The following is a 56010-nucleotide window of genomic DNA, read 5'->3' as shown; positions in this document are numbered from 1 at the left end:
AAGACCAGTTCCCCGATCGCCGCCTATCGATGGCAGCACACCGACACGGCTCTGCGGGAACAGCTCGCCCTCGAGGATGAGGGCTATCCGGCCACCACCGAACCCGGTCACGCGGCGGTCCGCTACACCAACCCGACCACCGGCGGTGACGTCATGCCCACCATCCGCGCCGAATTCCACCGGCTGCGCGCGGGCGCGCACACCCGGCCGCGCCGCGACGTCGGCTCCACCGTGTACCAGGTATTCGACGGCTCCGGCCGTTTCCGGTTGGGCGACAAGACGTTCGAAGTCAGCACGGGTGATCTGATCGTCGTCCCGTCCTGGACCCAGTGGTCGATCGAGGCCGACACCGAGTTCGATTTGTTCGCATTCTCCGACGCCCCGATCGTCGAACGCCTGCACTTGCACCGCACCCACATCATCGAAGGAGCCTGAGCACCGATGAAACTCGCCACCCTGCGCCTGGATGGCGCCACCGCGGCCGTCCGTGTAGAGGACACCACCGCCACCATCATCGACGGATTCGCCGACAGCGGCTTCGGACCCTACCTTGTCACCGACTACGCTCTCGGCACCCGTATCCAGACCCGTCTCGAAGGTGAAGTCATGCAGTCCGCCACCACCGACGACCTGGTCTTCACCCCCGCCCAGCTGGTCGACTACATTTCCCACATCGTCACCCTGCAACCCAGCGACGTGATCATCACGGGCACCACGGGCGGCGTCGGCCACGCCCGCACCCCGGCGCGCTACATCCGGAACGGCGAAACGGTCGAGGTCAGCATCGAGGGAATCGGCAGCGTCCGCAACAAGACCATCGTCAAATAGGACCCACGACAGTGGAATTCCACGATCTGTCCCTCGATGAGCGACTGCTCCTCGCCCGCCGCGGTACCGCGTACTTCGCCCAGCGCCTGGTCGAACTCACCGACATCGAACTCGACGGCGACACCCTACTGCCGGGATGGACGCGGCGGCACCTGCTCGCCCATGTCGGCTATAACGCCGCGGCCCTGTGCCGCCTGCTCGACTGGGCCGCCACCGGCGTCGAAACGCCCATGTACGCCTCCGCGGAACAACGCAATCGCGAAATCGACGAAGGCGCCACCCTCAACCCCGCGGCCCTGCGAAACCTGTTCACCCACACCGCGGCCCGCCTCGACGAGAAATGGCGCAACCTCCCGCCATCAGCTTGGGCAGCCGAAGTCCGCACTGCCCAAGGTCGGCTGGTACCGGCCGCCGAAACCGCCTGGATGCGCGCCCGCGAGGTATGGATACACGCCGTCGACCTCGCGAGCGGCGGCCGCTTCGGCGACTTTCCTGCCATCGTCCTCGACTCCCTGCTCACCGACATCGTCGGCACGTGGCGTAAGAACAAGCTGGGCGCCGGACTCGTCCTCGCCGTCGAGGACCGCTCCTCGATCGCGGTCCATCGGGATTCACCACCGACGGCCACCGTCGCCGGACCACTCGCCGCCGTCGTGCGCTGGGCGGCTGGCCGCGGCTCGACCGGAGTGACCATCGACACCGACCTGGACGGCCCGCCGCGCTGGCTGTGAACCTGAGCGATGCGCATTCGGCGAAACACCTCGCTGCACCATAAGGTTCCGACGTGAGCACCGACAGTTCGGCTAGACATCGTCGGGCAACAGGCCGGAACGCGGCATGACCAGTGAGTGGGTGACTGCCCGGAAATCACGTCGGTGGAGCGGCAACGCCTGCGCCGTTTCGTATCGTTCGGATCGAAAGCCGCTCCCGCCGCTCACATTCGATGACCTTCCGCCGTTTCGCTCATGGCCGCACCGGCGTCAGACCGAGTATGCGTCCGAGCCACTCGTCCGCGCGGGCGTTGTACTGCCGGGCGATATCGGTGCCTGCGGCCCAGTGGTCGAACCCGTGCGGCGCGCCGGACACCACATCCACGGTGACCTCGACGCCGACGGCCTGCAGCCGTTGCGCGTACGCCAGGTTCTCGTCGTGGAACAGGTCGAGGTCCCCGACACCGATCCAGGTGGGCGGCGAGCCGGTCAGGTCGTCGTGGCGCGCTGCCACGGAGTAGGCCGGGGCAGTGGCCGCGCCCGGCTCGGCGCCGCCACGTCTTCGGGCTTGCCTGCGGTCCCGGGGCGTGCGCTCCGAAGCTTGCGCGCACACCTTCCGCACGCTCGAACCGCGCAAGTCCAGTGGCGGTGCTCACCGAGTTCCGTCGTATCAGAACGCTGCTTCGTCGAGTTCCATGATGCTGTCATCGATATCGGAGATCATCGACCATTCGGCGCTCAGGTGCGGCAGTACCGTCTTGGCGAAGAACGAGGCCACGGCGATCTTGCCGTCGTAGAAGGCACGGTCCCGCTCATCGAGATCGGAATCCAAAGCGGTGACAGCGATTTCGGCCGCCGCGATGAGGCGCCAACCGATGAGGAGATCGCCGACGGCGAGCAGCAGCGGTACTGCGACCAAGCCGATCTTGTACAGCTGCGTGGGCTGCTCGCGGGCGGCTAGCAGGTGCTGGGTCAGTTTGCCCACCATGTCCTGCACGTCTTCGAGAGCGGTGGCGAGCAGGATCTTCTCGGCTTTGAGCCGGCCGCCGTCGCTGGTGGATTGGGTGGTCTCGAGCACCTTGCCAGCCAGGTGCGCGAGTGCGACGCCATGGTCGCGGGCGATCTTACGGAAGAAGAAGTCTTGTGCCTGGATGGCGGTGGTGCCCTCGTAGAGCGAGTCGATCTTCGAGTCGCGGATGTACTGCTCGATCGGATAGTCCTGCAGGAAACCCGAGCCTCCGAAGCACTGCAGGGATTCGGTGAGGTACTGGTAGGCACGTTCGGATCCAACGCCCTTGACGATCGGCAGCAGCAGATCGTTGACACGCGCGGCCAACTCGGCGTCGGCGCCGGAAACATGCTGGGCGGCAACGGTGTCCTGGTGGGCGGCGGTGTAGAGGTAGACCGCACGCAGGCCCTCGGCGTAGGCCTTCTGCATCATGAGTGAGCGCCGCACGTCGGGGTGGTGGGTGATGGTCACCTTCGGCGCGTTCTTGTCGGCGGTCTGGCTGAGATCGCTGCCCTGCACACGGGTCCTGGCGTAGTCGAGGGCGTTGAGGTAGCCACTGGAAAGGGTGGCGATCGCCTTGGTGCCCACCATCATCCGAGCCTCTTCGATGACCTTGAACATCTGCGCGATCCCGTCGTGCACCTCGCCGACGAGGTAGCCGACGGCGGGTATTCCATGCCCGCCGAAGGTCAACTCGCAGGTGGCCGACGCCTTCAATCCCATCTTGTGCTCGAGGTTGGTCACGAAAACTCCGTTGCGGTCACCGATCTCGCCGGTGTGCGGATCGAACCGATACTTCGGCACCAGGAACAGGCTCAGCCCCTTGGTGCCGGGACCGGCGCCCTCGGGGCGAGCCAGGACCTGGTGGACGATGTTCTCGAACAGGTCGCCGGAGTCGGCTGAGGTGATGAACCGCTTGACGCCCTCGATCTGCCAGGTGCCGTCGGGCTGCTGGATCGCCTTGGTGCGCCCGGCGCCGACATCGGAGCCGGCGTCGGGTTCGGTGAGGACCATGGTGGCTCCCCAATTACGTTGCACCGCAAGCTTTGCCCAGTGGCGCTGTTCCTCGGTGCCAATGCTGTGCACGATATCGGCCATGACGGGGCCGCTGAGATACATATACGCCGCAGGCTGAGCGCCGAGCAGGAACTCATTGAGCGCCCACACCAGCATTCGTGGGGCGGGTACCCCACCGATCGCCTCGGTCTTGCCGACCCGCCACCATTCACCGTCGTGCCAGGCGTGCACGGATCGCCGCAGTGGTTCGGGCAGTTGCACCGAATGGGCGGCGGGATCGAACACCGGTGGGTTGCGATCGGCGTCGGCATAGGACTCCGCCACCGGCCCCTCGGCCAGGCGCGCAGCCTCGACCAGCATCGACCGCGCGGTCTCACCATCGAGGTCACCGAACTGTCCGGACTGCAGGACCGTCTCGAGGCCGAGCACCTCGAACAGGTTGAACTCGAGATCACGCACGTTGCTCTTGTAATGCCCCACCGGCACTCGCCTTCCCACGGGCCCGACCGCAGCCGAGCGAGATGATGCCGCGCGCCCACCGACCCGCTCGCACAACTCGAGCAGCTCGGGAACAGCGGCATAAGTTACTCGGCGCTAAGCTACAGTCTGTGCACACAACCGAGCAACATCGGAATCGGTGGCAGCAAGTTAATGGTCAATAAATTTGTCGCGAACAGCGTGAGCTTGATCAGGAGCGAGTGTGGTCGGAGAACGCGATCGCGGCGCCCACCGCTTCCAACGCCTCGACGATGTCGCCTCGGCGGCTCAGTCGCGGGTTGCGGGCCGCGTCGATGACCACGGTGGTAACCGCCTGGATGCACACACGCGCGATCGGCAACGACAGCTCGGGGCGCACAGTCTGCAGCATGCGAGCCCAACGGATGATGCCGTCACGGTGTGCTTGCCGGTAGCGTGCGGCCAGGTCTTGCGGCAGATGCGCGACCTCGCTGAGCGTCGTCCCCATCAGATCGGGCTGCTCGACAGCGAAGCGCGCGAAGTAGGACAGCAACAGCAACAGCGACTGGTGTGGATCGTTGCCCTCGGTCGCCGCTCGCGACGTGTAGAGGCGAATCCATTGATCGTTGCGATCGATGATCTGGTTGAGTAGTTCCGACTTGCCGGCGAAATGGTGGTAAAGCGCAGGTCCGCTCACCCCCACAGCCGCGCCGATGTCCTCGATGCTCACTGCGGCGTACCCGCGTGTGTTGAACAACCGCGCGGCCGCGACGATCAACCGCTCCGGTCGCACGCCGCGATCGAATTCGACGTCACCGCTCACCCACGCTGCCCGCGCCGCCCGCCGCTGCGAGGCCACCCCGGTCGGTAGCCGAACGTCGATCGTTGCGGCCACAGCCTTGTCGAGCACCTCGGCGAACAGCGATTCCGGCAGCTCGACCCGGTGATAGGAAGGACTGACCGCGACCGACAGAACACACCAGCTCAGCAATTCCACATCGACCGCGGCGAGGTCGGGTCGGCGCGCGCGGATCGCGATGCGCAAGTAGCGAGTCAGACGCACCGCACGCGCGAGCACCCCCATGCGATCCGTCGGCCGCAAATTGCGGAACTCGAGCTGCCACAATCGCGGCAGGCCGCGCAATTCGAGCGCCACCCGCACCAGCTCGGTCAGCACCGATTCCCCCGAGGGGTCGCCGCGGTGGGCACTGTCGAGCCGTGCCACGGTGACATCCAGACCATTGAGCAAACAGTGTCCGAGCAGTTGTTGCTTACTGCGGAAGTGCCGATACAGCGCGGTGGAAGTGATTCCGACCGCCGCGGCGATGTCGGACATCGAGGTGCCGTGATAGCCGTGCCGCGCGAAGGCCTCGCTGGCGGCGCGCACGATCGTTGCGCGACGATCGCGCGGTCGGCGGCGGACAGCGGATCGCACGGGCTGGCTGGTGTCCATCATCGACCAGTCTCCCAGGCAGCTCCGGATCCGCGACGGCCAGCAGGCCGGGCAGAGCGCTACAGCGCTCGCCAGGGCTACAAGGCATCATGACCGACCTCAATCATCCGCGCGCCCCGCAGCTGGGCACGCTCAGCAACCGGTGCTCAATACTCGATAGGAGGCAGAAGTGTGCACTTGCGGCCCGCGCAGTTGGTCCGCCGGAAAATGGTTGGTCGGGAAGATGTTCGGACTGATAGCCTCGGCGAGACCGTGACATCACGCGAGGAGGTGAGACCCATGCAGGCTGTATCGATGTGGGAGCTCCCTCTCGTCATCACGGTTGGGCGAACGATGTAGGCGTCGCCGGGAGCGCCTGGGAGACAAGGCAATCCCGAAAGGCGACAACCAATGAATTCTAAGCATTTCCCTTCGGGTGGGGGCGAACCCACCGTAGTAATCACACAAGTCACGCAGGCTCAGTGGCATGCGACGAAAGACGACCGAGTCGTCGGCCGTGGCGACGCGTCGTCGCGCCCCGACGGGCGGATCTTCCTCAGCATCGACTCCTGGCACGACGCGGTCTTCGACCAACTCGCCCACGCGATGCTGACCGACCTTGCGACCCCGCTGTACACGGTCGTCGATGAGACCGACGTGGACCTGATATCGAGCTGGGAGCGAGTCGGTTTCACGCCCCGGCGCCGCGAGTGGGAATACCTCGTGCGCACCGACCCCCGGATCACCGGACTCGACGCGACGCCCCCGCCACCGGGTACCACGATCGTGGCCGGCGGTAACGCTGAGCAGGGGCCGCTGCGCGCACTGGACCAGGCGATACGCCTCGAGGTCGAGGCAACCGTCGGATGGCAGCAGATGCCGGCGGAGGTCTTGCCCTGCCCGAGCGGGAACACCCCGCTGGATCTGTCGAAGTATGTGGTAGCAGCACAGCCCGATCGATACGTGGGACTGGTCCGGGTGATGGTGCGCCGTCACTGGGCAAGGATCGGGCTGATCGCGGTCCGGGCCGATCAGCATCGCCGCGGTATCGCGCGGGCGCTGCTTGCCCACACGCTCGGCGCATTGCACCACCGCGGAATCGACACGGCATCAACCGAAGTCAACGAATCCAACACAGCGGCCACGGCACTGTTCGAGGGCATCGGAGCGCGACGCGCAAGCAGCAACCTCGAGTTGGTGCTGCGATGACAGATGCGACGAAGAACAGACAGGGCATCGAAATAGAGGGCACCGTCATCGAATGCCTTCGCAACGCCACCTTCACGGTCGAGCTTGCGAACGGGCACAAGGTGCTCGCCCACATCAGCGGGAAGATACGGAAGAACTACATCAAGATCATGCTGCATGATCGGGTACTGGTGGAGCTGAGCCCCTACGACCTCACCCGCGGCCGGATCCTGTTCCGGTACCGGACGTAGCCAACCCGGGACACCGCCGAGTCGGCCGAGTTCCGACGGAGACGGTATCGGCGGCCCGATTGCATCCGGCCTCCGATACCGCGTCGGCCGCCGACACGGACCGGCACACCTCATCAGATCAAGTTGCGATCCCTCGACGAGGCCATGGGGACCCGACTATTGGCAGTTCTATGAATCGGACGTCTTCATCTTGTCCAAGATTCTGGGTTGCCATTGGTAAAACCAACTAAATTTGTAGGACTCTCCATCGGGCGATGAGGTGGCGGCATAGGTGAATCGACGGTCGGTCCTGAACGGAACTTTGTCGACGAGTTGCTCGAAGGCCGGGTCGATCCGGGCCGGGAGCGTGGTCGGGTCCGGTGTTATCACGGGAAAACAGAGGCGCTCGATCCGAGGAGATTCCCAGCTGAAGGTGGCGTATATATCGAAAGCTTTCTCGGTGATCGACAGGAATTGATCGCTCGGGTCCGGAAATCCGGCTTCCCGGTGCAGCGACACGATGGCCCGGGGTTCGAAGCAGTCGGCCGGCAGTCCGGGGAAGTACACGTTCATCGTCTTGTCGTAGTAGTCGATGCCGAGCAAGCCGACTTTGTCCTCCAAACCGTGACGTGCGAACATGCGGACGTGGTCGCCGAGACCGGGTGGCATGGACGAGAGTGCGGCAAGCTCCGAAACCTTTTGCACGCCACCGGCAGGAAAGAACGGCCAGATCTTTTTGAAGCCGCCCACCACACCGATGTCGATCCCGTAGCTGTCGATGGGGCACTGTTTCCGGACCTCGTCCAGCAGAGCGCCAACCGGATGATCGGTTTCGGGAATCAGTTTGTTGGAAAGGGCGATGTTGTAAGGGTCGATTTCTCTCGGCAGCGTCAGAAAACGGTAGTCGAGGTCGCCCGAGCGGCGGGCATCGGTAACCACCCTGAAAGAGATCACGGACTGCGTGAGCATCGTGCCGTATGCGGTGAGGGTGGGCCAGACGGTGTCTCGCGCGCAGGGAACGTTCACTAGCCGCGCGGATTTCTCAATGGCCGCATACAGATCGTCCAGGTCGGATTCGGTGGTGGTGAACATGCGTCCTTCCAGAGATGAATGCTACGAACAACATCGCGGTCTTGCCGATCCCAGTCGGCCAGACCGCAAGTCATGGCAGACAAGTCGAATGCGGCACGCAGACAGCACTTTACGCTGTGACGCCGCCGTTGGCTTCAGTCGACCGACTTCAGCTATTCGCGCGAGCGCACCGATGTCCGGTCCTGCTCCGATGGGTCCCGGCTGCCCGTTCAGATCTCCGGTGATCATTTTGTGATGCCGATAGTGTGCGAATTCGTATGTAGCGCAGTATCGTCGGGCGCGGTGCGTAGTAGTGGCCGCTCGATTGCTGTCTATTCATCAGAGCAGCAAGAGGCAGTCTCCCCCCTGATGAAGTATCGAACTCGGTTGTTCCGAGGTCCGAAGGTTAGGAAAACAATGTTCCGTTATGCCCTGATCAAGACGACCCGCGTCCTTGCGGTGAGTGCCCTGCCGTTAGCTGCGGCCGTCGTATTCGCGGGCGCGTCTTCCGCCTCCGCGGATCAGACTGCTACTGCGACGGCTCCGGTTGTCGCCCAGCCGATCGCGGGCCTCCCGCTCGAGGATGTCACCACCAATCCCGAAGCGCAGTACCCCGATCCAGTGCTGAACGGTGCGGCCGCGGGCGCTGCGATCGGCTCCGCCACCGGTTCCTTCATCAATCCCGTGCCCACCCTTATCGGCGCCCTGATCGGCGGGATCGTCGGCTCGATCAACCCGGGCGTCGTCCCCCAGGTGCTGCCCTGACCCCCTAGGACACAATGCTTTTCGTCGCGCCCGAGCAGCCCGAACTGCTCGGGCTCGACTCGTTCACCGGCCCTGCACGCACCTTGTGGATAGACAACCCACAACAACCACGGTTCTGCGCTCACCTCGTGCAGGGCAGCCGCCAACGCGGGTCGACAATCTCCCTCCTCGAGCTCGCGGGCATGCGCGACCGTGAAGACGATGTGGCCCACCTGATCATCGATACCGGAAATTCAGGCACTCGGCGCGTCTGCTCGAGGAAACCTCGACGCCCACCGTGTCCACGTCCACTCGAATCGCCTTGACGCCCCGGCTATCTCGATCACGCCGCGACGATCGACCCACATCCAAGTGACCCGCGGATACGGGCTACACGGACAGGGCCCGTGCCTGCTCCGCGCGTGCCGTATCGGTTGGCGTGGCTATATAGCGTCGCCTGCTCGATTTCAGCGGTAGGCCTGCCGCGATTATGGCCGCAATTACTCCCCGATCCAGTCCGCGCATGGCCATCGAATGTGACGGAGTCCGGCCCGGAATGTGATGCAGATCATTGCTCGAGAAGGCGTGGTTGGGCATTGTCGTCGAATTCGTTTTTTGAAAAGAACCGGTTGGAGACGCCCAATGGCCGACCACAATTTTGCATACGACCTCACGCTGGACGAGACACGGCGGCGCAGCGCCGTCGTCGCGGCGCTCGGTGACGACTGGGATCCGATCGCGGTCCTCGCCGAGGAAGAACTGGCATACGACATGCTGTACTCGAATCTCGACGATGAGCAGCAGCGGATCTACCAGGAACTCGTCCAGGCCGGGATCCTGCCGGATCGGGCGACGCGCCTAATTGCCGATTGATCTCACCCGCCGACGGGTGCGGCTCGCCAGCGCTCAGCGGCAGATCTTGTCTGCGACATCGGCGGGCACGGCGATCTCGATGCAGCCCACGGCGCTCCAAATTAGCTGGCTGCATGCTACTAGCGCAGCCGCGCGCAATTCGGTCGGCGAAATCCCACTGATTTACGCTGACGCACCGCACAATGTGGCCATGCGCACATTTGCCCGATTGTTGCAGGCTGCCGTCGCCGGGGCGCTGGTCGTGGTCGCCGGTCAGGGCTTCGCGGCCGCCCCCGCCGCTAGCGAGGCCCATCTTCATTTGCCATGGCTGACTCCTGAGCCGGACGCAGTGCAGGCGTCGGGAGCAGCGCTGGCAGACGGAATCACCGGCACACTGCTGTGGTCGCGACAGCCGAACACCCCGGTCCCGATAGCCAGCATCGCAAAGGTGATGACGGCACTGGTCGTGATCAACGCCGGCGACATCGACCGGACCATTACCGTGCCGCAGGAAGTCATCGCCTACGACACCAAGTACGACGGAAGCAACGCAGGCCTGGTCCCCGGCGAGGTGCTCACCGCGCGACAGCTTCTCTACGCGATGATGCTGCCGTCCGGCTGCGATGCGGCCTATACACTTGCCGAGGCCTACGGGCCCGGCCAAGATGGCTTCATCGCCAAAATGAACGACACCGCGCGTCAAATGGGCTTGGCGGGAACATATTTCACCGACCCCAGCGGGTTGCCCAATCCCACCGACCACTCCACCTACTCCACACCAGCGGACCTGGTGGCCCTTGGCCTGCGCGCGATGAGCCTGCCGTTGTTCCGCGACATCGCCAGCTCGCAGAGCTATCACCTGGCCGCCGGCCCGGACAACCGAGCTCACCTCTGGCGGACCACGAATAGACTCCTACACGACTATCCCGGCACTATCGGCATCAAAACCGGATCCACCGACGCGGCGGGAACCTGCCTGCTGTTCGAGACGGTCAGGGCAGGAATACCGCTGATCGGTGTGGTTCTGCACAGCTCACCCGACAGCGCCGCCGCCGCGAACGACGACGCCGAGCGCATGTTGAACTGGGCCTACGACCCGATCCTGAACGCACTGCGGATCGGTTAGCACCGAATGCCGCAGGCTGCCCACGGATTCGTCGTGTGCGGCTGATGCCTGTTCTCAGCAGCCTGTCGCGCGTTTCCCAACGGCCATGCGGCGGCGCACCGTGCGGTTCGATGGTCGGTGCGCAGTTCATGGCAGCGTCGGTCAATGGTCGAGGGCGTGTTCCGGTTGACAGACATGCATGGGAGACGGCAGATACCGGACGATGGCGTCCAGGAGCGGGGCGATGTCCTCACTCCATGGCGTCGCATCGCACAGGACGGGCACAGCGTCGCCTATGCGCGTGCGGCGGCGGATGCGCTCGTGCAAGTGTTCGGGTGGGATCTCTCGCAGGCCGAGCGAATCTGCCGCGTCCTTTCCAACACCGTGGCCACGAGGTTGCGGTACCACTGCTGGGCGGCTTTCCAATGGCGGCCGTAGAACTCGGCGGCCATCGGTTCGAGCGCCCACATCGGGACCAGATCGATGACGCCTTCGAACTCGGTACCGATGCCGAGAGGAATCTGCAGCGTCAACGGCTCGGCCCCGCGCGTCTCGGCGATCGTGCGTACGCGGCGGTCGAAGTCGGCGGCGGGATCACCGAGTCCGGTCACCAGACATAGCCGTGCGACCTGGTGATCGTCGGCAACCCGCAGTATCGTCTCGAGTCGCGGAGCGTTCTTCACGGCAGCGTTCACGACCGCGATCACCCCGTCGGCTACCCGAATGGATCGCTCCAGGTCCGCGATGGGCGCATGGCTCGACAGCTCGGCGATATGGATAGTGTGATCGACGCGGCCCTTCGCCCAATGGACCGCGCCGGACCTGGTCCTGGCGAAACGTCGGAGCAGGCGGTGGACGACTCGTGTCGTCTCGCGGGGGTCCCCGATGATCGTGACGTTGCGGATCGACTGCGGGTCAATGGCTTTGGTGCCCATCGGCGTTGTGGTACTCCAGGTCGACTCGAGGGGTCTCGTCGCGTCCTCGATCCGCACTCACCGTACCTCCGCGCGCACATCGCCGGAGCGGAGTTCAGCCCCAAAATAGAACATGTTCCTATAACGTCGGGGTTGTGCAGAAAGAACAACGCCCTGCGGTGGCAGATTGGTTCACTGCGGACGACGGTGCGGTACGTCTCGTGGGAAGCCGCTGCGATGTCTGCGGGACACCATATTTCCCGCGGAACACGCTGGCCTGTCGCAACCCGCGGTGTGCAAGCCCGAAGGACGGCTCCGAACTGGTCGAGTACCTGTTCTCCACGCGTGGCCGGATCTGGTCATACGCGGATGCCCGGTACAAGCCGCCCCCGCCCTATGTCTCGCCCGATCCGTTCGAGCCGTATGTCGTCGCGGCGGTGGAGCTCGAGGTCGAGCGGATGGTGATTCTCGGGCAGGTCCAGCGCGGCTTCACGGTGGACGACCTGGCCGTCGGCATGCCGGTCGAACTGACCCTCGGCGTGCTGTACGAGGACGAGGACGCGGAGCACACGGTGTGGATGTGGAGGCCGGTCGATGCCTGACACGAATGATCGCGACATTGCCGTCCTCGGCGCCGGCATGCACCAGTGGGGCAAATGGGGGCGCAATTTCGTCGAATACGGGCTGGTCGCGGCGCGCGCGGCGCTGGCCGACGCCGGAGTGGACCACCTAGACGTCGGCTACATCGCCGGTGCGGACACGATCCGCAACGGATACCCCGGTTTCGTCTCCGGTGCGACATTTGCCCAGGCATTGGGCTGGTCGGGTGCGCGGATCTCGAGCAGCTACGCCGCCTGCGCCTCCGGTGCGCAGGCCATCGCCAATGCGCGTGCCCAGATCCTGGCCGGGTTGACCGATGTAGCGTTGGTGATAGGCGCGGATGCCGCCCCGAAGGGCTTCTTCCAGCCGGTCGGCGGTGAACGCCGCGACGATCCGGACTGGTTGCGGTTCCACCTGCTGGGTGCCACCAATCCCATCTATTTCGCGCTCTATGCCCGCCGCCGGATGGCGCTGCACGGTGCCACGCTCGACGATTTCGCCGCGGTCAAGGTGAAGAACGCCAAGCACGGCCTGAACAACCCGTACGCCCGCTACCGCAAGGAGGTTTCGGCCGAGGAGGTCGCGGCCTCAGCGATCGTCTCGGATCCGCTGCGGCTGCTCGACATCTGCGCGACCAGTGACGGGGGCGCGGCACTGGTGCTGACGTCGATGGAGTACGCCCGCCGCCACGGCGTCACCGACCCGGTCCGCATCCGGGCGCTGTCCACGGTCACGCCGACGTTCCCGAAAACTGTCCTCGACCTGCCGGATTTGGCGACGGACTCCACCGTCGCCGTCGAGGCACCGCCGCACACGTTCCGTTCCGCCATCGCGCACGCCGCGTACGAGGAGGCCGGGCTCGGGCCCTCCGACCTGTCCTTCGCGGAGGTCTACGATCTCTCGACCGCCCTCGAGTTGGACTGGTACGAGGACATCGGGCTCTGCGACACAGGCGGCGCCGAGGAACTATTGCGCAGCGGTGCAACAACTTTGGGTGGACGCGTGCCGGTGAACCCCAGCGGTGGGCTGGCCTGCTTCGGTGAGGCGATCCCCGCGCAGGCGATCGCTCAGATCTGCGAACTCTCGTGGCAATTGCGCGGCCGAGCCGACGGCCGCCAAATGGAGAACGCCCGTGCGGGCATCGCGGTGAATCAGGGCCTCTTCGGTCACGGCTCGGCAATCATCGCCACCCGCTGAACCATCAATGGGCGACCACGTCCTCGCCGAGGAATCCACCCGACTGGTGCCGCCACAGCTGCGCGTACGTTCCTTGCGCGCAGAGCAGCTGCTCGTGTGTCCCCTCCTCGACGACTCGCCCGTGGTCGAGCACCACCAGCCGGTCCATCCCCGCCACAGTGCTCAGCCGGTGCGCGACGACCAGCGCGGTACGCTCTTCCATCAACTCCCAGAGCGCTTGCTGCACAAGCAATTCGCTTTCCGAGTCGAGGGCGCTGGTGGCCTCGTCCAGGAGCAGGATGGGCGCGTTGCGCAGGATGGCCCTGGCCAGTGCGACGCGCTGGCGCTGGCCACCGGACAGTTTCACGCCGCGCTCGCCGATGAGTGTTTCCATGCCCTGTGGCAGCGCATCCGCGAACTCGGTGACGTGCGCGGCCTTGGCGGCCCGCAGGATCTCCTGGTCCGTGGCGTCGGGGCGCGCGAACCGGATGTTTTCGCGCAGAGTCCGGTGAAACATGGCCGGATCCTGTGGCACGTAGGCGATCAGACTGCGCAGATCCGCCTGCCGCAGCCGGCCGATGTCCTGCCCGCCGATCCGTATCGTTCCGGATTGGATGTCCATCAACCGCAGCAGCAGTTGGGTGATAGTGGTCTTGCCACCACCGGATCGCCCGACCAGGCCTACCTTGGCGCCGCTGGGCACGTGCAGATCCAATCCGTGGAACAGCTGCCGCGCACCCTCGTGCGTGAAGTTCACTCGCTCGAACCGCACGTCGAAGCTCTTGGGGCGCAATGGTTGCGGATGTTCGGTATCGAGCACCTTCGGTTCGTCGAGCAGCAGTTCGGTGAACTGCGCTGCCTCGGTGAGCACGGTCTCCAACCGCCGGTAGATCTGGTTGAACCGGAACATGATCCCGGTGGCGTTGAAGTAGTAGGTGAATGCCACCACAATGGCCTCCACCCCCGCATTCCCGCCGCTCAGTCCCAACGCGATCAGCAGGCCGATCACGTTGGTGAGCACCAAAAGCGGCGCCACCAGCGTATCTATCCGCAGGTTCGCATAATCCCAGGAACGCAACGACTTTCGCCGCGACGAGGCGACCCGCCGCCGATGTTCGGCCGCCTCCTGCGGTTCCGCAGCGAAGGCGCGCACCACCTGCATATTGGCCAGGCTGTCGGCCACATGCCCGGAAACCTGCGCAATGGCGGCCTCCCGGTCGTCGACCAGTTTTTGGCGGCGCTGGATCAAGGGCATGATGACCAGCGCGGTAACCACGATCATCCCGATCAGCACAACGACCAGCATGGGGTTGTAGCGCCACAAGACAACCGAGGCGAACAGCAGTGGCACCAGTGCCGCCAGGATCTCGAAGGCGAGGGTGTCCACGAACTGTTCGAACCGTGTCGCGAAACTGAGCGAGCGCTTCGTCAACGAACCGGCGAAGTTGTTGTGGAAGAACGCCGCGTCCTTGGCGAGCAGCTCGTCCATGGCAAGCACGTACAGATGCTCGATGCCGTAAGCGTCGACTCGGTTCAAGCAGTGAATCCCGATGCGCCACAGCAGTTCCGCGAGCAGCAGGGCGCCACCGAAGGCGAAAATATAGGAAGCCAGAGCCCCGAAACTCGTATCCCCGGTCACCACGACCCGACCGACCATCATGGCGACGATCAGCGGTGCGACGTACAGGTTGCAGACGTTACCAAGCGCAGGCGCCAACAGCGCCGGAATCGTTATAGCCTTGCGAGAGGCCATTTCCCGGCCATAAAAACGCAGCACCAGCTTGACCGCCGTCGCGCGTGAACTCATGCTCCCCCCTCGTCTCGAATTGAACGAGCGACGAGCAATGATCCCGCGTCATCCGGGTTACGGCCAGCGAATATTCGCGAGAATGGTCGGCGGGCCGCAGCTCACCGGCACTCAGCGGCAGATCTTGTCCGCGACATCGGCAGGTACGCCGATCTCTGTGCAGTGCAGCGCACTGCCGAGGTCCACGGGCTTCCAGCCTCCATCGGCCGCAACATAGTGGAACAAGACCTGGCTTCGGTTGACCGTATTGTTGTGGGTTCCCGTATGGGCCATCGCCCATTCACCCGCACAGTCGATTCGATCCTCGAGTTCGATCGGCTTCACCAACCGCGACTCGATATCAGTGCCTCGCAACGCTTCGAGCAAAACGACCTCGGTAACCGGGCACACCGGCGGCGAGCTCGCTGAACTCGGATCGATCACCTCCGTCGGGAAGTCACGATCCGGGGTCACCGTGCGATCGTCGGCGCCCAAGGTGAGAGTGACAATGTCCGGCCCACCCGAGGGACAGCAACTGGCGTCTTTACCCGTCAGCCAACGGTACTGGACCCGGACACTGCGATCGGACGAGCCGACCACCTGGGTATACGCAGTCGAGTTCATGGTCGCGGTGCCCAGATAACCTGCCTGGTTGAACAGCATCACGTGCCACGGTGAGCTAGCGGTGCCGCGCGGAGTCCCAGCGAGCACCCACAGCAGGGCGGGACAAGCGCCGACGGACGCGTCAGTGCCGCTGTCCGCGTAGAACCCATCACCGCCGACACCGGTACCGAGCGTGCCGAGCGCGGCTGTGACCACCCCCGACCTCAGATCGACGCATCTGCCGTTTCCGGCAGTGGCAGGAGCATTGTCACCAGCAGGCCGCGTGGCATCTGGTGACTGCTGAGTGACAGGAGGCTGAGCCGACCCCGGTACGGCGACAGTCGCGGAGTTCGACACCGACGACCCCCCGGACGTCTGCGTCGTCACGCCGTCCTGACATGCCGTCGCCAGGGTCACCGACGCGACCGCCACCAGGATGGCGATGATGCTCTTCATTGAGAGTCCTTTCCCCTCTGTACTACAGAGCACTTCGCGTTTTGCATGAAAATCGTTGCGCCCCTGCTTTCATGGGCACGCCGGATGCGTCCTCGTAACCGGCCGTCGGCATCACCGAGACAATCCTGAGGGCGGGCGATCGCGAGTCGAGCGCGGAGCGCTTGCTCTGGGGAGCGGACAGGCCGTGGTCGTCCCGTGCACTGGGCGGTGGCCGTCGGGGCGGTGCGAGCCTGCTCGTGTCGCGGGAGGCAGGCGTGGTGATCGCGACCGCCCTTGCCAGTCCGCGCGAGATCTATTCGGGATCTGTCCCATAGATCGAGCGGTGCTCCTTGGCGAAGGCGCGGCGGCCGAGCAGGCGCCAAGCGAGTCTGGCGGCGAACGGCATGTCGGCGAGGAACTTTCGTCGTTCGGCATGCTGTACCCCTTGCAGGATGAAGCCGAGAAACACCAACTGCCGGTCCTTGGGCACGGCGGCGCGTCCCCGTTCGCCGAGCGCCGCCCATTCGCGAGCGGTCATGACGCGTCCGGCGAGCGGCAGGATGAGTGCCTCTTCCTCGGCCATATGCTCGTCCAGCGCGGCGGCGAGCGACGACAGCGTGGCCATGAGATGCCCGCGCGCCTCAGGATGTGCCGATGCGGCGAATTCCTCGGCATGCCGATCCGCGCGGGCGATCAGTTCGGCGATCCGCTCATGCTGTTCCTCCATCCGCAGAATCAGTGCGCCGTCGGTCTTCGCCCGGCCGAGCAGCAGTGGCCACATCAACTCGTCCTCGGCGGCGTGGTGGTGATGCAGGCCGGTATCGAGTTCGGTGAGGAACTCGACGATGCGGCGCGCGCGGGCGATATCGCCGTCGGCGACACCGCCCACGAGGCCGGGCAGCGCGTTGAAGTGGCGGCGGAAGGCGCGGTGGACGAGCACCATGTCAGCGGTATCGGGGCGTTCGGTGGTCTGGGTCGCGGTGTTCATGGTTCGCACTGTGTGTCGATCCGCTTGTAGCGCAGTTGCAATAGACTTGGCCGGTCATGTTGCGGATTCACGTGCTCGGCTCGCTGGCCGCGCAGACCGAGCGCGGCAGCGTCGATCTCGGCGGACCACGCCAGCGCGGTGTGCTCGCCCTTCTGGTGGTGGCACGTGGCGCGGTCGTGCCGATCGACCGGCTGATCGACGATCTCTGGCGCGGTGAGCCGCCCCCGCGCGCACTCGGCGCGTTGCAGGCCTACATTTCCCATTTGCGTAAGCTCCTCGAGCCGGATCGGCTGCCCCGCTCGCGGGCCACCGTGCTGGTGAGTCAGGCGCCGGGATACGCGTTGCGGCTCGCCACTGAGGCGGTGGACGCCTGGCAGTTCGAGGCCGAACTACGCGGCGCGCCAACGGATCCGGCAGGACGACGACGCAGCCTCGAACAGGCGCTCAGCCGATGGCACGGCCCGGCATTCGCCGAGTTCAGCGACGAATCGTGGGCCCAGCCCGAAGCACACCGGCTCGAGGAACTACGTCTGGCCGCGCGCGAGCGACTGGCCGCGACACTGGTCGAGCTCGGTGACCCGACCGCCGCTGCCGCGGAAGCGGATGCGCTGACGAGTACGCATCCGCTGCGCGAGGAGGCGTGGCGTATTTCGGCGCTGGCACGGTTCCATGCGGGGCGACAAGCGGACGCGCTCGCGGCGCTGCGTGCCGCCCGCGCCGTACTCGCGGACCAACTCGGCATCGACCCCGGCCCTGCCCTGGTTCAACTCGAGGTCGATTTGTTGGCGCAACGCATCCCCGTCGATCTGCCCGCACCGGCTTCTTTTCCGTCGCCGACACCAGAACCCCCTGCGGTGCATTCCGAATTCGTCGGCCGGACAAGGGAACTGGATGAGCTGCGGCGGGCTACACATGCGCGCGGCGCACCTCGTGTCGCGGCCGTGATCGGGGAAGCCGGCAGCGGCAAATCCCTCCTGCTGCAGCGGTTTCGGGCCGAGCTGGCGGCCAGTGGCTGGCGCGCGGTCACGGGCCGCTGTCCCGAGGAGGACGGCGCACCACCGGCCTGGGCCTGGGTGGAGGCGCTGCGCGAGCTCGCCAGCACGATCGATCCCGGCCGATACGCCGAGTCGCTGGAGCCATTGCTCACCGACCGGCAGCGCGAGTTCGGCGCCGATGCCTCCGTCGGGCGATTCCTACTGCATCGTGCCGTCGGTGCGTACCTGGACGAGGCGGCACGGCAGCAACCGCTCGCGGTATTCCTCGACGACCTGCACCGCGGGGACTCCGAGACGGTCGCCCTGCTCGGCAGCGTGGCGAAATCGGCCGCGATCCTGATCGTGATCGCCTACCGTCCCGACGAGATCGGGATGCCTCTGGAAGACGCGCTGGCCTCGCTCGCCACCGCGACAACAGCGCGGATACGCCTGCGCGGCCTGGATTTCGACGATGCGGCGGTTCTCATCAGGTCGGTAGCGGGTCATGATCCCGATCGGACAACGATCGAGGCACTGGCCGAACGCACCGACGGGAATCCCTTCTACCTCATCGAAAGTGCTCGTCTACTCGCCAGTGAGGGCGCGCTCGTGGCGACTTCGGAGGTACCGGAAGGCGTTCGCGACGTGCTGCGCCGACGCTTCGCACGGCTACCCGAGCTCAGCGTGTCGGTCCTGCGCCTCGCCGCGGTGATCGGGCGCGAATTCGACATCGAGGTGCTGATCGGCGCGGCCGAAATCGACGAGGACGAGGTCCTCGATGCCGTGGAGGCGGGCGTGCTCGCCGGGCTGCTCGACGAACCGGGTCCCGACCACGCGCGCTTCGCGCACGCGCTCGTCCGCGACACCTTGCTCGGTGACCTGTCCCGCATCCGGCGACGCCGCTGGCATCTGCGCATCGCCGAGTCGATCGAGCGCGCCCGGCCGGACGACCTGTCGGCGCTCGCGCACCATTTCGGGGAGGCGCTCACCGCGGCGACGGCACGGCGGGCCGCCGACTACGCTCGCGCGGCGGGTGAACAGGCCGAACGCCGATTCGCCCACGATGTCGCGGCCGAAAGTTATGGTCGGGCCGTCATCGCGCTCGAAAGGATCACCGGCGCGGATACGACGGCCGAGCGGGTCGCCGCGCTTTCACGGATGAGCAGGAGCCACCTCGCCGCCGGTGACGGCCCGCAAGCTCGCGATGCACGCGATCGCGCGGTGTCGGCGGCCGACACGCCTGAATTGCTCGTCGGGGCGCTCACTGTATGGGACACGCCGACTCCCTGGCTGAACCGCGCATACGGGTCCGTCGACCAACGGGCGGTTGCCCGCATCGACGAGGCGCTGCTGACACCCGGGCTCACACCGCAGGCACGCTGCCGACTGCTCGTCGCGCTCGTCCGCGAGATCGGCGGAGAGCTGCACGAACGAGCACTCGACGCGGCAGAGGAAGCCGAAGCGCTGGCACGTGGACTCAACGATCCTGGACTACTTGGGCTCGCCTTGCAGGCGCGGACTTCTGTGTACGACACATCAATTCCGCTCGCCGATCGTGAACGGCTCGCCACCGAGTTGATCCGCCTCGGCGAGGACAATGATCTTCCCGCCTTCGCCCTGATCGGCCATAACGCCGCCCTCCAAGTTGCCGCGGCCCGCGGCGACGTAGACCGCGCGAATACCGAACTCACGGCCGCGGCGCTGCTGGCCGACCGCTATCAATGGCGCCAGGCCCAAGCCGCGAACGCCATGGGCCGTGCGATGATCGCCCACCTGAAGGGGAATCTCGAAGCGGCGGAACAGCATTATCAGCAGGCCCACGAATTGTTCAGGCGCCACAAAGTCTTCGATTCGGACGGCAACCTGCTGATCGCTCTCTTCACCATCCGTCTCACGCAGGGCCGGATCGGCGAATTCGCACCGCTGTTAACCGATATGTTCACCCGACTCGGAACTTCGGGCAACGACCTCATCGTCGACCCGCTCGCGTTGGTGCTGCTGGCGACCGGGGACCGGCGCGGCGCACAAGCGGCAACACAGGCTCGCCGCCCCTTGCGTACCGACTTCTTCCGCTCGCTCTTTCTCACGGTGCGCGGCATAGCCGTCGCGAGTCTCGAACAACGCGCCGAAGCAGCGCAGGTGTACCAGCAGCTGCGCACCTACACCGGTCAGATCGCCGGCGCGGATACCGGCGCACACGCCGCGGGACCGGTCGACACCGTGCTCGGCGACCTCGCGGCGCTGCTCGGAAAAGCCGATCGAGCGGCCGAGCACTACGCTGACGCCGAACGCCTCGCCCGCCGCTGCGGATGCCGAGAGTGGATTACCGCCGTGCACAACCGCATCGGTTTACAAGCCGACTACTAGTCACGCCCGGAAGCTGGTAGCAGATCACGCATAAGCCAGCAGAAGGAGCACCGCCATGCCCACCGATCGACAGCTCAAGACCCTGAACACCATCCACCGCACGGTGATGAAGCTCAGCGGCGGCATCCTCGGCACAACTTTCAAAGGCATGCCGACGATCACCCTGACCACCATCGGCCGCAAATCCGGCCGACCACACACCGTCGTCCTCACCACACCCATCATCGACGGCGACACGATCATCATCGTCGCCTCCCGCGGCGGTGATCCCACCAACCCGGCATGGCTGCACAACCTGCGCGCGAACCCCGCAGTCGAGGTTTCACTCGAGCACGGCCCGAACCGGCCGATGACCGCTCGCATCCTGTCGCCGGCCGAGCGGGGCAAACTCTGGCCCGACGTCATCGCAGCACATCCCGGCTACGCCGACTATCAGGAAATGACGACCCGAACAATTCCTCTGGTCGCCCTGACACCGCTCACCGATGAGATCGACGCCCGACCGATCCGATAGCCGTCGCCCGCCCAGCGGCACGCACGGGCCGTTATCGACTGTCGTAGCCGCACCGGCGGGGCAATTCCCGCAGCTCAGCTGGCTCTCCCCGGTTCAGCCCCGACCGGTGGCCAGCGTCGATGTCGGCCACTGCGCCCACGATTCGGTCCTCATGGTTCCGGCCTACCCGTATGTGGGTCACGACCTCACAGTGCCCGCCCAACTGACGGTGGGTGTACCCGGTCTAGAAGGATGTGTGCGAGTAGCCCGAGTGCAAGGAGAAATCGAAAGTGGAACGCATCGGCGTGATCGGCGGCGGCACCATGGGTGCCGGTATCGCTGAGGTAGCCGCCCGCGCGGGCGGGTCGGTCCTGGTTCTCGAACGCGACACCGAGGCGGCTGATGCCGCCATCGGGCGTATCGAGAAGTCCCTGGCCCGCGCGGTGAAGTCCGGCCGCCTCGAACAGGGCGCCGCCGACGTGGCCCGCGCCCACATCACCCTCACCACGTCGATCGACGATTTCGCCGACCGCCAGTTGGTCATCGAGGCCGCGCCGGAGATCGAATCGCTCAAGGCCGACTTCTTCACCAAGCTGGATGCCATCGTCTCTCCCGAGACCATCCTTGCCACCAATACCTCGTCGATCCCGGTGATCCGGCTGGCCAATGCCACCGCCAACCCGGGCCGGGTGGTCGGTGTGCATTTCTTCAACCCGGTCCCGGTACTGCCGCTGGTCGAGATTGTCGTGACTCTCAAGACCGAGCGAGCGGTCGTCGACAAGGTGACCGCCTACGCCCGCGACGTGCTGGATAAGCGCACCATCGAATCCAAGGATCAGGCCGGCTTCATCGTCAACGCCCTGCTGATCCCCTACCTGTGCAGCGCGATCCGCATGTTCGAGACGGGTTTCGCCAGCGCCGAGGACATCGACGAGGGGATGGTCAGCGGCTGCGCCCATCCGATGGGTCCGCTGCGCCTGACCGACACGGTCGGCCTGGATGTCACGCTCGCCGTCGCCGAGTCCCTCTACGCCGAGTTCGGCGAACCCCAGTACGCACCGCCCGTACTGCTGCGCCGCATGGTCGACGCGGGATACCTGGGCCGCAAGACCGGCCGCGGTTTCTACACCTACTGATCCGTCATGAAGTCGTCCGCCCGCGCGACGAGTGCGGGCGGACGACGCACCGGTGAGCGGCGGATCGCGGCACTGTCGTTCCCTGGGGCCCGGGCTAGGCGAGGACAACCTCGAGCGGCACCGTGTTGCGTACGGTGTGCCCCACCGGCGAGCTGCCCACCACCTTGGCGTGCAACTGCGCGAGCTGCTCCGGGGAGGCGTCGGAGTCGATCCGCACAGTCGCGGTTACCGATTCGAAGCCAGCATGTCCCTCCGCGAGCCCCAGGAAAACTCGCAGGTCGAGGTCGCCTTTCAGGTCTACCTGCAGGCTGTCGACGCGGATACCGGCGATCGTGGCGTTCGCCGCGTACCCGACCGCAAGGCAGTTGCCGAGCGCAGCGAGCAGCTGCTCCACCGGATTCGGTGCACTATCGCCGCCCCCGAGGGTGGTCGGCTCATCCGACGGCGTTGGCGAAAAGTTGCGCACCCGCGCCTCCGAGCCGAACGCACCCTTCCAGGTCACGTGGGCCGCCCACGTGGTCTGCGCCTTGGCCGGATCGACCTGGATCGCTTTCACCAAGCCACCGACGGCGTCGAGGTCGACCTCATTGAGAAGAGTATTGGTATCGGCGGTCACGAATGCTCCCTGGATGTGCCGGAATTCCCCTGCGGCACATAATTTTGCGCGCCAGATCCAGATCCGGACACGATTTCACGCAGCGAGAATCTATCGGTTCTACAAGGTTGTTCGCACGCCGAAAATGCGCTGTTCGGCGAACCTGGGCAGCGATATCTCGAAATCGCCTTGCTCGCGGGTATCCACGGCATCCCAGCATCCAACCAACACCACAGTGCAACGTCTTCTCGGCCGAGCAAGACCTCACGGCGATGGTTCGGACCTACCGAGCTGGATACCCTGATGAACCTGCCCGGCGTCCGGCGATCGGCTAGCCGCCGACTCCTGAACCGTTGAGCGCGAAGGCGATCAATCGATCGCCACGCTCGGACCCTGCATGTTCGCGGGACCAGTTTGCGGCGTTTCTGAAGGTGACAACGTCCTCGCTGGTGTGGCACGAGTCGGGGCTGGCCAAGCCCCGCTGCGCAAACGCCATCGAGAGGCTACGGCGCGAACGCGACCACGCTGAGAATAACGAGGAACTCGGTCGCGGCTGCTCCCGCAGCGGACTGCAGCAACGGTTATCACGCGACAAGCCGCTCCGTGCCGGTCTAGCCGATGTCGGCCGGGGCACGTCTTGAGCCGCAGGACGCATTGCAGTTCGGCGTCCTGATCGCGGTTGGGTCAGGCGGCGGGGCGGGATGAGGGCATCAAGGCGCCCTCCATGACCTCGGTCCACCATTCTTGCAGTGGACTGGGGTCGGGCCACTGCACGGTATCCGCGTCGTGACCATTGCGCGGGGTGGATGTTGATGTGCTGGTGGGTGTTTCGGTGTTCACGGGTGATCGTCTTTCACTACGGGCCGATAGAGGCTCTAAGGGCACGGTAATCAGTAGTGAGGCAGTCGTAATCGTTGTCTGTGTCGAGCGGAGTGATCCAGGCTTGGTCGATTCGGTCGGACATCGCGGCAGAATCGAAGGCGGCGCGTATCCGTTCGGCGAGCGGGTGCAGCGTGCCGGTGTCCAGGCCGGTGTCGGTGTCGCTGTCACGGACGGGAATGTTCTGTTCGGCAAGGTCGAGGTCGCTGCCTGCGGGGAGTGTGGGCATCGCGGTTTCCTTCCTCGAACGTGGTCATCAGCTGGTCGCATGGAAGGGACCGGGTGGGCCCGGAAGAACGTGTGCCGACCGAGCCCTTCGGTGTTGCGCCGCCCGGGTCAGGCGTTGATCACCTGGCGTTCGCGGTCACCATGGGCAACCTCGATCTTGCGCGGTTTGGCCTTCTCCGCGACCGGGATCGTCAACCGCAGCACCCCGTCGCGGTAGTCGGCGCGGATCTGGTCGGTGTCGAGGTTCTCGCCCAAAAACAGCTGGCGGCTGAACACACCGCGGGTGCGTTCCGCGGCGATCATCGACCGCCTCTGATCGAGTTCCGGGCGCGACGCACGCACCGTGACCACGTTGCGTTCGACATCCAAGTCCAGTGAATCCGGGTCGATACCGGGCAAATCGAACTCCACGAAGAACTCGTCACCCTCGCGCCAGGCATCCATCGGCATTACCGCCGGGCGGGCCGGCGTGCCGAACACCTGCTGGGTCAAACGATCCAGATCGCGGAAGGGATCGGTGCGCATCAGCATGGTCGCCACCTCCAGTTCACTCCATTCTCGATCGAAGGGAACCTAGATAACCTATGTCATCTGACAGAGATATTATCTAGCACTTGCCCCAGAAGACTGCAAGTACCTGCGGGAGGTAATCTGGAGCAGAACGCAGTGAGGAGCGAGATGTCGTTGGGTGGACAAGATCGACACCTACCCGGTGCAGGTCAGGCGGTGTATGCGATTTCGGTCGCCGCTGACCTCGCTGGGATCGGGATACAAACGCTGCGCCTGTACGAGCAGCACGGGCTGATTACTCCTGCCCGCAGCCCTGGCGGCACCCGCCGCTACAGCGGCGACGATCTGGCGCGGCTGGCGCGCATCACCACGCTGGCGGGGCAAGGGATCAACCTCGCTGGGATCGCACGCATCCTCGATCTAGAAGACGCCAATACCGCGCTCACCGCAGAACGCGACCAGCTACGCAACAGCGGAAACCATCACCGGCCGTGACAACCCCGGCTGTGATCATCTCAGCGAGCCGATAGCTGTCCGCAATTCGTCGGTCGCCTCGCAGTGCGTGCTCTCGGGTATCTCAACCAGCATTCGGGGATCGATGGCTTCGGCAAGACCGACCCCGAATCGGCAGGATCATCGCCACGATGACATTGCAGGGCGGCAGGCAGACCGCCGCGACCCTGCTCGATCATCGAGATCACCCCGGCCAGCTGCCACCCGTGCGCGCGTCGCAAACGGTTGCGCATCTGGGCAATTCCGTCCTCGTCACCAACCCTGAACCTTCTCCTTCGCGCGCCGCGGGGGTACACGCAAGGCGCCCCCATGGGGACATCCATTTCACCTTGGTTGCAGTCCGGCCCCAGCCGAGCATCACTTTCGAATTCGATGCGGTATACGCGATTGCGAGGGGTTGCTGTGCCGTAACGTGCCAGCCATCGTCGAGGCCACACCCGGTGAGGATGAGGCTCTGACCTTCACGCTAACTCTTTCACTTGAGGTAAACTGCTGTTTGCTCATTGGTGTCCATAAGGTGAACGCGACGGAGTGATGATGAACATTTCCGACGGCGTAGTGGACGTGATCGCTCGGACGGCCGATGCGACGACGACGGCGGCCGGTGCCGTGGGCGGCGCTGCTGTCGAGGGTATGGTCGGCGGTATTCGTGGCGCCGCGGCCGGTGTGAAGCACGGGCTCGGCAGCGGCAGCCACTCGACACCGGCGGCGGTGTTGACATTGGCGGCGATCGGCGCCACGGGGCTGGTGGACTGGCCGGTGCTGCTCGGCATCGGCGGCGCTGCCCTGGTGGTCCATCGTCTCGCGCACCAATCGGGCCGACAGCCTGCGTCCGCCGTCGGCGATCGGGCCGGACAGACCCCGAGCAGCACACAGAGGGCAGACACACAACCCACTACCGCGACGAAGACGACCCCCGCGTCCAAGACCACGGCCCGGGCACGACGCTCGTCGAGCCAGGGTTAGTCCTCGACGTGGACTTGGGCCTACTGATACAGACCGCTTCGTCACTGCCCGCGCGCGCCGTCGGGGCGGGTGCGCGGTCGGCCGCTGGCGCCGCCGCCGCTGGTGTGGAGCTGGTCAGCCTGCCGGTGCGCACGATATTCGATCGCCGGGTGGTCGAGGCGGTCACCCAGGCCTCATCGGAACTGCTCGGTGGTAGGACGGCTCGGCGACGTTGGTGCGGCCGGCGCCGCTGCTGGATCGAAGTGCGTGGCCTGGACGGCCATGACCCGCACAACGAGCTGGGTCCCGAGGTGCTCGCCGCCGTACGTTCGCATCAGGGCGTGATCTCGGTGACGCTCAACTATCCGCTGTCGCGGGTCATCGCCGAGGTGAACGACCCGACCATCGTCGACGAGCTGTGCGCAGTGGTGGACGCTGTCGAACGCCGGCATCAGTCCGTTTCGGGCCTCCAGCCGGTTGATTTGCCCGCCGACGGTGTCGCGCTGGCCGGCAGCGCGGTTTCGGCTGCGGTGAACGCGGTGGGTCTGGGTGTCGCGCTGGCCGGCCGGGTGGCCGGTTGGCGACGGCTGCCAGCAGGCCTCAACGCCGTTGTCGCACTCGTCGATCACCAACCACGGCTGCGTCGTGCGGTCGAACAGCGCCTCGGCATCGGCGCCGCTGATAGCGCGATCGCGCTGGCCGCTGCCGCCGCGTACACCGTCACTCAGCAACCGGCGTCGCTGGGCGTCGAGATATTCATCCACATCGCGAAAGCCGCCGAGACCCGCGCCGCGGCCACGCTCTGGCGACGCCGCGAACCCCGTCTCGCAACGCACGCGAGATGTGTCGACGGTATCCGCCCCGGCTACCGACCGGCACCGCTGCCGCCTGGACCGGTCGAGCGCCACGCAGACCGCAGCGCGGCAGCGCAAGCGGCCGCCGCACCGGCGATCGGCATGCTCACCGGCGACCTCGACGCCGCCGCAGGTGCCGTCACCGTCGCCGCTCCGAAAGCCGCTCGCACCAGCCGGGAGTCGTTCGCCGCGACACTCGCCCGCAACCTGGCCGATCGGTACGGTGTGTTGCCGTTGCGGCCCCAGGTTTTCCGATGCCTGGACCGGATCGATGCGGTGGTGGTCGATCCGCGGGTGTTGTGCTCCGATGAACTGCGGGTCGCGCGCATCCGCGGTGTGCCCGAGCACGAGCGGGCGGTGGCATGGCAGTGGGCACAGGAGCGATTGGACCGTAGCGCTTGGCGGCCCGGGTGGCAGCCGGTTCCGGGGCAGCTGTGCGGCAATGGCGGGGGCGGCGCGGTGCTCGTGCGGTTCGCACATCATCCGCTGGCGGCGGCGGTGCTGCGCGAAGTGCGCTGCAGCGGGGCGGAGGCGGTGTCGCTCGACGTCGATATGCTCGACGACCTGCGCTCGTCGTTCGACGATCTCGATCCGGTGCCCCGGCCCGTCGATGAAGCGCTGGCCGACGCGGTGCACCGGTTGCAGCGGGAGGGTCGCACAGTGGCGGTGCTGTCGAGTGCCGCCGGCCAGGCACTGGCCGATGCCGACGTCGCGATCGGTGTCACCGCCGGCGGTCCGCCGCCGTGGCACGCCGATGTACTCGTCGACGACCTGCAGGACGTGTGGCGGATCCTGCATGCCGTGCCCGCGGCCCGTAAAGCCAGCGAGCGCGGCGTCGAAATCGCCGCCGGTGCTTCCCTGCTAGGTGCGTTGCTGATGATTCCCGGTGTCCGCAGCCTCGGCTCGGGCCCGGTCAGCGCGGGGGCCGCCGCTGGCGCTTGGACGGGATACCGGCTTGCCCGCGCAGCGCTCGCAAGCCCACCGCCTCCTACCGCGAGTGTGCACGAATGGCACGCCATGTCCGTCGAACACGTGCGTCGTGTGCTGGCGTCGAAGGCCGTCGAGGCAGATAAGCGAGCGGAGTCGGTGTCTGCGGCTTATCCCGCGCAGTCGGTCATCGCGCCGGTGCGCCGAGCGATGGGGGATTTCGTCGGCGCGATGCGCGCGGAACTGTCCGACCCGCTGGTCCCGGTGCTCGCGGTCGGCTCGGCGGCCAGCGCGGTACTCGGCTCGCCCGTCGACGCGATCCTGGTCGGGTCGGTGCTCGCCGGGAACGCGGCCATGGCCGCGACTCAGCGGATCCGGGCCGAACGGCTGCTGCGGCGACTGCTGGCCGACCAGGCCCCACCGGCGCGCAAGCTGGTCGACGCCGATCGCTACGCGATGGTCGACGCCACCGACTTGCGACCCGGTGACCTCATCGAGGTACGGCCCGGTGAAGTCGTGCCCGCCGACGCTCGGCTCACCCATGCGCTCGACGTGGAAGTCGACGAATCGTCATTGACCGGGGAATCGCTGCCGGTGCCGAAACAGGTCGGCGCGACACCGGCCGCGCCCGTCGCCGAACGAGCCTGCATGCTCTACGCCACCACGACCGTGGTCGCGGGCATCGCGGTCGCGATCGTCACCGACGTCGGCGAACAGACCCGAGCACGTCGTGCTACCACCACCGCACACGAAGACAGCCCCGCGGTCGGTCTGCAGACACAACTGAAAGATCTCACGAACAAGACATGGCCGTTCAGCCTCGTCGGCGGCGGATTGGTCACGGCGCTCGGACTGTTGCGGCGCACCGGTCTGCGCCAGGCGGTCAGCAGCGGTGTCGCCGTCGGCGTGGCTGCGGTCCCGGAGGGGCTGCCGCTGGTCGCGACGCTGGCGCAGCAGGCATCGGCACGGCGACTGAGCCATGCGGGCGCGCTGGTGCGAAGTCCGCGATCGGTCGAGGCCCTCGGCCGTGTCGACGTGGTGTGTTTCGACAAGACCGGGACGCTCAGCGAGAACCGACTCCGCGTGACCAGGGTGCATGCCGCTTCCGATTTGTCCGCCGACGATGTGCTCATCCACGCCCTGCGGGCCACCCCGCTCGCTAACGGCGAGCCGCACGAACACGCCACCGACCGCGCGGTCGCCGACGCTGGGCGACACTTGAACCACGGCGAGCCGGCGGCACATCTGCCGTTCCGGTCCGGTCGCGCCTTCTCGGTCTCCGTGCACGATACGCAGTTGTCGATCAAGGGAGCGCCGGAGGTGGTGCTCGCCGCATGCGACGATGCCGACGACGCGGCACAGCTGCAGGTGCGCGAGATGGCCGCCGAGGGACTGCGGGTGATCGCCGTCGCCACCCGGCAGCTTTCGGCGACGCAGGCCCGCTCGGTGCGCGACGACAGCGGCGCCTTCGCCGAATTGTGCGGCGCTGGATTGCGATTCGCCGGATTGCTCGGCATATCGGACACGCCGCGCCCGGACGCGACCGAGGTGCTGGCCGAGCTGGCCGAGCGCGGCATCGCGGTGCGGCTGATCACCGGTGACCATCCCGTGACGGCCACCGCCATCGCCGCCGAAGTCGGCATGTCCATCGACGATGATCAGGTGATCAGCGGGCCCGAATGGGAGGCCCTGTCGCGGCACGAACAAGAGCGGGCGGTGCAGAGTCGGCGCGTGTTCGCCCGGATGTCCCCCGAGCACAAGGTGCAGATCGTCGAGACGATTCAGCGGCTGGGTCACGTGTGCGCCATGGTCGGCGACGGCTCCAACGACGCAGCGGCCATCCGCACCGCAACCGTCGGCATCGGCGTGGCCGCACGCGGCAGCGACCCTGCGCGCACCGCGGCGGACGTCATGCTGCTCGACGGGCGAATCCGCGCATTGCTGGACGCCCTCGATGAGGGCCGTCAACTGTGGCGGCGCGTGCAGTCGGCGGTGGCCGTACTACTCGGCGGCAACGCCGGCGAGGTGGCTTTCGCGATCGCGGGCACTGCCCTGACCGGGCGGGCACCGCTGAACACCCGCCAACTGCTGCTGGTCAACATCCTCACCGATGCGCTGCCCGCCGCGGCACTCGCGGTCAGCCCGCCCAGCGCCGAGTCGCGGTACACCGGTCGCGGACCCGACCGAGCCGCGTTGTGGCGGACGGTAGCGGTGCGGGGCGCGACGACCGCCTGCGCGGCCATGGTCGCGTGGGTGCAGGCGAAATTCACCGGCCGAAGACAGCGCGCCTCGACGGTCGCGTTGGTGGCATTGGTGACCACCCAGCTGGGACAGACGCTCATCGACTCCCACAGCCCGCTGGTTGTCGCCACCGCGGCCGGTTCACTGCTGGTCCTGGCCGTGCTGATCAGCACCCCAGGGGTCAGCCAACTACTCGGCAGCACACCCCTGGGCCCGATCGGCTGGTGGCAGGCGCTGTCCACTGCCGCCGTCGCCACCGCCATCGCCGCTATCGTTCCCCGACTGTTCACCAAGGGCGGTCGACAGCGGGATAATCAGTCGAGGATCTCGATGACCCCCAGACGCCAGAGCACCGCGTACACCTCGCGCAACGGCACCGTCAGCACCTGCGTCAATGCGCTCGTCAAGGGATCCGAGCTCACGCCAACACCATTACTCATCACACTGGACACCATGCGGATGCCAGGAGTCGAATACTCGAACACACCATGACCGGGAGGCAACACATGGCCGAAAAATCAATAACCGGCCACCGAAACGCCGTCGACCGGGTGCTGGCCGCCCAAGGTTTCGCGCTGGATCTGCCGGGGCTCGGCCGGGTCCACCTCCCCCGGCCCGAACAGTTGGCGTACTACGGGGCCCTCGGCGCCCTGGCCGCGGCGGAGATCATCGAATGGCCCGTAGTGGTCGTCCTCGCGACCGGTCACTGGCTGGTGCAGAATCAGCACAACCGCGTCGCCCACCAGATCGGCGAAGCCCTCGAAGACGCCTAGACCAGCGCACCCGACCCCGGCACCCGCGGTGCCGCGATCGGATGCGCTGCTCAGCCCGGAGCTGGCTCGCCGCTGCCTCGAACTGCCGCTCCGGGGTCGCCGGGCGCGGACTGAGCACGTCGGATTGTCAGCGCGCTCCGCACGTCCCCGTGGGGGTGTACCGGCAGGGGTTCTCGGTGCGGCCACGGTACTGATCGTGGCCGCCGCTGCCGGAGCGCACTCCGTAACCGTAACCGCTGTTCTGCTGACTGTGGTCACTGCTGTTCGGACGCGAACCCGCTCCGTAGCCATGACCGCCGCCGGGGCTGTGCGAATCCCGAGGGCCAGCCGTGGCCGCGAAAAGGTGCGGCGAGGCGACCGTCACCAGCACCAGCGCGATGGCGAACACCGTCGCGACCACCACTCGACGTACCGTCCAGAACTTCGTGGCGATCTCCATAAGACATCTTCCCCTCAATTAACGTACCGCTATATAACGACACATTAATCGATGGTACGTCATGAAGGGAAGGTGTTTTTCCGGATTTCTGCACAACCGAGACAGTCACGCTCAGGGCGTCACAGTCAGGTCATGCGGTCGTGGAGCGAGCCTGTCCTATGTCGCGGGACGGAGCTGTACGCAGCATTCGCCGGCTTTCGGCGCCAGCTCGGCGGTGACGGAATCGGCCCGCAGTCCGGTGAGCACGCCGGCGAGATAGGCGCGATTGAGTCCACACACCAGGTCGGGTGCCTGCGCGGCCAGGGGATGGAACGGGCAGTTCCGAAGCCGGATGCAGTCCGGCGTGGCGCGGACGGGTTCGAATCCGTGCTCGGCGAGCCACGTGTGGAGCAGGGTCATGGCACGTTCCGCGCCGAGTCGACCGGGCCGCAAACGCTTCCGCATGGCCGCTCCGATTCCCACACCACGCTCGGCTGCCACCCGCCGCACCGCGGCTCGGGCGGTCTCGTCGGAAGTCTCGGTGAGTACCGCGCCGATCAGGATGTCGGCCAGCACCTCGTGGCGTCGGTCGGGGATATTCACCCGAACTTCGGTATCGGTGGGCTCGTAAACCTTCGGCGCCCGACCGACCCGCCGGATCCCGCCGACCTGTTCGTATCGAGCCTGCAGCAAGCCGGCGTCGACGAGCTTGTCCAGATGGAATGCGGCCAGCTTCCGCGAGATTCCGACCTCCTCGGCGGCTTCGTCGCGGGTGACCGGGCGCCCGGCAGCGCGGATGAACCAGAACATGCCGCGGCGCAGCTCATCGTCCAGCGCGGCCACCGCGCCGATCGCCGATTCACTGGTCACACGACCACAATAACGCCGACTGTGTTGGTCGGAACGCGTTGGGTACCCGACCAGCGAGGGCAACTTGACCAGCGCAAGCAATAACACCAATAATCTTTGGTGTAACCAGTCAGGAGACATCATGGGTATCGCAGCATTGATCCTTTGGCTGCTCACCGCCGTCGGTGGGTTTGTCCTGCTCGGCACCTGGATCGCCAAGGGCGGTGCACGCCAACCGAGTGCGAGCCATCTGCCCGTACCGGTCCTATTCGGGCATTTCGCGCTCGCCGTCGTCGGGCTTGTCGTGTGGATCGTCTACCTCGCCATCGACAACGACGCCCTTGCCTGGATCGCATTCGCACTGCTGATCCCGGTGGCACTGCTGGGATTCGTCATGCTGCTGCGTTGGCTGCCCGTCTACCGGGCACGCACCGAAACCGCAGCGACAACAAACCCAGAACCGGCCGAGAAACACTTCCCGGTTGCCGTCGTGGGCGGCCACGGCGTCCTTGCCGTCACCACCGTGGTCCTCGTATTGCTCACCGCCCTCGGCGTCGGCGGGAACTGATCACCGTGTCCCAGCCCGCACTACGAGTAGTCCACGACCCCGCGACCACCATCGACCTGGTCGCCGCCGAGCTCGCCGCCCGGAACTTCCTGACCGCGCTCGGCGTCGGCCTCGACGACGAACACCTGCACGCCACCCCCGGTCGGATGGCCCGCGCCTACGCCGAACTGTTCACCCCACGCCCGTTCGATCTGACCACCTTCCCCAACGACGAAGGCTACGACGAACTCGTACTCGCCCGCCGCATCCCGCTGCGGTCGGTCTGCGAACACCACCTCTTACCCTTCGTCGGCGTCGCATACGTCGGCTATCTACCCGGTGACCGCATCCTCGGGCTGTCCAAACTCGCCCGTATCGTCGAGCATTTCTCTCGCCGTCCCCAGGTCCAGGAACGACTCACCAAACAGATCGCCGACTGGCTCGCCGAACAGCTTCAACCCAAAGGCGTCGGCGTGGTCATCGAAGCCGAGCACACCTGCATGACACTGCGCGGCGTGCAAGCAGCCGGAACCACTACCGTGACCTCCACCCTTCTCGGCTCCCTCCGTGAAGACGCCCGCTCCCGCCAGGAATTCCTCTCCCTCACCGGCATCGCCCCCTGACCGGTCCGGACAACGGCGACAATTCCAGAACGGTTGGTGGCTGGACCGAGCCCATGTCCGCGCGGTAACCGTTACCGTTACCGACGAAGCGTGGCCCATCCAGTGGAAGGCATGCATGTCGAGAACGATCCTGTACCCATCCGACGAGTTGATCCGAACCGTGACCGCCACCTTGCTCGGATCCAACCAACAGTGGGACTCGACTCCCCTCTTTTTCGGCCTCACCCTCGCGGGACCGGATCAGATCGGCGTTCTCACCCAGCCGACATCGGCTGACCCGCCGTTCCAGGATTTGGCGACGCTGGTGTTCTCGCAGGCGCCTCGTAAGACGCTGTGGGGGTTCGGATTCCACACGGAATCGGCGCTGATGCGGACGGCCGACGCGCGGGGCAATCTTTGGACGGCGTCCCGGGACCGACCCGGTGCCGATATCGCGGAAACGTTCCGATCGGCCGAATACGGCGTACCGGACGATCCGATCGATCGAGAGCTGTGGGTAGCCGCGGTAGCACTCGCGGCGCTGTGACGCCTTGACCTTCGGAACCGTCAAACCAGATTGTCGAAGTCAACCCCGGCGTGGTCGATGTCAGCCTCGCAAGCCCTGCACCGGCTTGTGCGTGTGGGCTTCGATATCCGCAATGGCCGCGTACAGCAGTTGGTGGGCCAGATCCTGCAGCGCACGGGCACAAGCGAGCTCATCGCCGATGGCGGGAACATTCTCGTCGGCGGGATTGGCGTGCGCGGACCCGGCCGCGATCAATGGCCCATCGTCACGGCCGAGTAGCTGCGCTTTTACTTTGGTCAGGCGATCGATTTCTTCGATGGCGATGGCGATGTTCCAAGTTTTCGACGGCATTCGCACTGCCCTCCAGATCAGTAGGGACTGTGTCGCTACACCTCCAATATCGCACCACCATGGCTCGCGCACACCATGCTCGGTTCGGCGAATTTGCTGACCATGCGCTCGCACCGGGGCGATACCCTTAGGCAGGGAGGTTTGGCCGGAAAGGAAATAATGTGGGGCAACCGCGACATGGGCCGCATCACGCGTAGCCGCTGGCTGATCGTCTGGCGCTGATCTCCGAGCGACCGATGTACGAGCCGACCGATCTGGTCGATCCAGCTGCGCGAACCCGCACAGCGCTAGCCGCTGCGGTGGCGCGCTTTTCCGAGTCTTGGGCGTCCGGGTCCCCACCGGATCTGTCGGCATACCTGCCTTGTGAACCGGCTGAGCGGCGCACGATCCTGATCGAACTGATCAAGATCGATCTCGAATACCGCTGGCTTCACTATGACTTTCCCAAACGACTGACCGAATATCGTGCGGAATTCGCAGAGCTGCAAGATGGTCCGCTGCCAGCCGAGCTGATCTATGAGGAGTTCCACGCCCTGCGCCGCGGTTCGCACTCGGCCGATGCGGCCAGCATGCTCGACGAGACGACCGCCACGGCGGCGGGACCCGAGCTCGCGCAGCTCACCAGCGATTACCGCAGCACGATGATTGCTCGTCCGAGTGCCCAGATGGTTCTCGACGCCATCGATGTCGGCCACCGTATCGACGACTTCGACCTCCTGATGCGGATCGGGTCCGGTGCCTTCGCCCAGGTCTACCTCGCTCGACAACAATCAATGCAGCGACTGGTCGCGGTCAAGATTTCCCATAACCACGGCAACGAGCCGCAGACCCTCGCGCAATTGGACCACGAATACATCGTGCGCATCTTCGACCAGCGATTCATCGCCGACGGCGAGCTGAAGCTGCTCTATATGCAGTACCTACCCGGAGGAACGCTGCTCGACGTGCTGCGCCTACAGCGCTCGACGCCGCTGGAATACCGCAGCGGGCAACTGCTGCTCGATGCCATCGACAAGGTACTTGCCGAAAAGGGCGAGGTTCGGCCCACAGAATCGGCTGTTCGGACTCAGACCGCCGCATTGACGTGGCCGGAGACCATCGCCTGGCTGGGCCGGCGACTCGCGGACGCGCTGCAGCACGCGTCGGACCGAGGGGTATTGCATCGAGACATCAAACCCGCGAACGTGCTACTGAGCGCCGAGGGAATCCCGAAACTGGCCGACTTCAATGTCAGCTCCAGCAAACACCTCAAGGGCACGAGTCCCCTGGCGTACTTCGGCGGCTCGCTGGCGTATATGTCGCCCGAACAGCTCGAAGCCTGCCATCCGGACTTCTCGGCGACCGCCGCCGACCTCGATACACGAAGCGACATCTACGCGCTGGGCGTCATGCTGTGGGAATTGCTCACGGGGCACCGACCATTCGCGGACGAAACCTCCGCCGGCGATTCGCAGACGTCGCTGGCCCGCATGCTCGAACTGCGGCGCAGACCCGTCGAATCGACGTTCCTGGCGGAGCTTCCGCCGGATTGCCCGGTGGCGTTGCGCCGAGTGCTGCTGAAGTGTCTGTCGCCCGAGCGCGAAGACCGCTACTCGTGCGGTTCGGAATTGGCGCAGCAGTTCGACCTGTGCCTCGAGGAACTGGCCCGCGACCTTGTTTATCCGCCGCCGAACAGTTGGCGGGCACGACTTTCGCGATGGCCCACCCCCATCCTGTGGTTATCGTCGCTGGTCGGCGTCACCCTGGCTACGGTCTATCTGGCCGTGCACGTTCAGGAACTGATCAGAGAGCGGCTTACCGATGCCACCAACGCACAGCTCGATACGGGTGTCATCATTTTCATCCTCTGCGCCACGCCGCCGGCCATTCTCATCTACGCATACATGTCGCGTGATCTGCTCGCGGTTCCGCGCGGTTTGCGCGCCGGCAGACGCTACAGCGAGGCAGTGCTCGCGCGGGTGCGGTCGCGAACACTATTTTGGGGCGACCTGTGTGCGATGAACACGCTGCTGTTCGCGGTATGCGCAACCGTGATGGGGTTGCTGCTGCTGCACTGGTTCACCGACCTACCGACGCGGCTGATGGTCCATGCGGCCGCGACCGTTCTGGTGGCGGGCACCATCTCCGTTGCCTATACCTTCTTCCTTTCCACGTTCTACGTGGTGCGCTGTGTCTATCCCATCTACCTGCGCCACGGCCGCACATCGGCGCACGACACCGCCTCATTGCGTGCGCTGCGGCGCAGAATCACCGCCTATCTCGCGGTGACGGCGTCGGTGCCGCTGGTCGGGGTGCTGGCCGGATTCACCGCCCTCGAGCCGGAGGAACTTCCGCTCGTACGCGATTCGGTGCTGGGGTTGTGCGCGGCCTCCGGGCTCGCGTTCGTCGCCGCTTACTGGTTGTTCCGCAGGCTGGATGCGTACCTGCGCGCGCTAGAGCGGGTGGTCTTGCACAAGCCCGATACTCGTTGATCGAAGCCGGATACCGCCGATCTGGCAGCCAACCTTGCTATTGGCGGCAAGATGGCCTGGTGGATCGGGAAACGGACGACGTGCTCGACATGGTGGGGCCACGGCTACGAGCGCTGCGGCGCGACCGGGGGATCACCCTCGCCGAGCGACTCTCGAGTTGCTGCTCCCGCTGGCCCGCACTTATGACGTTCCGCTGGACGATCTCGTCGGCGCCCCGCGGCACGGGCGATCCCCGGATCCACCTGAAACCGATCCGGCGGTTCGGGATGGTCTTCGTGCCGTTGTCGCGGCGCCCGGGCGGGATACAGGCGTTCAAGATGATCATCCCCGCTCGGCCCGAACCTCTCGAACCGACGCCGCAGACTCACGACGGGTTCGAATGGCTCTATGTCCTCAACGGACACTTGCGGCTCGTGCTCGGTGAGCGGGACCTGACGTTGCCACCCGGCGAGGCGGCCGAATTCGACACGTCCTTGCCGCACTGGCTTGGCAGCGCCGACGGCGGTGCGGTCGAACTTCTCATCCTGTTCGGTCTGCAAGGGATGCGTGCACACGTACGCGCTGATCGACCTGCGAACTGACCGAAGATTCGCTGCGAGAGACGCTGAGGGGCGCGGCGATGCGGGCTGGCGTCGCACGCGGTCGCTACACGACCACACCAAAGACCGAACTCGGTATCGCGTCCATGCTCATGGGCACGGTGATCACTGATCAGCCGTCTTTCTCGAGGTCTCGAAGACTTGCGGGGGACTCGCACTGTTCGGGCGAACCGGCTGGTGCGGTGATTATCTCGAGCACTGCTGCGACCAGGCTGCCGTCCGGATCGGTCAAGCGCGGTAGCGATCTGCGATTCACCAATAGGGATCCAAGGGTGAGATCTACCAGTTCGGCACCGACCTGCGCGGCAGATCTTCGGCCTTCCGGCTCGAACCACGTCCACGCCCATTGCGCGGCACCGAAGATGAGCAGGCTCCGGATACTGGTATCGACCGCGCGGAACTCACCCGACGCGACGCCCGCATCGACCACGCCGTGCAGGATTCCGATGTAACTCCGGCGCAGCTTGCGCCCCTCGGAGTTCTCATCCTCCTGCGCGAGCCGCGCGACTTCACGCTGGAAGGCGACGGTCCGATGCCGATCGTGCACCTGATAGAGCATGGCCGCGTGCAGCAGCCCGGCAAGCTGCTCGGTCGGCGTAGGGAACTCCGACACGATTCGCCGTGCCTCACCGATGCGGCGCTGCATATAGGACACATGCAGCGCCTCCAACAACCGCGCCTTCGTGCCGTAGTGGTGCACGATCAAGCCCTGTGAGATGCCCAGCTCACTTGCGACACCACTGAAACTGGTGCCGTCGTAGCCCTTCTCGGCTACATGGCGCGTGAAAATATCGAGAATCGCGCCCGACTTGCCCGGCCCCGTCGCACGCTCACTCACTGATCCCACCCCTCCTCGGCCAAATTTGCGGAGACTCTAGCACCCGATGACCGCCTACCCAGTCGTTGACTGAGTGCGCAGTCAGTATTAGCATTATGCGCCGAGCCGCAGCGCCGCACTCGCCACATCACCCATTCATCTCGAAATAATCGAGCACGACCTATGCATCTGCACGCCCATCCCGCCGAGGCCGGCATCGCACAACTGGCCTCCGAATATTTCGCATGACCAGCCGCTCCGCCAGCGCCGCCAATATCTCGACGCGCATCGCCCGCGGCGGTGACCGCTGCGTCGGTATCGGCCGTAGAAGGCGGTCCGCAGCGCCGTGAGCTACTTACTGCCGGAAGAACATGTGACCCCTACGGACGCGGATATAGCGGAGCAGGGGGATGTAGCGATAGATGCGGCATCCGTGCTCTCGCCCGAGCAGCTATTGGCCGCGATCGCCGGGCGCCTCACCGAGCCGTTCCCGTTGATCACATGGGCGAGAGAGCTCGGTGATCTGCACGCTGCCCTGATTTCGGCGGTCTTGAATCCACAGCGGCATCCGCCCGAGGTCACCGAGACAGCTCTGCATGCGGATATCGCGAAGGTCATCGACAAGATCAACTCTTGGGCGGCGTACTACGTGCGCCACAGTCGATGCGCCCGCCGCCACACGCACACCTTCGGTGAGGTGATCAGTCATGTCGCCAAGACATACGCGGAGGCATGGTGGACAGTGCTGCACAGCGACTGCGAGGAGCTTCGACACTCGGCATGGGTCCACCTCAGCGAGGTCCGCGACGGCTACGCGCACCTCATAGGCGATATCCGGGCAGGCCGCGTCCAACTCCCACTGGGATGGCGAGGCATCCGTCACACCCGACAAACTGTTGACGCACAGGACCAGATCAGCTAGGCGTTCGGTCTCGTCACCGCTCAGCGCGGTCTTCAACGTTGCCTCCCGAGTGTTGGGTCGATCGCCGGAGGCAGCGCCTGTCCCCATCAACTCACGCAGGTTCGGTGAAGGTTGTTTGCGCGAGCCGTTGATGGTTACTGCTAGGCGGATGCCGGTGCCGATGGGGCTACCGGAATCAGGGCTGGAAACTGGCCCGCGAGAAGTGCAGCCGACCCACTTGGGCGGACTGCGACGACAGCGGAAGGAACCGGACAGATGCTGATGCTCACCCCCAATGCCCTCGAGGCAGTTCGCACCATCACCTCCGCGGAGGGCACGCCGACCGATGCCGGGCTGCGGATCTCCACGACGGATGGCGCCGAAACGATGTCCCTCGCGATCGCCGCGGAACCCGCCGAACAAGACCAGGTCTTGAACGCGGAAGGGTCGCGGATCTTCCTGGACGAGCAGGCCGCCGCCTTCCTCGACGACAAGATCCTCGACACCGAACTGGACCCGAACGGCCAGGGCACCTTCGTCCTCGCCCAGCAGGACCACAGCGAGTAGCCCGGCTCGGGGGGCAGAACCGCCGTCCAGGCCGGGCGACCGGCCACGGCATCGTCGTGCAACGTGGGCCGACACCGCTGAACTCCCAGTGCGGCACACCCGTTCCCCAGCAAGACCTTTCACCAGATAATCGAGTGAAGCCGTCTGGCTTACGATCGTTTATCATTTTATTGCCGGGTGCGGTTACTGCCGGATTCGGACCGGCACTCTGTCCAGGCGCGGTGTGCTCGGGGAGGGAGTTCGGTGGTTGGCGAGTACACGCCGGTGATCGAGGCGCGGCTCGCCACGATGCAGGCAGACTATGCGGCTTTGGTCCGCGCGCGGCGGAAGTGGTCGCTGCGCGAGCTGTTCAGTACGCCCGACTGCGACATCGTCGATTTCTGTGCGGGTTTCGCGCCGAATCGGTTCGGGGAGCAGGCGTGTGCGGAAGTGGAACAGCTCTGCCGCCGGTACGGGATTTGGTTGGCCGCCGGGGGCGCGCACTACAACAGCATGACTCCGTACCTGCATCCGCATGCTGCCACCGCGGAACGGATGACGATTATCGGGATCTACAACGCGATCCTGTTCTGGCTCAACGACACTGTCGGCCGCGAGAAGTTCGCCCACCTGACCGATACCGAAAAGCAGCAGGCACGCGCGACGGTGGAACAGCTGTGCCGGCTGCTCGATACGCGTTGTGCCGCAACCGATCCCACTCCGGTGGAGGCCGCGACAGTGGAATTCCTGGAGCGGATCGGGGCTCGGGCGGACCCGGACTGGCTGAATCGGTTCCTGGATTCGACCATCGACCATCTTCGTCCGGCGATCCGGGATCAGAATGCGCGCGCCCGCGGCGAGTTGCTCACCGTGGCGGACTACATCGACCTGCGTGCCCAGGTGTCAGGCATGTATCCGGCGATCGCACTGTGTGAGTTCGGTCGCGACGAGTATCTGCCGTGGGATCGGATTCGCGCCGTCGGGCTCGACGCCGATCTACGGCAGCTACGGCGCTCGACCGTAGAGATCGGGGCGCTGATGAACGACATGTTCTCTTTCGAAAAAGAATGCATCCACGACCGCGCTGACTTCAACCTGATCCCGGTCTTCCTGCTCAACACTGCCGGTGCCGACCTTGCCGACGCTGTGCACGACGCCGCACGACTGGTGCGCGACCGGCTGAGCGAATTCCGCGGGATTCAGGCCAGGATCGTCAGCCGGTGCGCGAAGATCACCGACAGCTCCGTGTCCGAACCGGTCTCAGCCCATGTCGAGGACCTGCTCGCGTGTGTGCAAGCCACTTGGGTATGGCAGAACACGACCCTCAGATATAAAGGAACGTCGATCTTCGGCGAAAACCATCTCTCGTGAATGTTGCTCTAGCCGGAAATTTCCACACGAAACGGTATCCACGGTCTATCGTTCGGTTGGACGCAACGCCGCTCTCGGTCAGGGGTTTGTCGAGCGGCGCAAGGTATCGAAGGGTTGTGGTGGACGACTCCCAGTGTGCGGCACTGGCTCGAACCTGGTGGCAAACACTTGCCGCCGCCGACGGCATGCGCGTGCCCGATGACATCGGATACCAACAGTTATCCGTCCTGATCGCTGAACTTTCCGCGGCGCTCGACGCCGAACCCTTCGACGTGACCGTGGGTGCCCGAGTCGGAGCGGCGCTATCGGCGGCCCATTTGGTCGATGGGCGGGTGCCAACGGTGTCGGCGCAGGTGCTGTACGGGCTGGCCGAATACACCGCTCGGCCCGACGCCGGACGACGACTCGCCGGACTGCTGGTCGCTCTCGGACAAGGCCATCAGGCACACCTGGATCAGTCTCGTGCGCAGCAGTATTCAACCGAGGACAGCAGCCGCGAGGAACAGGATGGGCGATATCGCATCCTGTTCGACAATACGGCGGTCGCGATCGCCATCGGCGATACCAATGGCACACTGCTGGAAGCCAATCGAGGCTTGGCCGACATGATCGGGGTACCGGTCGAGGCGCTGCGCGGGATATCGGTGTACGACTTCGCCCATCCCGACGACCGAGACGATATCCGGGCCGTGCTGTACGACGAACTGGTTCCTTCCGGGGAAGGCACGGTCAGACTCGAGCGTCGACTGGTGCGTGCCGACGGCAGCGTCGGGTGGATGTCATTCGCCATCTCCTATGTCAAAGGCGCCGACGGACAACCCGACTACCTGCTGGCCATCGGAGCCGACATCACCGAAGAACACCGGCTCCAGCTCGAACTTCGTCGCCAGGCCCGACATGATCCGCTCACCGGCCTGCCGAACCGACGCTACCTGCTCGAGCGGATCGAAGAACTCATCGCGGCCGCCGACGAAAGTGACCGCGCGGGACTGTGTTTCGCCGATCTAGATCACTTCAAATATGTCAACGATCGCTTCGGCCACGGAACCGGCGATAAAGTCCTGGTCGCGGTGGCTACCCGCCTGCATGACAAGCTACGCGGATACGACTGCCTCATTTCCCGGCTCGGCGGCGACGAATTCGTCGTGCTGATCCCGCCACCGGCCACCACCGACCAGATAACGGCCATCGCGAACCAACTATTGTCGGTATTTCCCGACCCCATCACCATCAACGGCCAGCAGCTGCGAATAGCGGCCAGCATCGGCGCGGTTATCACACCGATCGCCGGCGCCAATGCCGAATCCCTGCTCGACGCCGCCGACGCCAGCCTCTACTACGCGAAAACCAACGAAAAAGGGCACTGGGTCCTGCACACCCTGCAGGCGCCGACCTGAGGTCCGGGCGGTGGACTCACTCCGAAGTCGGCCGCAGTACCGCTGTGCCGTACCAGTGGCAGATCAGCAGCGCCAGCTCGACATCCAACCGGTCATCGGTGATCGGCCGACCACGGCGCGAAACCGCCCGCCCGACCCGGTATTTCACCGAGTTGGAATGTAGATCGAGCTCCGCGGCAGCCGCCTTGTAACTGGATCCGGTGCGCAAGAACACCCGCAGCGTCTCGCGCAAGCGGGCATCGTTATCGGTGTCGGCGGCCAATTCGCCGAGTACCTCGCCCACCCATTCGCCGACCTCCGCGCTGCCTCCGTCGAGCAGCGCCGCGGCCGACAGCCCCGGCTCACTCGCCACGATGATCCTCGGTTCCCCGTCCGCGCGGGTGAGCGCGACCGAGCGTGCGCGCAGCGCATGCCGATGGGACCGGCGGAATCCGGACACCCCCTGGCTCATGATGCCGATCGCCAGATGCGGTGCCTCCGGACGCTTGCAGGCGAAATCACAGACCCTGGCCACCGCGTCGGATTGCTCGGACCGATACGGCAGCCAGGCCCAGGCGCTCATCCGGTCGGCGGCTCCGAACAGCGGCGCGGCCGCGGTGCCGACCGCCTCGGCCAACTCGCGGACGAAGCGTTGTAGCCGGATCAGCTCGTCGCCGCTCGCGCCGGTATCTGGATACCAGAGGATCAGCGCGAGGTGATGCCAATGCAGCGGGTAGCGGATGGATTCGGTCGCGGAATCGATATCGACCGGCTTTGCCCCGGACAGCACCTCACCTATGCGCAACGCGCGGGCACTGTTACGGCTCTCCAGCCACTGCTCGCGCTCGGTCTCGTACACCGCGACGACCTGCTGGGTGATCCAGTCGATGTATTCGAACATCATGGTGGTGATCGCCTCCACGACCGTCACACCATCGTCGGGCGTGATATCACCGGCGCGTAATTCGGCGAAGAACAACTCGGTCATCCGGCGTTGGCCGACCCGATAGGCGCGCACCAGGGCATTGACCGGAATTCCATGCTGGGCAAGACGTCTGGCGTATTCGATGGCCGCGGTAGGAGGGCTGATCCGAGCCACTGGTATCTCGTGCCGCAGCGCGTGCAGGAGGGTGTCGACATTGCCTTCCACGCTGGCGCCGAGCAGTTCGATATTGCGGGGGTCGCCACGCAATTCGGGGATATCTTCCTCGAGGCCGCGCCGCAGGAGCGCGCTGATCTCCGTCACCCGCTCGTTCATGCGGGCGGCGATCTCCGCGACATAGCGGCGCACATCGACATCACCGTCGCGACGAAAACTCGTCACTCCCCAACGGTAGTTACCGCACGGTTGCTGTGCGGGAAATCGCCGGGTTGTGCTCCGCTCAGCTGGCCCGGCGGGAGCATTCCGACGGCGTCCACCGCACGGGAACTTCGGAGATGTAGCCGTCGATGATGGGTACGCCGTAGCGGCGTTCGAATTTTGTCAACAGTTCGTCGTCGGCCGGCGCCGCGCCGCAGATGGCGAATCGTACCGATGCGGCGTTCGGCCGGACTTGGGCGGGCATATCCGAAAGCAGTTCATACGTGGTCGGGACTGCGGAGATGTATGTGGCACGGCTGCGCTCGATGCGATCGAAGAATGTCTTCGGGCTGAATGCCACGGTGGCACGGCCACCGGCGAGCAGCGGCGACAAGGTGCCGACCACGATGCTGCTGACGTGGAACAGCGGCAGACTCAGCAGGCTGTGGTCGGCTCCGGTGAGTTCGAACGCCTCGATCGCCATCGAGCACATGGCGTACAGGTTGGCGTGGTCGACGGTCACACTGCCTGTGGTGCCATTGGCACAAATGAGCAGCGCCAGTGTGTCGGTGCGGGGCAGTGCTGGTTCGGCGACATCGGGCTCGGCGGTGGTGAGTTCGTCGGCGGGGATGACGGCGTGGACCGTCGCGCCGAAGCTGGGCCGCTGCTCGGTGATCAGGACATCGGCGCCCGTGTCGGTCAACTGGGACTCGGCTTCCGAGCCGGTCAGCGACGGATCGATAGGTGTAACGGTGGCACCCACCCGCCAGGTAGCGAACAGCGATACGACAAAGGCGGCAGTGTTGGGCAACATGATCGCGACCACGTCGCCGCTCGAGACTCCGGCAGCGCGCAGGGTAGCGGCGGCACGCCGCACGGCATCGAGAAATCCGGTGTTGTTCAGGTCAGTGCTGTCGTCGGCGATGGCGGCCGCCTCCGGTGCGGCAGCCGCACGGCGATCCGGCAGGGTCGAAAGATTCATCGGCGGTCCTCAGCATGAGTACGGGGAATGACGACAACGGTAGAAGTCACGTCGCCCTTGGACACCGTCGTGCATGAACGAACTTCACCTCGGGCCTTGTCGCCGGAGGACAATTCGCTGCCCATATTTCGCCAGAATTCCAAGCCGACAGGTCGGGCTCGAGTCAGCCGTGTGAACTCGGAAGATCATTGGCGTCGGTTTGCTGGCACCGACGCCGGGTACGACCGACTCACCCAACCAGAGTGCGTTCAGCCGGAAAGGCGGAAGCATGATGATCTGTCCAGGAACCCTCCTCGTACCCGCCGCCACGGCCGAGCAGGCCGCACCGGTCGAGGTCAAGGTGATCAGGCGCAGTCCGGTTCCGTACGCCGAAGTCGAGCCGCGCGGCGGTGGGCGGCGGCGGCCCATGCTCCTACGCGACCTCGAACGCGACTATCGACTCCCCATACCCGGAACGCTCGCGGTATCGCCGTGATCGACGCACTGGTGCGCACGGGCGCCCGCCGCAGCCGAATTGTCGACAGACTGGGTATCCGTGCGATATGAGCGGATTACTCGGTTTCCAGCGGAGCAACCTGCTGGGCATCTACCTCGATGACCAGCTCGCGATGGGCCTGCTGTGGCGCGAACTGGCACGGCGGGCGCGGGCCAACAACCGAGGCGATCGGGCTGAGACGGCGGTGACCGAGGTGGCCGCGGCCATCACGGAGGACGTGGAGACGTTCCGGCAAATCATGCGCCATGTGGGCGTACGCGAAAACCGCTGGAAGAGCGGACTCGCGATAATTCTCGAACGATTCGCGCGCGTAAAACCGAATGGCCGTCTGGTCGGCTACTCGCCGCTGAGCAGATTTACCGAACTCGAGTTCCTCGTGATGGGAATCGATCGCAAGAAGCAACTGTGGACGACCTTGCGCGATCCGGCCGGGCTGGGTGAGCGGTTGCCGGATGTGGATTTCGACCAACTGATCGCGCGGGCCGAACAGCAGCGCGCGCTGCTCGATCCGTGGCGGGTACAGGCCGGGTTGCGGGCATTCGGTACCGCCAGGTGATTTGCGGCCGGGGGCCGGTTTCCCGGGCTCGCGCGCGGGTAGGGCGAAATGGAGTCGACCGCACGGGTGAGGAGTCCGGATGAAAGCAGTGACCTGGCAGGCGCCGCGCAAGGTAGCGGTCGAGGATGTCGCCGATCCGCGAATCGAGGAACCCACCGACGCGATCGTGCGGGTGACATCGTCGGCGATCTGCGGATCGGATCTGCACCTGTACGAGGTGCTCGGCGCGTATCTGAACGCCGGCGACGTACTCGGGCACGAGCCGATCGGCATCGTCGAGGAAACCGGGTCGGCGGTGACCACATTGACGCGCGGCGATCGGGTTGTCGTGCCGTTCCAGATCAGTTGCGGCGACTGCTATATGTGCGCGTGCGGGCTGCCGACCCAGTGCGAGACCACCCAGGTTCGCGAATACGGGAGCGGCGCGTCGTTATTCGGGTATTCCAAGCTGTACGGCCAGGTACCCGGCGGGCAGGCGGAATATCTGCGGGTGCCGCACGCCGATGCGACGCACATCAGCGTGCCGCACGGCCCGGACGACACCCGGTTCCTGTACCTATCCGATGTGCTACCAACCGCATGGCAGGCGGTGGAATACGCGGCCGTGCCCGAGGGCGGGTCGGTGACCGTGCTCGGGCTCGGACCTATCGGCGATATGGCCTGCCGGATCGCCGCCCACCGCGGGTTGCGGGTGATCGGGGTGGACCGAGTGCCCGAACGGCTGGCTCGGGTGGCCGCGCGTGGCATCGAGGTGATCGACTGCGACACCGATTCAGCACTCGGTGACGCCATTCGCGAGCGCACCGACGGCCGTGGCACCGACGCGGTGATCGACGCGGTCGGTATGGAGGCGCACGGGTCGCCGGTCGCGGCGATGGCGCAGCGCGCTGCCACATTGCTGCCCGATCCGGTAGCACGGCGGCTGACCGACACGGTTGGGGTGGACCGGCTGGCGGCACTGTACAGCGCGATCGATATCGTGCGCCGCGGCGGAACGATATCGCTGGTCGGTGTCTACGGCGGCATGGTCGATCCGATTCCGATGCGAATCCTGTTCGACAAGCAGATCCAGCTGCGCATGGGACAGGCCAACGTCACGCGCTGGGCACCCGAGATTCTGACACTGTTGGGCGACGACGATCCGCTCGGTGTGGAAAGCTTTGCCACCCATCGGCTTCCACTGTCGGAGGCGCCCGACGCCTACGAGATGTTCCAGCACAAAACCGACGGTGCGGTGAAGATCGTGCTCGACCCGACCTGAGAGGTGGCCCCCTCCACCGATGATCGTCCGGCATCGGAGGACTGGCCGCCCGAGGACTGGCCGCCCGCCGGAGATCGTCCGATACCGTGGCGCGGTCGGCACCAGTGATCGGAGATCGTCGCAGCGTCGAGCGGTCATCATGACAATTCGGTAATGTCCTGCGGCACTTGGGCTTCGGCGTGGCGGCCGAAGCGGCGTTCGAGTTCGGCACCCTCGATATCGAGGTCGGGGACGTAGCGTGCGAACCAGCGCGGGTGGTACCACATGCGGTTTCCGATAATGGCCATGACGGCGGGTACCAGGGTCAGCCGGACGATGAAGGCATCGAGCAGCACACCGATCGCCAAGGTGAACGCCAGGGGTTTGACGATCGGGTTGTCGGTGGTGGTGAAGGCGACGAACACCGCGAACATGATCAGCGCCGCCGCGGTGACGACGCGCGCGGAATGGGCGACGCCGTCGCGCACCGAATTGATCGCTTCGCCGGTACGCGTGTGTTCCTCCTTGATCCGGGAAACGACGAAGATCTGATAGTCGCTGGACAGGCCGAAGATGATGGCCAGGGTGATGATCGGCAGGAAGCTCAGCGTCTGCGCCTTGGTGACATCGAAAAGGCTTGCACCCCAGCCCCATTGGAATACTGCGACCTGCGCTCCGAGGGCGGCGAAGACCGACAGGATGAACCCGACGATCGAGGACAGCGGGACGAGAATGGTGCGGAACGCGATTGTGAGCAATATCAGTGCCAGCCCGACGACGACCGCGAGGAAGATGGGCAGCGCCGTGGCCAACTGGTGCGAGGTGTCGATATTCGCGGCTGTGGTACCGCCGACCAGATAGGTTGCGCCGGTGCCGCTTTCGATGCGGTCACGATCGTCGCGCAGCCGGTTCACCAGATCGCTCGTCGCGGAGTCGTTGGGACCGGTCTTCGGGAATACCTGGATCAGCAGCAACCCGTTATCGGAGCCCGCGGGCTGCACGGCGGCGACGCCGGGCTCTTGCCGCAGTCGACCCATCAGCGTTTGTCCGGCGTCGGGGCTGGTGGCAGCCGACAGGTCGGTCACTACCAGCAGCGGCCCGTTGAAACCGGGGCCGAACGAATCGCTGACGATGCCGTATGCCTTCCGTGCGGTGCTCGACTCCGATTGCGTTTCACCACTGGGTAATCCGAGGTCCATGCGCGTGGCCGGGAGGGCAAGGACGACCAGAATCGCGATACCTAGAACCAGCATCGGGATCCGGAATCGGGTAACGAATCGACCCCAGGCGTGCCCGAATGTGCGTTCGGGCTCATAGGCGGCGATGCGCGCGACCCGCTCCGGCTTGCCCGGATGCAGCGGCGGCGAGATGAACTTGGCGACCATGTCACCGGCGAAGCCGAGTAGTGCGGGCAGCAGCGTCAGCGCGACCAGCATGGCGACCAGCACCGCACCCGCGGCCGTCAGCCCCATGACGGTGAGGAACGGAATGCCCGCGACCGCAAGCCCGCACAATGCGATGATCACGGTGACCGCGGCGAATACCACCGAACTGCCCGCGGTTCCGACCGCGAGCGGAATGGACTCGGCCGCAGCCATTCCCAGCACGATCTGGTGGCGATGCCGCGACAGGATGAACAGCGCGTAGTCGATGCCACAGGACAGGCCGAGCATCAGTGCCAGCGACGTCGCTGCCGAGGCCACGTCGACGAAGGCGGCCACGCCCAGGATCCCGGTGAGCCCGATACCCACACCCACCAAGGCCGTAATGATGGGCAGTCCGGCCGCGACCACCGCGCCGAAGGTGATCAGCAGCACGATGAATGCCGCGACGATGCCGAGAATCTCTGGCGTATGCGGGATCTCGGCCGTGAAACCCGGATACACCGCACCGGAGAATTCCACCGTCACACCGGTATCACGAGCCGAGTCGGCGATGCGATTCACCGCGTCGAGGGTGTCCTCGCCGACCTCCCCCGCCGACACCGAGAACTGCACACTGCCCAGTGCCACCCGCTGATTCGGCGAGACCGCCTGCGCCTGGAACGGGTCGACGACCGCCGCGACCTGCGGCAGTCCCTTCAACCCCGTCATTACCTGCTCGATCTGAGCGCTGACCTGCTGGTCGGTCACCTTGGCCAGGCCTGGGGTTTGGAAAACAACCTGCATCTGCGCACCACTGAACGCGGGCATTCGCTGCTGCAGCAACGACACGGCATCCTGCGATTCGGTGCCCGGAACAGTAAAGTTGTCGTTGGTCTTGCCACCGCTACCAGCCGCGAAAACGATCGCGCCGACCAGCAGCACAATCCATAGCACCAGCACCCACCAGCGGCGACGCACTACGGCCTGACCGAGGGCGAATAGATACCGGGACATACGGGTCCTCTCACCGAGCCACCATTTGACACATCCGCAGGGGCGATCGCGCGCAACTCCGATACGATATCACGCTAACTGACGATTTCCTCATAAACGTTGCAATGGTCAGCAACCTCAATAGACATCGGAGTGCCGCGCCGTCGAGTTCCATCACGGGGCGCCGATATCGGAGGTGACCCGTGCGGCCTCGGCGGACGGGTCACTACGGGACACGCTGCGCGAAACCCGTCAGCTGGCTCGTCGTCGGGCATTAGCGTCGTCGTACTCGCCCATCAATTCGAAGGAGTTCTCATGTGCCAACGCGCCGTCTGCTCGAAGTGCGGTAAGCCGACCTACCGAGGGTGCGGTGACCACGTCGAACAGGTGCTGTCCGACGTACCGCCGGAGTCGCGCTGTTCGTGCGGTGCCGGGAACACACGTTCGAGCAGGTCATGGTGGCCTTTCCGGTGACACAGCAGGCGGCGGCAGCTTCAATCGAACGATCTTGACGTGTAGCCTTGGCAGTCGGATCAACGCAATTCGAATAGGGGCTCGCAGCCCCGCAGCCGGGTGCGCGCCGTATGCGATCACCCCGCCGGGGGAACATCGGATCCGTCACTACGGAGACCTCATGAGTTCACCGAATCGATTCGACGAAGTTCGAACTCGCGTAGCAGATCTCGCTCCCGTGTTCCGCAAACCGCTGGACTCGCCGTACGAGATCTCGAACGAATTATTCGCCGCGCTCCGACACGTCCTGCACGACGTGGGCGGACAGCCGGATGTGCCGGTCGAGTACCGGGAAAAAGTCGAAGAACCCTGGGAGATGAATACCTACGTCACCTGCGAATGCCTCGGCTGGCGTGGGGTCTGGAATTCCGAGGAACGCAGGCGAGCCGAGAATGATCTCGGCGCGACGCTGTATTTCGGTCTGCCCTATTACGCGCGCTGGGCGACCGTCGCGGCGAAGGTGCTGATCAACAAGGGTTTGATCACCCCGGACGAACTGTCCGCGAAATTGGACGAGGTACGCGCACGGTTGGAGGCGCGGCAATGACCAGGAAGTACGAGATCGGCGATCGCGTCCGGGTGCGAGACGCGACGTCGATGTTCCACACTCGCACGCAGGCCTACACCCGCGGTCGAACGGGTGTCGTCGTCGAATACCGGCCCGAATGGGTGATTCCGGAAGACGAGGCGTGGGGACGGGAGGACGGTCGCTTCGAACCGTTCTACGTCGTGCGGTTCCGCCAGACAGATCTTTGGCCCAAATACACCGGCTTCGATGTCGACACCTTGGAGACCGAGGTTTCCGAGCGCTGGCTCGAGCCCGCAGAGGAGGATGCCAAGTGAGTCAGACCCACGATCACGGGGCGCACGCGCCGATCCAGACGAGCTCGCAGATCAGCGAGTTCGAGATTCTGGAGACGGCCGTCCGCGAGCTCGCCATCGAAAAGGGCCTCTTTTCTCGAGAAGACCATCGGCGGTTCTCCGAATGGGCCGAATCGGTTGGTCCGCACGGCGGATCGAAACTGGTCGCGAAGGCGTGGACGGATCCCGATTTCAAGGCGCGCCTGCTCGCCGACGGCACCGAGACGTGCAAGGAAGTGGGCATCGACTGGCGTGACCCGACCGGATCCGGCACGCCGAGCGACTACACCTACTTCTACGTGTTGGAGAACACGCCCCAGGTCCACAACGTGATCGTGTGCACGCTGTGTTCGTGCTATCCGCGGCCGGTTCTCGGCATGTCGCCGGACTGGTACCGCACCCCCAATTACCGTCGGCGCATGGTGCGTTGGCCCCGCGAGGTGCTCGCCGAATTCGGCCTGCACATTCCGCCCGAGGTCGAGGTCCGGGTGCACGATTCGAATCAGAAGTCTCGGTTCATGGTGATGCCGATGCGCCCGGCGGGCACCGAGGGCTGGACGCAGGAGCAGCTGGCGGCCATCGTTACCCGGGACACGATGATCGGCGTGGCCGTGCCGCAGGTCGATTGGACCGCGCAGGCCCCGCCGGATCAGACCGAGGCCGCCTCGGGAAGGAGTGGGCAGTGACAAGCGGTCCCTACAACGTTCTCCTGCGCACCCTCGATCCCGAGTCGCGACGAGAGAACGCGCTCCCCGAACTCGATCGCAAGCCCGACCCCTGGGAGTCGAGCATGCAGGCGACATGCGAATGCCTGTCGTGGCGTGGCGCATTGGACAACCTAGCGCGCCGCCATGCCGAGGATGCACTCGGCGAGACGATCTACCACGACTTTCCGGTGCATACCCGATCGGTCGTCGTGACAGCCCACACCCTGATGGATCGTGGATTGATCGTCCCGGAGGAGTTGCGCGCGCGCATGGACGCCGTTCGCGCGCGCTTCAACAGGGAGTAGGAACCGACAGCGTCGCTGTCAGCCCTCGGGGTAGAAGACGAACAATGTGCAGCCGGTTGTCGACTGCGGGATATGTGACGATCCGGCCGGAGCGTGGATGAAGGATCCGGCCGGATAGTCACGGAATCCGTCGTTGAACGTGCCGGATAATACGAAAACCTCCTCCGGCCCTGGCTCGTGCAGATCGATGCCCTCCCATGCGGTGCCCGGATCCATTTCCAGGACATACGCTTTCGCGCCGTTCGCCCCGCTCCACAGCGCCCGCGAGCGAATGCCAGGAAACAGCTCTCGCACAGGTGAATCCGCGACGGTCGTCCACTCGTACCCCGGGAACTCAGTGATCTCCATACTCTGACAACCGCTGGTTTCGGCCGCACTATTCCGCTGAGCGGAGCCGGAACCCCCAAGTGTGCCAACGGCTCTACATTTCCACCGACACGGTCGATAACCACCACGCACGCATCCGCGACGAATACCCTGCCGCTGGCCGACCAAGGCCGCGTTGTCGGCGCGTGCGCTACAAGGACGGCACATCGGCCTGAATGAGCGCTGTGTACACCTGGCGTCAGCGGCGATCTCGTGCGGGTGCGGCCGCTCGGGCGGCGGCCGCGAGCCGCGACTGATGCAGATAGCAACTGTTGCATACTGCCCCGGTCAGGTAGTGTCTCGAACTCGTGGCATCGAGTGCGGCGGTTGGATCACCGAGGGATGTATATCGATGGGGGACGATCACCGGCGTGAGCGTGGTCGTCGGCTATGCCGCGGTACTGCTGGCGAATGGGCGGCACTTCTATACCGATGACACCGAATCCCAGTACGGTCCGATGTGGGTCATGCTCGGTCGACATCTGCGGGAGGGGCGGTTTCCCGCGCTGGTGCCGTGGGAGTGGATGTCGGGCAACTATGCGCTGGAAGAAGCCGGAATCTATAACCCGCCACAGTTGCTGGTCGACCTGATCGCGCCATCGGTCGATAACCTCGCGCTGTTCGTCACAGTGGTGAAGCTGATCTTCTCGATCATTGCCGCACTGGGGGTGTTCCGGATCTGTCTGGCGTATGGCACGAATGCGCCGTGGGCGGCGGTCGCGGGCGTCGCGTTCACACTGAGCGGGTGGTTCCTGTTCTTCGATGAGGCCAGCTGGGCGACCTCGCTGACCGGCACCGCCTGGATGGTGCACGCGTGGGCCGCGGCGGTGCGCTATTCGCGTGGCCGGGGCGGCCCGATCCCGGTATTCGTATTCCTGTATCTGGCGATCTCGGTCCAATATGTCTTTCCCGCGGTCGAATCGGCATTGATGATCGGTGCGGTTGCCGTCGGCGAGTTCTTCTACCACCGCGGATGGCGACCCTCGATCCGACTGCTGCTCGCGGCGGGTTGTGCGGGGCTTGTGGGCCTGGCGACCTATCTGCCCGGTGTGCTGTCCTCGGCGGTGACTTGGCGTGGAAATGAGCGGGTGCTCAACGACCCGTTCCTGACGGTGCCGTGGTCGGAATCGCTGAATGCCAGCCTGCCGAGCACCGTGCCCGCATTCACCGGATGGTGGGGCTATATACAGCCACTGCCCATGGTGTACATCGCGTGGTTCCTGATTCCCGCACTGGCATTCATCGATTGGCGAGCGGCATCGAGATCGGCGCGGAACCTCGGTTCGATCGCGATTTTCGCGGCGGGGATGCTGATGTGGACCGCCGGGCCGGGTCGCATCGGCCCGCTACGCTGGCCCGCGCGAGTGTTGCCGATGCTCGCGCTCGCCCTATTGGTTCTGGTGTGCGTATTGCTCAGTCACCATGGGACTTTCGAGCAATGGCGTCGCCGTGGCGCGGCCGCGGGAGTGCTGATCGGATTGCTGTTCCTGCGGTCGTTCTCGGCGGCGCCCGCACTGCTGGTCTGGCATCTGGTCGCGGTCGGCGCGGTAACCGCGCTCGGGGCTGTGGTGCTGTGGGTGATCCGCACCCGTGGGGTCGCGGTGGCCTGCCTGCTGACCATTGTGGCGATGTTCCCGATCGCCTACTCCCAGGTGCGCGGCGCACCGCCGACGCCCATGTCGTATAACTTCCCGGAACGACGCTCGGATATGCGGGCGGCCTTCCCCGATTTCCCCGGGGTCACATTGCAACTCGCGGATCGCGGAATTCTGGGGCCGACCGATAAGAGCCTGGCAGGCGCATACGGGTCCCTCGCCTTCGGCAACTACGCCAAGAATCTGCCCGTGGACTACGTCAACGCATACACCCCGATCGGATACGCGGCCTTCAGCGCGCTGCTGTGCATGGGTTGGGACGGCAGCACCTGCCCGGACGCATACCGGCGCGCCTTCGCGACCGAACCGTCCACTGGCAAAACGATTGTCGATCTGATGAAGGTGGATCGAGTCGTGCTGCAGCGGGCCCAATTCCCCGATGCCCGCGACCATCCGGCCCCGCCGGGCTGGAAGTGGGTCGATTATCCGGGGCACGAACGCTACATCTGGGTACTCGAACGCGTCGATGGCCCGCTTTCGACCCGCAACGGTCTGATCGCCGATACCGAAGGCGTGCAAGCGAGTTCGGTATCGCGTGACAGCGTTACCAGCCGGATCCGGGTCACGTCCGCCAGCGGTGGACGCGTCGTTTTCGCGCGGCTCGGCTGGCCCGGTTATCGAGTCACCCTCAACGGCGACGATATTCCGTTCACGACGGTAGCTGGCACTTTCATCGCCGTCGACATCCCACCGAATACCGAGAACGCGGAATTGATCCTCAGCTGGCGGCCACCCGGCTGGAAGATCAGCATTGCGACCGCACTTGCCGGGCTTACCGGGCTGGCGGCATTGCAGTGGGCATATCTCCGGCCCCGGCGTCGACTCTCGGATATCGCGTCCGAGGTGTCGGTGCCTGATGAGCCTGAGCACGAAGCAGAACTGGTCGCCGCACGTTAGGCCCTACAGTGGATAGGCCTGCAGCCCCTTAGCGGCACCGCACTCCTCCCCCGCCGTGGTGAACGCGGTCAGCGCTCGCACCAACCCCTGCCGATGGGCAGCGGGCATGGTCTGCACAACGCGGGCGATTTCGGCGCGGCGGCGCGCGGTCACCTCGGCGACGACGCGGCGCCCGTGCTCGGTGAGATCGACGATCTGCTCGCGACGGGACTGCGGATTGGGTTGGCGGGTGAGCAATTCCGCGGATACGAGCCGCTCGACCATCCGAGTCGCGGTCGATGGCTGCACATCCAATTGCTGTGCCAAGGTGGCCAGATTGCTCGGGCCCTGGGTCGCGAGGATCACCAGCGTGCGGAACTGCGGCAGCGTGATCGTGTCGTCGACCTGCGCGATCGAGCGGGCCGAGATGGCCATGAGTAGGCGGGACGCGGTCAGCAATGCGTCGGTGACCGCGTCGACCGAGTCCGATGGTGGTGTCGAGCGGGCTGAGGTCGCCATCATCCTCCTCCGTCGGTGCGACCTTAGGACCTTACCCGCTAGCTCAATCTTGCATATGGCAACTATTGCATAGTGCCAGCATGGACAGTAGATTGGTCATACGCCCAAGGCGATTGTCCAATCAACTCGACGAAGGTGGTTTGCGGTGGTAACAGCGGCTGAACAGGGCCGGGAAACCCGAGCCCGATTGATGGTGGCTGCCACCGAACTGATCGCCGAACACGGCTGGGGTGCGGTGACCACCCGGATGGTGGCCGAGCGCGCCGGGCTGCGCCCGGGCCTGGTGCACTACCACTTCACGTCGGTGAATGATCTGTTGATCGAGGCTTCATTGCAGACCGCGCGCACCGAATACGACAACGTCATGACAGGGGTGCTCGCGGCATCCGGACCGGCCGCGATGCGCCAGATCCTCACCGCGATCAGTTCCTACACCTCGACGGATCCGGCCACGGTTGCCATGAGCGAGATGATGCTCGCCGCTACCAGGCACGAGCACCTGCGCCGCGAACTCGGCCGGTTCGTTGCCGAGGCCAGGGCCGCGCTGACCGAATGGTTCCGCGATCAGCAGATCGTGACCGACCCGGAGGCAACGGCAGCTGTGGTGCTGGCCCTGATCGATGGCCTGATCCTGCACCGACTGATCGACCCCGCGCTGGGATCGATCGATGTGACCGGCCCATTGCTGCGCGCGGCCGGGCTGACCGAACCCATTGCGAGCGAAGGGAACTCCGGTGACCATCCACACGAAAACGAGCGCAACGAGGGCTGAGCGGCCTCGCGGCGGCGTCACCCTGCGCGGAGTGCACAAGACCTACGGCGCGGGCGAAGCGGCGGTGCATGCCCTCACCGATATCGACCTCGATATCGAATCGGGCGAGTTGGTAGCGGTGCTCGGTGCCAGCGGGTCCGGCAAGACCACCCTGCTGAACGTCATCGGCGGCATCGAGAGCGCCGACGGCGGGTCGATAGTCGTTGCCGGTCAAGATATTTCGCGAACCCATCCGGCCGCACTCGGTGGCTTCCGGCGGGCGCATGTCGGATTCGTATTCCAGTTCTTCAATCTGATCTCCAGCCTCACCGCACGTGAGAACGTCGAGGTCATCATGGAATTGACCGGTCGCGGCGACCGCAATGAGGTGCCGAAACTACTGGCGGCGGTCGGTTTGTCCGACCGAGCCGAGCACTTCCCGGCCCAACTGTCCGGCGGTCAGCAGCAGCGGGTCTCGATCGCGCGGGCCCTGGCGACCGACCCGGACCTCCTGCTGGCCGACGAACCGACCGGCGCATTGGATGTCGCCACCGGCCGCGGCGTCCTCGAATT

Annotated in this window: 56 protein-coding genes and 3 pseudogenes (2 of these 59 only partly in view); 36 read left to right on the top strand and 23 right to left on the bottom strand. The window is 65.4% G+C overall.

The annotated features are described in order from the left end of the window. The 3 genes and pseudogenes from ACQP2U_RS07445 to ACQP2U_RS07435 form a co-directional block, all read left to right on the top strand. Positions 1 to 435, top strand: partial view of a cupin domain-containing protein gene (locus ACQP2U_RS07445; protein WP_433713995.1) — the end only. Its footprint begins 642 nt before the window's first position; the window shows 435 of its 1077 coding nt (coding positions 643-1077); the start codon falls outside the window, past its left edge; it ends in the stop codon at positions 433 to 435. Between the two features lie 96 nt (positions 436 to 531). Beyond that, positions 532 to 828, top strand: a pseudogene (locus ACQP2U_RS07440) (fumarylacetoacetate hydrolase family protein); the annotation flags it as partial. An 11-nt stretch (positions 829 to 839) separates the two neighbouring features. Next, positions 840 to 1559, top strand: coding sequence for a maleylpyruvate isomerase family mycothiol-dependent enzyme (locus tag ACQP2U_RS07435; RefSeq protein ID WP_433713994.1), 720 nt, complete (start codon positions 840 to 842; stop codon positions 1557 to 1559). A 232-nt stretch (positions 1560 to 1791) separates the two neighbouring features. On the opposite strand, the gene ACQP2U_RS07430 is transcribed toward ACQP2U_RS07435, so the two are convergent. From ACQP2U_RS07430 to ACQP2U_RS07420, 3 genes are all read right to left on the bottom strand, one after another. After that, positions 1792 to 2151, bottom strand: coding sequence for an alpha/beta hydrolase (locus ACQP2U_RS07430; RefSeq protein WP_433713993.1), 360 nt, complete (start codon positions 2149 to 2151; stop codon positions 1792 to 1794). A gap of 57 nt (positions 2152 to 2208) precedes the next feature. After that, positions 2209 to 4044 (bottom strand): acyl-CoA dehydrogenase, encoded by a 1836-nt coding sequence (locus tag ACQP2U_RS07425; protein ID WP_433713992.1) that lies wholly within the window; start codon positions 4042 to 4044, stop codon positions 2209 to 2211. Positions 4045 to 4252: 208 nt separating this feature from the next. Beyond that, positions 4253 to 5476 (bottom strand): TetR/AcrR family transcriptional regulator, encoded by a 1224-nt coding sequence (locus ACQP2U_RS07420; RefSeq protein WP_433713991.1) that lies wholly within the window; start codon positions 5474 to 5476, stop codon positions 4253 to 4255. A gap of 387 nt (positions 5477 to 5863) precedes the next feature. On the opposite strand from ACQP2U_RS07420, the gene ACQP2U_RS07415 reads away from it, so the two are divergent. Together ACQP2U_RS07415 and infA are read left to right on the top strand one after the other, a co-directional pair. Further along, a complete protein-coding gene (locus ACQP2U_RS07415; RefSeq protein WP_433713990.1) occupies positions 5864 to 6661 on the top strand; it encodes a GNAT family N-acetyltransferase in 798 nt (265 codons plus the stop codon). Then, entirely contained in the window at positions 6658 to 6891 is a 234-nt protein-coding gene (gene infA / locus ACQP2U_RS07410; RefSeq protein ID WP_397034987.1) for a translation initiation factor IF-1, read from the top strand. The genes ACQP2U_RS07415 and infA overlap by 4 nt, the downstream gene beginning before the upstream one ends. A gap of 168 nt (positions 6892 to 7059) precedes the next feature. Here the strand turns inward: infA and ACQP2U_RS07405 are convergent, their stop codons facing one another. Beyond that, positions 7060 to 7962 (bottom strand): aromatic prenyltransferase, encoded by a 903-nt coding sequence (locus ACQP2U_RS07405; protein WP_433713989.1) that lies wholly within the window; start codon positions 7960 to 7962, stop codon positions 7060 to 7062. 396 nt (positions 7963 to 8358) lie between these two features. Between ACQP2U_RS07405 and ACQP2U_RS07400 the strand changes: the two genes are divergently transcribed. The 3 genes from ACQP2U_RS07400 to ACQP2U_RS07390 all read left to right on the top strand — a co-directional run bounded on the left by ACQP2U_RS07400 (position 8359) and on the right by ACQP2U_RS07390 (position 10663). Continuing rightward, positions 8359 to 8706, top strand: a complete 348-nt coding sequence (locus ACQP2U_RS07400; protein WP_433713988.1) for a glycine zipper domain-containing protein — start codon at positions 8359 to 8361, stop codon at positions 8704 to 8706. 621 nt (positions 8707 to 9327) lie between these two features. Then, a complete protein-coding gene (locus tag ACQP2U_RS07395) occupies positions 9328 to 9558 on the top strand; it encodes a DUF6400 family protein (protein ID WP_433713987.1) in 231 nt (76 codons plus the stop codon). A 190-nt stretch (positions 9559 to 9748) separates the two neighbouring features. Further along, positions 9749 to 10663, top strand: coding sequence for a D-alanyl-D-alanine carboxypeptidase family protein (locus ACQP2U_RS07390; RefSeq protein WP_433713986.1), 915 nt, complete (start codon positions 9749 to 9751; stop codon positions 10661 to 10663). A gap of 272 nt (positions 10664 to 10935) precedes the next feature. Here the strand turns inward: ACQP2U_RS07390 and ACQP2U_RS07385 are convergent, their stop codons facing one another. Further along, complete coding sequence (locus ACQP2U_RS07385) at positions 10936 to 11577, bottom strand: hypothetical protein (RefSeq protein WP_433713985.1); 642 nt, start codon at positions 11575 to 11577, stop codon at positions 10936 to 10938. A 158-nt stretch (positions 11578 to 11735) separates the two neighbouring features. Here ACQP2U_RS07385 and ACQP2U_RS07380 point away from each other — a divergent pair, with 158 nt between their 5' ends. Together ACQP2U_RS07380 and ACQP2U_RS07375 are read left to right on the top strand one after the other, a co-directional pair. Further along, positions 11736 to 12158 carry a Zn-ribbon domain-containing OB-fold protein gene (locus ACQP2U_RS07380; protein ID WP_433716391.1) on the top strand — a complete coding sequence of 141 codons (423 nt, stop codon included), beginning with the start codon at positions 11736 to 11738 and terminating at the stop codon, positions 12156 to 12158. Further along, positions 12151 to 13353 (top strand): lipid-transfer protein, encoded by a 1203-nt coding sequence (locus tag ACQP2U_RS07375; RefSeq protein ID WP_433713984.1) that lies wholly within the window; start codon positions 12151 to 12153, stop codon positions 13351 to 13353. The genes ACQP2U_RS07380 and ACQP2U_RS07375 overlap by 8 nt, the downstream gene beginning before the upstream one ends. Before the next feature lie 4 nt (positions 13354 to 13357). Here ACQP2U_RS07375 and ACQP2U_RS07370 read toward each other — a convergent pair whose 3' ends face one another. From ACQP2U_RS07370 to ACQP2U_RS07360, 3 genes are all read right to left on the bottom strand, one after another. Beyond that, the gene (locus ACQP2U_RS07370) at positions 13358 to 15139 is read right to left on the bottom strand and encodes an ABC transporter ATP-binding protein (protein ID WP_433713983.1); all 1782 of its coding nucleotides are present in this window, start codon (positions 15137 to 15139) and stop codon (positions 13358 to 13360) included. Between the two features lie 111 nt (positions 15140 to 15250). Then, a complete protein-coding gene (locus ACQP2U_RS07365) occupies positions 15251 to 16177 on the bottom strand; it encodes an LppP/LprE family lipoprotein (RefSeq protein ID WP_433713982.1) in 927 nt (308 codons plus the stop codon). Positions 16178 to 16469: 292 nt separating this feature from the next. Next, on the bottom strand, positions 16470 to 17144 hold the full coding sequence (locus ACQP2U_RS07360; RefSeq protein ID WP_433713981.1) for a hemerythrin domain-containing protein: 675 nt from the start codon (positions 17142 to 17144) through the stop codon (positions 16470 to 16472). 56 nt (positions 17145 to 17200) lie between these two features. On the opposite strand from ACQP2U_RS07360, the gene ACQP2U_RS07355 reads away from it, so the two are divergent. From ACQP2U_RS07355 to ACQP2U_RS07345, 3 genes are all read left to right on the top strand, one after another. Next, complete coding sequence (locus ACQP2U_RS07355; protein WP_433713980.1) at positions 17201 to 20485, top strand: BTAD domain-containing putative transcriptional regulator; 3285 nt, start codon at positions 17201 to 17203, stop codon at positions 20483 to 20485. A gap of 55 nt (positions 20486 to 20540) precedes the next feature. After that, positions 20541 to 20999 (top strand): nitroreductase family deazaflavin-dependent oxidoreductase, encoded by a 459-nt coding sequence (locus tag ACQP2U_RS07350; RefSeq protein WP_433713979.1) that lies wholly within the window; start codon positions 20541 to 20543, stop codon positions 20997 to 20999. Positions 21000 to 21268: 269 nt separating this feature from the next. After that, entirely contained in the window at positions 21269 to 22114 is an 846-nt protein-coding gene (locus ACQP2U_RS07345) for a 3-hydroxybutyryl-CoA dehydrogenase (RefSeq protein ID WP_433713978.1), read from the top strand. A gap of 94 nt (positions 22115 to 22208) precedes the next feature. Here the strand turns inward: ACQP2U_RS07345 and ACQP2U_RS07340 are convergent, their stop codons facing one another. The 4 genes from ACQP2U_RS07340 to ACQP2U_RS07325 form a co-directional block, all read right to left on the bottom strand. Next, entirely contained in the window at positions 22209 to 22730 is a 522-nt protein-coding gene (locus tag ACQP2U_RS07340) for an OsmC family protein (RefSeq protein WP_397034999.1), read from the bottom strand. A gap of 663 nt (positions 22731 to 23393) precedes the next feature. Next, positions 23394 to 23549: a hypothetical protein gene (locus tag ACQP2U_RS07335; RefSeq protein ID WP_433713977.1), complete on the bottom strand. Its 156-nt coding sequence runs from the start codon at positions 23547 to 23549 to the stop codon at positions 23394 to 23396. Between the two features lie 16 nt (positions 23550 to 23565). Next, positions 23566 to 23817 carry a hypothetical protein gene (locus ACQP2U_RS07330; RefSeq protein ID WP_433713976.1) on the bottom strand — a complete coding sequence of 84 codons (252 nt, stop codon included), beginning with the start codon at positions 23815 to 23817 and terminating at the stop codon, positions 23566 to 23568. A gap of 107 nt (positions 23818 to 23924) precedes the next feature. Next, complete coding sequence (locus tag ACQP2U_RS07325; RefSeq protein WP_433713975.1) at positions 23925 to 24347, bottom strand: Hsp20/alpha crystallin family protein; 423 nt, start codon at positions 24345 to 24347, stop codon at positions 23925 to 23927. 147 nt (positions 24348 to 24494) lie between these two features. Between ACQP2U_RS07325 and ACQP2U_RS07320 the strand changes: the two genes are divergently transcribed. Further along, on the top strand, positions 24495 to 24821 hold the full coding sequence (locus ACQP2U_RS07320) for a MerR family transcriptional regulator (RefSeq protein WP_397035002.1): 327 nt from the start codon (positions 24495 to 24497) through the stop codon (positions 24819 to 24821). A gap of 179 nt (positions 24822 to 25000) precedes the next feature. On the opposite strand, the pseudogene ACQP2U_RS07315 reads toward ACQP2U_RS07320, so the two are convergent. After that, positions 25001 to 25150: pseudogene (locus tag ACQP2U_RS07315) on the bottom strand (hypothetical protein); the annotation flags it as partial. A 223-nt stretch (positions 25151 to 25373) separates the two neighbouring features. Between ACQP2U_RS07315 and ACQP2U_RS07310 the strand changes: the two are divergent. Then, positions 25374 to 25805 carry a hypothetical protein gene (locus tag ACQP2U_RS07310; protein WP_433713974.1) on the top strand — a complete coding sequence of 144 codons (432 nt, stop codon included), beginning with the start codon at positions 25374 to 25376 and terminating at the stop codon, positions 25803 to 25805. A 935-nt stretch (positions 25806 to 26740) separates the two neighbouring features. Continuing rightward, a pseudogene (locus ACQP2U_RS07305) lies at positions 26741 to 30022 on the top strand (cation-translocating P-type ATPase); the annotation flags it as partial. Positions 30023 to 30120: 98 nt separating this feature from the next. On the opposite strand, the gene ACQP2U_RS07300 reads toward ACQP2U_RS07305, so the two are convergent. Further along, positions 30121 to 30246 carry an Rv1535 domain-containing protein gene (locus tag ACQP2U_RS07300; RefSeq protein WP_433716390.1) on the bottom strand — a complete coding sequence of 42 codons (126 nt, stop codon included), beginning with the start codon at positions 30244 to 30246 and terminating at the stop codon, positions 30121 to 30123. A 66-nt stretch (positions 30247 to 30312) separates the two neighbouring features. Here ACQP2U_RS07300 and ACQP2U_RS07295 point away from each other — a divergent pair, with 66 nt between their 5' ends. Continuing rightward, positions 30313 to 30579: a hypothetical protein gene (locus ACQP2U_RS07295; RefSeq protein ID WP_433713973.1), complete on the top strand. Its 267-nt coding sequence runs from the start codon at positions 30313 to 30315 to the stop codon at positions 30577 to 30579. A 127-nt stretch (positions 30580 to 30706) separates the two neighbouring features. Here ACQP2U_RS07295 and ACQP2U_RS07290 read toward each other — a convergent pair whose 3' ends face one another. Further along, on the bottom strand, positions 30707 to 31018 hold the full coding sequence (locus tag ACQP2U_RS07290) for a hypothetical protein (RefSeq protein WP_433713972.1): 312 nt from the start codon (positions 31016 to 31018) through the stop codon (positions 30707 to 30709). Between the two features lie 156 nt (positions 31019 to 31174). Continuing rightward, positions 31175 to 31867 (bottom strand): helix-turn-helix transcriptional regulator, encoded by a 693-nt coding sequence (locus tag ACQP2U_RS07285; RefSeq protein ID WP_433713971.1) that lies wholly within the window; start codon positions 31865 to 31867, stop codon positions 31175 to 31177. Between the two features lie 121 nt (positions 31868 to 31988). Here ACQP2U_RS07285 and ACQP2U_RS07280 point away from each other — a divergent pair, with 121 nt between their 5' ends. The 3 genes from ACQP2U_RS07280 to ACQP2U_RS07270 all read left to right on the top strand — a co-directional run bounded on the left by ACQP2U_RS07280 (position 31989) and on the right by ACQP2U_RS07270 (position 33542). Then, a complete protein-coding gene (locus tag ACQP2U_RS07280) occupies positions 31989 to 32414 on the top strand; it encodes a hypothetical protein (RefSeq protein WP_433713970.1) in 426 nt (141 codons plus the stop codon). A 5-nt stretch (positions 32415 to 32419) separates the two neighbouring features. Next, complete coding sequence (folE, locus tag ACQP2U_RS07275) at positions 32420 to 33016, top strand: GTP cyclohydrolase I FolE (protein ID WP_433713969.1); 597 nt, start codon at positions 32420 to 32422, stop codon at positions 33014 to 33016. A 115-nt stretch (positions 33017 to 33131) separates the two neighbouring features. Beyond that, positions 33132 to 33542 carry a hypothetical protein gene (locus ACQP2U_RS07270; protein ID WP_433713968.1) on the top strand — a complete coding sequence of 137 codons (411 nt, stop codon included), beginning with the start codon at positions 33132 to 33134 and terminating at the stop codon, positions 33540 to 33542. A 60-nt stretch (positions 33543 to 33602) separates the two neighbouring features. Here ACQP2U_RS07270 and ACQP2U_RS07265 read toward each other — a convergent pair whose 3' ends face one another. Then, complete coding sequence (locus tag ACQP2U_RS07265) at positions 33603 to 33872, bottom strand: DUF1876 domain-containing protein (RefSeq protein WP_397035010.1); 270 nt, start codon at positions 33870 to 33872, stop codon at positions 33603 to 33605. A 236-nt stretch (positions 33873 to 34108) separates the two neighbouring features. Between ACQP2U_RS07265 and ACQP2U_RS07260 the strand changes: the two genes are divergently transcribed. Together ACQP2U_RS07260 and ACQP2U_RS07255 are read left to right on the top strand one after the other, a co-directional pair. After that, the gene (locus tag ACQP2U_RS07260) at positions 34109 to 36343 is read left to right on the top strand and encodes a serine/threonine-protein kinase (protein WP_433713967.1); all 2235 of its coding nucleotides are present in this window, start codon (positions 34109 to 34111) and stop codon (positions 36341 to 36343) included. A gap of 59 nt (positions 36344 to 36402) precedes the next feature. Then, on the top strand, positions 36403 to 36924 hold the full coding sequence (locus ACQP2U_RS07255; protein ID WP_433713966.1) for a cupin domain-containing protein: 522 nt from the start codon (positions 36403 to 36405) through the stop codon (positions 36922 to 36924). Positions 36925 to 37054: 130 nt separating this feature from the next. Here the strand turns inward: ACQP2U_RS07255 and ACQP2U_RS07250 are convergent, their stop codons facing one another. Then, a complete protein-coding gene (locus ACQP2U_RS07250) occupies positions 37055 to 37780 on the bottom strand; it encodes a TetR/AcrR family transcriptional regulator (protein ID WP_433713965.1) in 726 nt (241 codons plus the stop codon). A 325-nt stretch (positions 37781 to 38105) separates the two neighbouring features. On the opposite strand from ACQP2U_RS07250, the gene ACQP2U_RS07245 reads away from it, so the two are divergent. The 4 genes from ACQP2U_RS07245 to ACQP2U_RS07230 all read left to right on the top strand — a co-directional run bounded on the left by ACQP2U_RS07245 (position 38106) and on the right by ACQP2U_RS07230 (position 41974). Next, a complete protein-coding gene (locus ACQP2U_RS07245; RefSeq protein ID WP_433713964.1) occupies positions 38106 to 38681 on the top strand; it encodes a hypothetical protein in 576 nt (191 codons plus the stop codon). A 255-nt stretch (positions 38682 to 38936) separates the two neighbouring features. Continuing rightward, positions 38937 to 39227: a hypothetical protein gene (locus ACQP2U_RS07240; RefSeq protein WP_433713963.1), complete on the top strand. Its 291-nt coding sequence runs from the start codon at positions 38937 to 38939 to the stop codon at positions 39225 to 39227. A gap of 243 nt (positions 39228 to 39470) precedes the next feature. Next, a complete protein-coding gene (locus ACQP2U_RS07235; RefSeq protein WP_433713962.1) occupies positions 39471 to 40577 on the top strand; it encodes a terpene synthase family protein in 1107 nt (368 codons plus the stop codon). 119 nt (positions 40578 to 40696) lie between these two features. Continuing rightward, positions 40697 to 41974, top strand: a complete 1278-nt coding sequence (locus ACQP2U_RS07230; RefSeq protein WP_433713961.1) for a diguanylate cyclase domain-containing protein — start codon at positions 40697 to 40699, stop codon at positions 41972 to 41974. Positions 41975 to 41990: 16 nt separating this feature from the next. Here the strand turns inward: ACQP2U_RS07230 and ACQP2U_RS07225 are convergent, their stop codons facing one another. Together ACQP2U_RS07225 and ACQP2U_RS07220 are read right to left on the bottom strand one after the other, a co-directional pair. Continuing rightward, positions 41991 to 43211 carry a PucR family transcriptional regulator gene (locus ACQP2U_RS07225; protein ID WP_433716389.1) on the bottom strand — a complete coding sequence of 407 codons (1221 nt, stop codon included), beginning with the start codon at positions 43209 to 43211 and terminating at the stop codon, positions 41991 to 41993. A gap of 124 nt (positions 43212 to 43335) precedes the next feature. Further along, positions 43336 to 44235 (bottom strand): class I adenylate-forming enzyme family protein, encoded by a 900-nt coding sequence (locus ACQP2U_RS07220; protein ID WP_433713960.1) that lies wholly within the window; start codon positions 44233 to 44235, stop codon positions 43336 to 43338. Positions 44236 to 44503: 268 nt separating this feature from the next. On the opposite strand from ACQP2U_RS07220, the gene ACQP2U_RS07215 reads away from it, so the two are divergent. The 3 genes from ACQP2U_RS07215 (at position 44504) to ACQP2U_RS07205 (ending at position 46548) form a co-directional block, all read left to right on the top strand. Beyond that, positions 44504 to 44710, top strand: coding sequence for a hypothetical protein (locus tag ACQP2U_RS07215; protein ID WP_433713959.1), 207 nt, complete (start codon positions 44504 to 44506; stop codon positions 44708 to 44710). A 67-nt stretch (positions 44711 to 44777) separates the two neighbouring features. Beyond that, positions 44778 to 45287 carry a hypothetical protein gene (locus ACQP2U_RS07210; RefSeq protein ID WP_433713958.1) on the top strand — a complete coding sequence of 170 codons (510 nt, stop codon included), beginning with the start codon at positions 44778 to 44780 and terminating at the stop codon, positions 45285 to 45287. A gap of 79 nt (positions 45288 to 45366) precedes the next feature. Continuing rightward, the gene (locus ACQP2U_RS07205) at positions 45367 to 46548 is read left to right on the top strand and encodes an alcohol dehydrogenase catalytic domain-containing protein (protein WP_433713957.1); all 1182 of its coding nucleotides are present in this window, start codon (positions 45367 to 45369) and stop codon (positions 46546 to 46548) included. A 137-nt stretch (positions 46549 to 46685) separates the two neighbouring features. On the opposite strand, the gene ACQP2U_RS07200 is transcribed toward ACQP2U_RS07205, so the two are convergent. Next, positions 46686 to 48905: an MMPL family transporter gene (locus ACQP2U_RS07200; protein ID WP_433713956.1), complete on the bottom strand. Its 2220-nt coding sequence runs from the start codon at positions 48903 to 48905 to the stop codon at positions 46686 to 46688. A 613-nt stretch (positions 48906 to 49518) separates the two neighbouring features. Here ACQP2U_RS07200 and ACQP2U_RS07195 point away from each other — a divergent pair. From ACQP2U_RS07195 to ACQP2U_RS07180, 4 genes are read left to right on the top strand one after another with little or no spacing between them, the layout of a single operon-like run. After that, on the top strand, positions 49519 to 49944 hold the full coding sequence (locus ACQP2U_RS07195) for a hypothetical protein (protein WP_433713955.1): 426 nt from the start codon (positions 49519 to 49521) through the stop codon (positions 49942 to 49944). After that, on the top strand, positions 49941 to 50240 hold the full coding sequence (locus ACQP2U_RS07190; RefSeq protein ID WP_040699664.1) for an SH3-like domain-containing protein: 300 nt from the start codon (positions 49941 to 49943) through the stop codon (positions 50238 to 50240). The genes ACQP2U_RS07195 and ACQP2U_RS07190 overlap by 4 nt, the downstream gene beginning before the upstream one ends. Then, entirely contained in the window at positions 50237 to 50944 is a 708-nt protein-coding gene (gene scnC, locus ACQP2U_RS07185) for a thiocyanate hydrolase subunit gamma (RefSeq protein ID WP_433713954.1), read from the top strand. The genes ACQP2U_RS07190 and scnC overlap by 4 nt, the downstream gene beginning before the upstream one ends. Beyond that, positions 50941 to 51270 carry a ScnB gene (locus tag ACQP2U_RS07180; RefSeq protein WP_433713953.1) on the top strand — a complete coding sequence of 110 codons (330 nt, stop codon included), beginning with the start codon at positions 50941 to 50943 and terminating at the stop codon, positions 51268 to 51270. The genes scnC and ACQP2U_RS07180 overlap by 4 nt, the downstream gene beginning before the upstream one ends. Before the next feature lie 18 nt (positions 51271 to 51288). On the opposite strand, the gene ACQP2U_RS07175 is transcribed toward ACQP2U_RS07180, so the two are convergent. Beyond that, complete coding sequence (locus ACQP2U_RS07175) at positions 51289 to 51618, bottom strand: cupin domain-containing protein (RefSeq protein WP_397035022.1); 330 nt, start codon at positions 51616 to 51618, stop codon at positions 51289 to 51291. A gap of 395 nt (positions 51619 to 52013) precedes the next feature. Here ACQP2U_RS07175 and ACQP2U_RS07170 point away from each other — a divergent pair, with 395 nt between their 5' ends. After that, positions 52014 to 54188 carry a hypothetical protein gene (locus tag ACQP2U_RS07170; RefSeq protein ID WP_433716388.1) on the top strand — a complete coding sequence of 725 codons (2175 nt, stop codon included), beginning with the start codon at positions 52014 to 52016 and terminating at the stop codon, positions 54186 to 54188. A gap of 3 nt (positions 54189 to 54191) precedes the next feature. Here the strand turns inward: ACQP2U_RS07170 and ACQP2U_RS07165 are convergent, their stop codons facing one another. After that, positions 54192 to 54689, bottom strand: coding sequence for a MarR family winged helix-turn-helix transcriptional regulator (locus tag ACQP2U_RS07165; RefSeq protein WP_433713952.1), 498 nt, complete (start codon positions 54687 to 54689; stop codon positions 54192 to 54194). Between the two features lie 142 nt (positions 54690 to 54831). On the opposite strand from ACQP2U_RS07165, the gene ACQP2U_RS07160 reads away from it, so the two are divergent. Both ACQP2U_RS07160 and ACQP2U_RS07155 read left to right on the top strand, forming a co-directional pair. Then, the gene (locus tag ACQP2U_RS07160) at positions 54832 to 55458 is read left to right on the top strand and encodes a TetR/AcrR family transcriptional regulator (protein ID WP_433713951.1); all 627 of its coding nucleotides are present in this window, start codon (positions 54832 to 54834) and stop codon (positions 55456 to 55458) included. Continuing rightward, positions 55421 to 56010: the 5' portion of an ABC transporter ATP-binding protein gene (locus ACQP2U_RS07155; RefSeq protein WP_433713950.1), read on the top strand. Its footprint extends 160 nt past the window's final position; 590 of the gene's 750 nt are visible here — the first part of the coding sequence; the start codon lies at positions 55421 to 55423; its stop codon lies off the right edge, out of view. Before ACQP2U_RS07160 ends, ACQP2U_RS07155 begins: the two co-directional genes overlap by 38 nt.

The organism is Nocardia sp. CA-084685 (genome assembly GCF_050955785.1).
Lineage (GTDB): Bacteria > Actinomycetota > Actinomycetes > Mycobacteriales > Mycobacteriaceae > Nocardia.
Note: the sequence above shows the minus strand (reverse complement) of the source record. Positions and strands in the feature narration are given on the sequence as shown.

What these genes read in the sequence shown, in the direction of transcription:
- ACQP2U_RS07420 (WP_433713991.1), bottom strand. Translation starts at nt 5,476, where the DNA reads ATGATGGACACCAGCCAGCCCGTGCGATCCGCTGTCCGCCGCCGACCG.
- ACQP2U_RS07415 (WP_433713990.1), top strand. Translation starts at nt 5,864, where the DNA reads ATGAATTCTAAGCATTTCCCTTCGGGTGGGGGCGAACCCACCGTAGTA.
- infA (WP_397034987.1), top strand. Translation starts at nt 6,658, where the DNA reads ATGACAGATGCGACGAAGAACAGACAGGGCATCGAAATAGAGGGCACC.
- ACQP2U_RS07405 (WP_433713989.1), bottom strand. Translation starts at nt 7,962, where the DNA reads ATGTTCACCACCACCGAATCCGACCTGGACGATCTGTATGCGGCCATT.
- ACQP2U_RS07400 (WP_433713988.1), top strand. Translation starts at nt 8,359, where the DNA reads ATGTTCCGTTATGCCCTGATCAAGACGACCCGCGTCCTTGCGGTGAGT.
- ACQP2U_RS07395 (WP_433713987.1), top strand. Translation starts at nt 9,328, where the DNA reads ATGGCCGACCACAATTTTGCATACGACCTCACGCTGGACGAGACACGG.
- ACQP2U_RS07390 (WP_433713986.1), top strand. Translation starts at nt 9,749, where the DNA reads ATGCGCACATTTGCCCGATTGTTGCAGGCTGCCGTCGCCGGGGCGCTG.
- ACQP2U_RS07385 (WP_433713985.1), bottom strand. Translation starts at nt 11,577, where the DNA reads ATGGGCACCAAAGCCATTGACCCGCAGTCGATCCGCAACGTCACGATC.
- ACQP2U_RS07375 (WP_433713984.1), top strand. Translation starts at nt 12,151, where the DNA reads ATGCCTGACACGAATGATCGCGACATTGCCGTCCTCGGCGCCGGCATG.
- ACQP2U_RS07370 (WP_433713983.1), bottom strand. Translation starts at nt 15,139, where the DNA reads ATGAGTTCACGCGCGACGGCGGTCAAGCTGGTGCTGCGTTTTTATGGC.
- ACQP2U_RS07365 (WP_433713982.1), bottom strand. Translation starts at nt 16,177, where the DNA reads ATGAAGAGCATCATCGCCATCCTGGTGGCGGTCGCGTCGGTGACCCTG.
- ACQP2U_RS07360 (WP_433713981.1), bottom strand. Translation starts at nt 17,144, where the DNA reads ATGAACACCGCGACCCAGACCACCGAACGCCCCGATACCGCTGACATG.
- ACQP2U_RS07355 (WP_433713980.1), top strand. Translation starts at nt 17,201, where the DNA reads ATGTTGCGGATTCACGTGCTCGGCTCGCTGGCCGCGCAGACCGAGCGC.
- ACQP2U_RS07350 (WP_433713979.1), top strand. Translation starts at nt 20,541, where the DNA reads ATGCCCACCGATCGACAGCTCAAGACCCTGAACACCATCCACCGCACG.
- ACQP2U_RS07330 (WP_433713976.1), bottom strand. Translation starts at nt 23,817, where the DNA reads ATGCCCACACTCCCCGCAGGCAGCGACCTCGACCTTGCCGAACAGAAC.
- ACQP2U_RS07325 (WP_433713975.1), bottom strand. Translation starts at nt 24,347, where the DNA reads ATGCTGATGCGCACCGATCCCTTCCGCGATCTGGATCGTTTGACCCAG.
- ACQP2U_RS07320 (WP_397035002.1), top strand. Translation starts at nt 24,495, where the DNA reads ATGTCGTTGGGTGGACAAGATCGACACCTACCCGGTGCAGGTCAGGCG.
- ACQP2U_RS07310 (WP_433713974.1), top strand. Translation starts at nt 25,374, where the DNA reads ATGATGAACATTTCCGACGGCGTAGTGGACGTGATCGCTCGGACGGCC.
- ACQP2U_RS07300 (WP_433716390.1), bottom strand. Translation starts at nt 30,246, where the DNA reads ATGAGTAATGGTGTTGGCGTGAGCTCGGATCCCTTGACGAGCGCATTG.
- ACQP2U_RS07295 (WP_433713973.1), top strand. Translation starts at nt 30,313, where the DNA reads ATGGCCGAAAAATCAATAACCGGCCACCGAAACGCCGTCGACCGGGTG.
- ACQP2U_RS07290 (WP_433713972.1), bottom strand. Translation starts at nt 31,018, where the DNA reads ATGGAGATCGCCACGAAGTTCTGGACGGTACGTCGAGTGGTGGTCGCG.
- ACQP2U_RS07280 (WP_433713970.1), top strand. Translation starts at nt 31,989, where the DNA reads ATGGGTATCGCAGCATTGATCCTTTGGCTGCTCACCGCCGTCGGTGGG.
- ACQP2U_RS07270 (WP_433713968.1), top strand. Translation starts at nt 33,132, where the DNA reads ATGTCGAGAACGATCCTGTACCCATCCGACGAGTTGATCCGAACCGTG.
- ACQP2U_RS07265 (WP_397035010.1), bottom strand. Translation starts at nt 33,872, where the DNA reads ATGCCGTCGAAAACTTGGAACATCGCCATCGCCATCGAAGAAATCGAT.
- ACQP2U_RS07260 (WP_433713967.1), top strand. Translation starts at nt 34,109, where the DNA reads ATGTACGAGCCGACCGATCTGGTCGATCCAGCTGCGCGAACCCGCACA.
- ACQP2U_RS07240 (WP_433713963.1), top strand. Translation starts at nt 38,937, where the DNA reads ATGCTGATGCTCACCCCCAATGCCCTCGAGGCAGTTCGCACCATCACC.
- ACQP2U_RS07225 (WP_433716389.1), bottom strand. Translation starts at nt 43,211, where the DNA reads ATGAACGAGCGGGTGACGGAGATCAGCGCGCTCCTGCGGCGCGGCCTC.
- ACQP2U_RS07220 (WP_433713960.1), bottom strand. Translation starts at nt 44,235, where the DNA reads ATGAATCTTTCGACCCTGCCGGATCGCCGTGCGGCTGCCGCACCGGAG.
- ACQP2U_RS07215 (WP_433713959.1), top strand. Translation starts at nt 44,504, where the DNA reads ATGATGATCTGTCCAGGAACCCTCCTCGTACCCGCCGCCACGGCCGAG.
- ACQP2U_RS07210 (WP_433713958.1), top strand. Translation starts at nt 44,778, where the DNA reads ATGAGCGGATTACTCGGTTTCCAGCGGAGCAACCTGCTGGGCATCTAC.
- ACQP2U_RS07205 (WP_433713957.1), top strand. Translation starts at nt 45,367, where the DNA reads ATGAAAGCAGTGACCTGGCAGGCGCCGCGCAAGGTAGCGGTCGAGGAT.
- ACQP2U_RS07200 (WP_433713956.1), bottom strand. Translation starts at nt 48,905, where the DNA reads ATGTCCCGGTATCTATTCGCCCTCGGTCAGGCCGTAGTGCGTCGCCGC.
- ACQP2U_RS07195 (WP_433713955.1), top strand. Translation starts at nt 49,519, where the DNA reads ATGAGTTCACCGAATCGATTCGACGAAGTTCGAACTCGCGTAGCAGAT.
- ACQP2U_RS07190 (WP_040699664.1), top strand. Translation starts at nt 49,941, where the DNA reads ATGACCAGGAAGTACGAGATCGGCGATCGCGTCCGGGTGCGAGACGCG.
- ACQP2U_RS07175 (WP_397035022.1), bottom strand. Translation starts at nt 51,618, where the DNA reads ATGGAGATCACTGAGTTCCCGGGGTACGAGTGGACGACCGTCGCGGAT.
- ACQP2U_RS07165 (WP_433713952.1), bottom strand. Translation starts at nt 54,689, where the DNA reads ATGATGGCGACCTCAGCCCGCTCGACACCACCATCGGACTCGGTCGAC.